The sequence below is a fragment of the Terrabacter aeriphilus genome (assembly GCF_039542985.1).
Taxonomy (GTDB): domain Bacteria; phylum Actinomycetota; class Actinomycetes; order Actinomycetales; family Dermatophilaceae; genus Terrabacter; species Terrabacter aeriphilus.
In genome coordinates, this window is record NZ_BAABIW010000018.1 from 223,303 (window position 1) to 279,308 (window position 56,006).

The 56,006-nt window shown below is 73.8% G+C and carries 55 protein-coding genes (2 of these 55 only partly in view); 34 read left to right on the forward strand and 21 right to left on the reverse strand.

Annotated features, from left to right (window positions below):
* The 6 genes from ABD979_RS14920 to ABD979_RS14945 all read right to left on the reverse strand — a co-directional run.
* Positions 1–32, reverse strand: partial view of an FtsX-like permease family protein gene (locus ABD979_RS14920; RefSeq protein WP_345508276.1) — the beginning only. Its footprint begins 1,300 nt before the window's first position; only the first 32 of its 1,332 coding nucleotides appear in the window; it begins with the start codon at positions 30–32; its stop codon lies off the left edge, out of view.
* The gene (locus ABD979_RS14925; RefSeq protein ID WP_345508277.1) at positions 29–913 is read right to left on the reverse strand and encodes an ABC transporter ATP-binding protein; all 885 of its coding nucleotides are present in this window, start codon (positions 911–913) and stop codon (positions 29–31) included. The genes ABD979_RS14920 and ABD979_RS14925 overlap by 4 nt, the downstream gene beginning before the upstream one ends.
* A gap of 179 nt (positions 914–1,092) precedes the next feature.
* A complete protein-coding gene (locus ABD979_RS14930; protein WP_345508278.1) occupies positions 1,093–3,711 on the reverse strand; it encodes an ATP-dependent Clp protease ATP-binding subunit in 2,619 nt (872 codons plus the stop codon).
* A 418-nt stretch (positions 3,712–4,129) separates the two neighbouring features.
* Positions 4,130–5,059, reverse strand: coding sequence for a hypothetical protein (locus ABD979_RS14935; RefSeq protein ID WP_345508279.1), 930 nt, complete (start codon positions 5,057–5,059; stop codon positions 4,130–4,132).
* A 175-nt stretch (positions 5,060–5,234) separates the two neighbouring features.
* Complete coding sequence (locus tag ABD979_RS14940) at positions 5,235–5,726, reverse strand: nucleoside deaminase (RefSeq protein WP_345508280.1); 492 nt, start codon at positions 5,724–5,726, stop codon at positions 5,235–5,237.
* On the reverse strand, positions 5,723–6,475 hold the full coding sequence (locus ABD979_RS14945; RefSeq protein ID WP_345508281.1) for an SAM-dependent methyltransferase: 753 nt from the start codon (positions 6,473–6,475) through the stop codon (positions 5,723–5,725). The genes ABD979_RS14940 and ABD979_RS14945 overlap by 4 nt, the downstream gene beginning before the upstream one ends.
* 149 nt (positions 6,476–6,624) lie before the next feature.
* On the opposite strand from ABD979_RS14945, the gene ABD979_RS14950 reads away from it, so the two are divergent.
* The 8 genes from ABD979_RS14950 to ABD979_RS14985 all read left to right on the forward strand — a co-directional run bounded on the left by ABD979_RS14950 (position 6,625) and on the right by ABD979_RS14985 (position 15,365).
* On the forward strand, positions 6,625–7,722 hold the full coding sequence (locus ABD979_RS14950) for a hypothetical protein (RefSeq protein WP_345508282.1): 1,098 nt from the start codon (positions 6,625–6,627) through the stop codon (positions 7,720–7,722).
* A gap of 204 nt (positions 7,723–7,926) precedes the next feature.
* On the forward strand, positions 7,927–9,522 hold the full coding sequence (locus ABD979_RS14955) for an ABC transporter substrate-binding protein (protein WP_345508283.1): 1,596 nt from the start codon (positions 7,927–7,929) through the stop codon (positions 9,520–9,522).
* 10 nt (positions 9,523–9,532) lie between these two features.
* Complete coding sequence (locus ABD979_RS14960; protein ID WP_345508284.1) at positions 9,533–10,642, forward strand: ABC transporter permease; 1,110 nt, start codon at positions 9,533–9,535, stop codon at positions 10,640–10,642.
* Positions 10,639–11,529, forward strand: coding sequence for an ABC transporter permease (locus tag ABD979_RS14965; RefSeq protein WP_345508285.1), 891 nt, complete (start codon positions 10,639–10,641; stop codon positions 11,527–11,529). The genes ABD979_RS14960 and ABD979_RS14965 overlap by 4 nt, the downstream gene beginning before the upstream one ends.
* Positions 11,526–12,653 carry an ABC transporter ATP-binding protein gene (locus ABD979_RS14970; RefSeq protein ID WP_345508286.1) on the forward strand — a complete coding sequence of 376 codons (1,128 nt, stop codon included), beginning with the start codon at positions 11,526–11,528 and terminating at the stop codon, positions 12,651–12,653. Before ABD979_RS14965 ends, ABD979_RS14970 begins: the two co-directional genes overlap by 4 nt.
* Positions 12,650–13,660 (forward strand): ABC transporter ATP-binding protein, encoded by a 1,011-nt coding sequence (locus ABD979_RS14975; RefSeq protein WP_345508287.1) that lies wholly within the window; start codon positions 12,650–12,652, stop codon positions 13,658–13,660. The genes ABD979_RS14970 and ABD979_RS14975 overlap by 4 nt, the downstream gene beginning before the upstream one ends.
* Entirely contained in the window at positions 13,657–14,886 is a 1,230-nt protein-coding gene (locus ABD979_RS14980) for a metal-dependent hydrolase family protein (protein ID WP_345508288.1), read from the forward strand. The genes ABD979_RS14975 and ABD979_RS14980 overlap by 4 nt, the downstream gene beginning before the upstream one ends.
* Positions 14,883–15,365, forward strand: coding sequence for a YybH family protein (locus tag ABD979_RS14985; RefSeq protein ID WP_345508289.1), 483 nt, complete (start codon positions 14,883–14,885; stop codon positions 15,363–15,365). The genes ABD979_RS14980 and ABD979_RS14985 overlap by 4 nt, the downstream gene beginning before the upstream one ends.
* 44 nt (positions 15,366–15,409) lie before the next feature.
* On the opposite strand, the gene ABD979_RS14990 is transcribed toward ABD979_RS14985, so the two are convergent.
* The 5 genes from ABD979_RS14990 to ABD979_RS15010 are packed head-to-tail and all read right to left on the reverse strand — an operon-like array spanning position 15,410 to position 20,820.
* On the reverse strand, positions 15,410–17,203 hold the full coding sequence (locus tag ABD979_RS14990) for a DUF885 domain-containing protein (protein ID WP_345508290.1): 1,794 nt from the start codon (positions 17,201–17,203) through the stop codon (positions 15,410–15,412).
* Positions 17,200–18,225 (reverse strand): LLM class flavin-dependent oxidoreductase, encoded by a 1,026-nt coding sequence (locus ABD979_RS14995; RefSeq protein ID WP_345508291.1) that lies wholly within the window; start codon positions 18,223–18,225, stop codon positions 17,200–17,202. Before ABD979_RS14995 ends, ABD979_RS14990 begins: the two co-directional genes overlap by 4 nt.
* Positions 18,222–18,545 carry a TIGR04076 family protein gene (locus ABD979_RS15000; protein WP_345508292.1) on the reverse strand — a complete coding sequence of 108 codons (324 nt, stop codon included), beginning with the start codon at positions 18,543–18,545 and terminating at the stop codon, positions 18,222–18,224. The genes ABD979_RS14995 and ABD979_RS15000 overlap by 4 nt, the downstream gene beginning before the upstream one ends.
* A complete protein-coding gene (locus ABD979_RS15005; protein ID WP_425583982.1) occupies positions 18,542–19,933 on the reverse strand; it encodes an alpha-hydroxy-acid oxidizing protein in 1,392 nt (463 codons plus the stop codon). Before ABD979_RS15005 ends, ABD979_RS15000 begins: the two co-directional genes overlap by 4 nt.
* Positions 19,930–20,820: a maleylpyruvate isomerase N-terminal domain-containing protein gene (locus tag ABD979_RS15010; protein WP_345508294.1), complete on the reverse strand. Its 891-nt coding sequence runs from the start codon at positions 20,818–20,820 to the stop codon at positions 19,930–19,932. The genes ABD979_RS15005 and ABD979_RS15010 overlap by 4 nt, the downstream gene beginning before the upstream one ends.
* Before the next feature lie 163 nt (positions 20,821–20,983).
* Here ABD979_RS15010 and ABD979_RS15015 point away from each other — a divergent pair, with 163 nt between their 5' ends.
* The 4 genes from ABD979_RS15015 (at position 20,984) to ABD979_RS15030 (ending at position 23,922) form a co-directional block, all read left to right on the forward strand.
* The gene (locus tag ABD979_RS15015) at positions 20,984–21,934 is read left to right on the forward strand and encodes a proline dehydrogenase family protein (protein WP_345508295.1); all 951 of its coding nucleotides are present in this window, start codon (positions 20,984–20,986) and stop codon (positions 21,932–21,934) included.
* Positions 21,935–21,948: 14 nt separating this feature from the next.
* Positions 21,949–22,755, forward strand: coding sequence for a pyrroline-5-carboxylate reductase (gene proC, locus ABD979_RS15020; protein ID WP_345508296.1), 807 nt, complete (start codon positions 21,949–21,951; stop codon positions 22,753–22,755).
* Between the two features lie 14 nt (positions 22,756–22,769).
* Positions 22,770–23,288, forward strand: coding sequence for a GNAT family N-acetyltransferase (locus tag ABD979_RS15025; RefSeq protein ID WP_345508297.1), 519 nt, complete (start codon positions 22,770–22,772; stop codon positions 23,286–23,288).
* 106 nt (positions 23,289–23,394) lie between these two features.
* Positions 23,395–23,922: a GNAT family N-acetyltransferase gene (locus ABD979_RS15030; RefSeq protein ID WP_345508298.1), complete on the forward strand. Its 528-nt coding sequence runs from the start codon at positions 23,395–23,397 to the stop codon at positions 23,920–23,922.
* Between the two features lie 56 nt (positions 23,923–23,978).
* On the opposite strand, the gene ABD979_RS15035 is transcribed toward ABD979_RS15030, so the two are convergent.
* Positions 23,979–24,647: a potassium channel family protein gene (locus ABD979_RS15035; protein ID WP_345508299.1), complete on the reverse strand. Its 669-nt coding sequence runs from the start codon at positions 24,645–24,647 to the stop codon at positions 23,979–23,981.
* 51 nt (positions 24,648–24,698) lie between these two features.
* On the opposite strand from ABD979_RS15035, the gene ABD979_RS15040 reads away from it, so the two are divergent.
* The 5 genes from ABD979_RS15040 (at position 24,699) to ABD979_RS15060 (ending at position 29,430) form a co-directional block, all read left to right on the forward strand.
* The gene (locus ABD979_RS15040) at positions 24,699–25,895 is read left to right on the forward strand and encodes an acetoin utilization protein AcuC (RefSeq protein ID WP_345508300.1); all 1,197 of its coding nucleotides are present in this window, start codon (positions 24,699–24,701) and stop codon (positions 25,893–25,895) included.
* 215 nt (positions 25,896–26,110) lie between these two features.
* Complete coding sequence (gene aspS / locus ABD979_RS15045) at positions 26,111–27,466, forward strand: aspartate--tRNA(Asn) ligase (RefSeq protein WP_345508301.1); 1,356 nt, start codon at positions 26,111–26,113, stop codon at positions 27,464–27,466.
* A 170-nt stretch (positions 27,467–27,636) separates the two neighbouring features.
* Positions 27,637–27,837, forward strand: coding sequence for a helix-turn-helix domain-containing protein (locus tag ABD979_RS15050; RefSeq protein WP_345508302.1), 201 nt, complete (start codon positions 27,637–27,639; stop codon positions 27,835–27,837).
* 216 nt (positions 27,838–28,053) lie between these two features.
* Positions 28,054–28,152, forward strand: coding sequence for a 30S ribosomal protein bS22 (locus tag ABD979_RS15055; protein WP_003792170.1), 99 nt, complete (start codon positions 28,054–28,056; stop codon positions 28,150–28,152).
* Positions 28,153–28,383: 231 nt separating this feature from the next.
* Complete coding sequence (locus tag ABD979_RS15060; protein ID WP_345508303.1) at positions 28,384–29,430, forward strand: NAD-dependent epimerase/dehydratase family protein; 1,047 nt, start codon at positions 28,384–28,386, stop codon at positions 29,428–29,430.
* On the opposite strand, the gene ABD979_RS15065 is transcribed toward ABD979_RS15060, so the two are convergent.
* Positions 29,366–30,139, reverse strand: coding sequence for a hypothetical protein (locus ABD979_RS15065; protein WP_345508304.1), 774 nt, complete (start codon positions 30,137–30,139; stop codon positions 29,366–29,368). The genes ABD979_RS15060 and ABD979_RS15065 overlap by 65 nt on opposite strands.
* Before the next feature lie 40 nt (positions 30,140–30,179).
* Here ABD979_RS15065 and ABD979_RS15070 point away from each other — a divergent pair, with 40 nt between their 5' ends.
* A complete protein-coding gene (locus ABD979_RS15070; RefSeq protein ID WP_345508305.1) occupies positions 30,180–31,271 on the forward strand; it encodes a lysophospholipid acyltransferase family protein in 1,092 nt (363 codons plus the stop codon).
* 45 nt (positions 31,272–31,316) lie between these two features.
* Here ABD979_RS15070 and ABD979_RS15075 read toward each other — a convergent pair whose 3' ends face one another.
* Together ABD979_RS15075 and ABD979_RS15080 are read right to left on the reverse strand one after the other, a co-directional pair.
* Complete coding sequence (locus ABD979_RS15075) at positions 31,317–32,621, reverse strand: DUF5667 domain-containing protein (RefSeq protein ID WP_345508306.1); 1,305 nt, start codon at positions 32,619–32,621, stop codon at positions 31,317–31,319.
* 198 nt (positions 32,622–32,819) lie between these two features.
* Positions 32,820–33,803 (reverse strand): RNA polymerase sigma factor, encoded by a 984-nt coding sequence (locus ABD979_RS15080; protein ID WP_345508307.1) that lies wholly within the window; start codon positions 33,801–33,803, stop codon positions 32,820–32,822.
* On the opposite strand from ABD979_RS15080, the gene ABD979_RS15085 reads away from it, so the two are divergent.
* From ABD979_RS15085 to hemL, 8 genes are all read left to right on the forward strand, one after another.
* On the forward strand, positions 33,789–34,049 hold the full coding sequence (locus tag ABD979_RS15085) for a glutaredoxin family protein (protein ID WP_345508308.1): 261 nt from the start codon (positions 33,789–33,791) through the stop codon (positions 34,047–34,049). The two genes, ABD979_RS15080 and ABD979_RS15085, sit on opposite strands and share 15 nt — an antisense overlap.
* A gap of 144 nt (positions 34,050–34,193) precedes the next feature.
* A complete protein-coding gene (locus ABD979_RS15090; protein ID WP_345508309.1) occupies positions 34,194–34,877 on the forward strand; it encodes a redox-sensing transcriptional repressor Rex in 684 nt (227 codons plus the stop codon).
* Entirely contained in the window at positions 34,874–36,256 is a 1,383-nt protein-coding gene (hemA, locus tag ABD979_RS15095; protein WP_345508310.1) for a glutamyl-tRNA reductase, read from the forward strand. Before ABD979_RS15090 ends, hemA begins: the two co-directional genes overlap by 4 nt.
* Complete coding sequence (gene hemC / locus ABD979_RS15100) at positions 36,253–37,215, forward strand: hydroxymethylbilane synthase (protein WP_345508311.1); 963 nt, start codon at positions 36,253–36,255, stop codon at positions 37,213–37,215. The genes hemA and hemC overlap by 4 nt, the downstream gene beginning before the upstream one ends.
* Positions 37,212–38,861, forward strand: coding sequence for a bifunctional uroporphyrinogen-III C-methyltransferase/uroporphyrinogen-III synthase (locus tag ABD979_RS15105; RefSeq protein ID WP_345508312.1), 1,650 nt, complete (start codon positions 37,212–37,214; stop codon positions 38,859–38,861). The genes hemC and ABD979_RS15105 overlap by 4 nt, the downstream gene beginning before the upstream one ends.
* A 10-nt stretch (positions 38,862–38,871) precedes the next feature.
* The gene (gene hemB / locus ABD979_RS15110) at positions 38,872–39,837 is read left to right on the forward strand and encodes a porphobilinogen synthase (protein WP_345508313.1); all 966 of its coding nucleotides are present in this window, start codon (positions 38,872–38,874) and stop codon (positions 39,835–39,837) included.
* A gap of 37 nt (positions 39,838–39,874) precedes the next feature.
* Positions 39,875–40,360 carry a MarR family winged helix-turn-helix transcriptional regulator gene (locus ABD979_RS15115; protein ID WP_345508314.1) on the forward strand — a complete coding sequence of 162 codons (486 nt, stop codon included), beginning with the start codon at positions 39,875–39,877 and terminating at the stop codon, positions 40,358–40,360.
* 22 nt (positions 40,361–40,382) lie between these two features.
* A complete protein-coding gene (gene hemL / locus ABD979_RS15120) occupies positions 40,383–41,747 on the forward strand; it encodes a glutamate-1-semialdehyde 2,1-aminomutase (protein ID WP_345508315.1) in 1,365 nt (454 codons plus the stop codon).
* Between the two features lie 192 nt (positions 41,748–41,939).
* Here the strand turns inward: hemL and ABD979_RS15125 are convergent, their stop codons facing one another.
* A complete protein-coding gene (locus ABD979_RS15125; protein WP_345508316.1) occupies positions 41,940–42,557 on the reverse strand; it encodes a LysE family transporter in 618 nt (205 codons plus the stop codon).
* 129 nt (positions 42,558–42,686) lie between these two features.
* Between ABD979_RS15125 and ABD979_RS15130 the strand changes: the two genes are divergently transcribed.
* Genes ABD979_RS15130 through ABD979_RS15155 form a run of 6 tightly spaced genes read left to right on the forward strand, consistent with a single transcriptional unit; the run spans position 42,687 to position 47,866 of the window.
* Positions 42,687–43,355, forward strand: coding sequence for a histidine phosphatase family protein (locus ABD979_RS15130; RefSeq protein ID WP_345508317.1), 669 nt, complete (start codon positions 42,687–42,689; stop codon positions 43,353–43,355).
* Complete coding sequence (locus ABD979_RS15135; protein ID WP_345508318.1) at positions 43,355–43,969, forward strand: TlpA family protein disulfide reductase; 615 nt, start codon at positions 43,355–43,357, stop codon at positions 43,967–43,969. The genes ABD979_RS15130 and ABD979_RS15135 overlap by 1 nt, the downstream gene beginning before the upstream one ends.
* Positions 43,970–43,974: 5 nt before the next feature.
* Complete coding sequence (locus tag ABD979_RS15140) at positions 43,975–44,718, forward strand: cytochrome c biogenesis CcdA family protein (RefSeq protein WP_345508319.1); 744 nt, start codon at positions 43,975–43,977, stop codon at positions 44,716–44,718.
* Complete coding sequence (gene resB, locus ABD979_RS15145) at positions 44,718–46,532, forward strand: cytochrome c biogenesis protein ResB (RefSeq protein ID WP_345508320.1); 1,815 nt, start codon at positions 44,718–44,720, stop codon at positions 46,530–46,532. Before ABD979_RS15140 ends, resB begins: the two co-directional genes overlap by 1 nt.
* Positions 46,529–47,524 (forward strand): c-type cytochrome biogenesis protein CcsB, encoded by a 996-nt coding sequence (gene ccsB / locus ABD979_RS15150; protein WP_345508321.1) that lies wholly within the window; start codon positions 46,529–46,531, stop codon positions 47,522–47,524. Before resB ends, ccsB begins: the two co-directional genes overlap by 4 nt.
* A 12-nt stretch (positions 47,525–47,536) precedes the next feature.
* Complete coding sequence (locus ABD979_RS15155; RefSeq protein WP_345508322.1) at positions 47,537–47,866, forward strand: DUF4229 domain-containing protein; 330 nt, start codon at positions 47,537–47,539, stop codon at positions 47,864–47,866.
* A gap of 87 nt (positions 47,867–47,953) precedes the next feature.
* Here ABD979_RS15155 and ABD979_RS15160 read toward each other — a convergent pair whose 3' ends face one another.
* From ABD979_RS15160 to ABD979_RS15175, 4 genes are read right to left on the reverse strand one after another with little or no spacing between them, the layout of a single operon-like run.
* Positions 47,954–48,829, reverse strand: a complete 876-nt coding sequence (locus ABD979_RS15160; RefSeq protein ID WP_345508323.1) for a 1,4-dihydroxy-2-naphthoate polyprenyltransferase — start codon at positions 48,827–48,829, stop codon at positions 47,954–47,956.
* Between the two features lie 19 nt (positions 48,830–48,848).
* The gene (locus ABD979_RS15165) at positions 48,849–49,151 is read right to left on the reverse strand and encodes a PLD nuclease N-terminal domain-containing protein (RefSeq protein ID WP_345508324.1); all 303 of its coding nucleotides are present in this window, start codon (positions 49,149–49,151) and stop codon (positions 48,849–48,851) included.
* Between the two features lie 11 nt (positions 49,152–49,162).
* Positions 49,163–50,407, reverse strand: a complete 1,245-nt coding sequence (gene menE / locus ABD979_RS15170) for an o-succinylbenzoate--CoA ligase (RefSeq protein WP_345508326.1) — start codon at positions 50,405–50,407, stop codon at positions 49,163–49,165.
* Positions 50,407–52,146, reverse strand: coding sequence for an MFS transporter (locus ABD979_RS15175; RefSeq protein WP_345508327.1), 1,740 nt, complete (start codon positions 52,144–52,146; stop codon positions 50,407–50,409). Before ABD979_RS15175 ends, menE begins: the two co-directional genes overlap by 1 nt.
* 110 nt (positions 52,147–52,256) lie before the next feature.
* On the opposite strand from ABD979_RS15175, the gene ABD979_RS15180 reads away from it, so the two are divergent.
* On the forward strand, positions 52,257–53,225 hold the full coding sequence (locus ABD979_RS15180; RefSeq protein ID WP_345508352.1) for an alpha/beta hydrolase: 969 nt from the start codon (positions 52,257–52,259) through the stop codon (positions 53,223–53,225).
* 4 nt (positions 53,226–53,229) lie between these two features.
* Here the strand turns inward: ABD979_RS15180 and ABD979_RS15185 are convergent, their stop codons facing one another.
* The gene (locus ABD979_RS15185) at positions 53,230–54,141 is read right to left on the reverse strand and encodes an endonuclease/exonuclease/phosphatase family protein (RefSeq protein ID WP_345508328.1); all 912 of its coding nucleotides are present in this window, start codon (positions 54,139–54,141) and stop codon (positions 53,230–53,232) included.
* Positions 54,142–54,222: 81 nt separating this feature from the next.
* On the opposite strand from ABD979_RS15185, the gene ABD979_RS15190 reads away from it, so the two are divergent.
* Positions 54,223–56,006 carry the 5' portion of a type I restriction endonuclease subunit R gene (locus ABD979_RS15190; RefSeq protein ID WP_345508329.1) on the forward strand. The gene runs 979 nt beyond the window's last position, so 1,784 of the gene's 2,763 nt are visible here — the first part of the coding sequence; the start codon lies at positions 54,223–54,225; its stop codon lies beyond the right edge, outside the window.

The window sequence follows — 56,006 nt, forward strand, 5'->3', positions numbered from 1 at the left end:
AGCCGCCACCAGAGCGCGAGCGCGGCCCTCACCGGGTCACCGTCGCGGTGCGCGGGACGGTCGGCGCAGGCGCACCGGTCGGCTGCGGCACGCCGTGCCCGGCGATGCGGCCGTCGCGCACGTGGACGACGCCGGTGCACCAGCGGGCGACGTTCTCGTCGTGCGTCACGACGACGAGCGAGGCACCGGTGTGCGCGGCGAGCTGGGTCAGGTGCGCCATGACCTCGGCGCTCGTCGTCTGGTCGAGGGCGCCGGTCGGCTCGTCGGCGAAGACGACGCCGGGCCGGGCGACGAGCGCCCGGGCGATGGCGACGCGCTGCGCCTGGCCGCCGGAGAGCTCGCCCGGACGCCGCTTCTCGAGGCCGGACAGCCCGAGGGGGGCGAAGAGCGCGGCGGCGCGGGCGGTGGCCTCCGCCCGGCCGACCCGGCCGAGCATGAGCGGCAGGGCGACGTTCTCCACGGCCGGCAGCTCCGGCAGGAGCATGCCCTGCTGGAAGACGAAGCCGAAGTCCTCCCGGCGCAGCTTGGTGCGCTCGCGGTCGGACATCCGGGCGATGTCGCGGCCGCGCCACTGCACCTGGCCGCCGGTCGGTCGCAGGATGCCGGCGAGGACGTGCAGCAGCGTCGTCTTGCCGGAGCCCGACGGTCCCATCACGGCGAGGCTCGTCCCCGCCGGGACGGTGACGTCGACGCCGCCGAGGGCGGGCGGCCCGGCCGTGCGCGTGCGGCCGTACGTCATGACGAGGTCGCGGGCGACGAGGTCGCGCGAGCGGTCGACCGAGGGGTCCACCGAGGGGTCCACCGAGGCCTGCGGCGACGGGCTCGTGCCGGGCGAGGTGGGGGAGGCGGTGGACGGCGGGGCCGGGCGCGCGGGGGCACCGGCCGGCATACGGGCGGGGTCGTGGTGGCTCATGGCACCCAGCGTCGCCGCGCCGGGGGCGCCCCGGCATCGGGCCGTGGTCGCCTCCTGCGGCGGGCGGCATACGACCCCGGTCGGACACCGGCGAGCGCGACGTACGACTCGCGCCGCGCACGACGAAGGGGCCGGGGACTCGCGTCCCCGACCCCTTCGGTCGACCTGTGGTGCGGCGCTCAGCGCTCCGTGCCGGTCAGCCCCGCGTCGGGGTAGACCTGGTCGTCGGGCACCGTCGGGCCGGCGGTGACGTTGACGCCGAGGGCCTCGTCGAGGGCGGCACCCTCGGGAAGCTCCGGCAGGTCGTCGGCCGGTCGGTGCGCGGCGTCCGGGTGGGCCATGTCGGAGAAGGTGAACTTCTCCTCCTTGCCCTCGCCCTCGGTGTCGATCCGGATGTACTGACCCGAGCCGAACTCGGCGAAGAGGATCTTCTCCGAGAGGGCGTCCTCGATCTCGCGCTGGATGGTGCGGCGCAGCGGGCGCGCACCGAGCACGGGGTCGTAGCCCTTCTTGGCGAGCAGGTCCTTGGCCGCGGGCGTGAGCTCGATGCCCATGTCCTTGTCCTTGAGCCGCTTGTCGAGCTTGGCGATCTCGAGGTCGACGATCTGCGTGATCTCCTCGCGGTTGAGGTGGGGGAACACGATCGTGTCGTCGACGCGGTTGAGGAACTCGGGCCGGAAGTGCTGCTTGAGCTCGTCGGTGACCTTCGCCTTCATCCGCTCGTAGTCCGAGCGGCTGTCGGGCCCGGCCGAGAAGCCCATGTTGGCCTTGGAGATGTCCCGCGTGCCGAGGTTCGTCGTCATGATGATGACGGTGTTCTTGAAGTCGACCATCCGACCCTGCGAGTCGGTGAGGCGGCCGTCCTCGAGCACCTGCAGCAGCGAGTTGAAGATCTCCGGGTGGGCCTTCTCGACCTCGTCGAAGAGCACGACGGAGAACGGCTTGCGGCGCACCTTCTCGGTGAGCTGGCCGCCCTCCTCGTAGCCGACGTAGCCGGGGGGCGAGCCGAAGAGACGGCTCACCGTGTGCTTCTCGGAGTACTCCGACATGTCGAGCTGGATCAGCGCGTCCTCGCTGCCGAAGAGGAACTCGGCGAGCGTCTTGGCGAGCTCGGTCTTACCGACGCCGGTGGGGCCAGCGAAGATGAACGAGCCACCGGGGCGGCGCGGGTCCTTGAGGCCGGCTCGGGTGCGGCGGATCGCCTGGCTCAGCGCCTTGACGGCGTCGTCCATGCCGACGATGCGCTTGTGCAGCTCGTCCTCCATGTGGAGCAGGCGGCTGCTCTCCTCCTCGGTCAGCTTGAAGACCGGGATGCCGGTGCTCGCCGCGAGCACCTCGGCGATGAGCTCCTCGTCGACCTCGGCCACGACGTCCATGTCGCCCGACTTCCACTGGGCCTCACGGGCGGCCTTCTCCTGGCGGAGGCGCTTCTCGTCGTCGCGGACGCGGGCCGCACGCTCGAAGTCCTGCCCGTCGATGGCCGACTCCTTCTCGCGCACGAGCGCGGCGATCTTCTCGTCGAACTCGCGCAGGTCCGGCGGAGCGGTCATCCGGCGGATGCGCAGTCGCGCGCCCGCCTCGTCGATGAGGTCGATGGCCTTGTCCGGGAGGAAGCGGTCGTTGACGTAGCGGTCGGCCATGTTGGCGGCCGCGACGAGCGCGCCGTCGGTGATCGTCACGCGGTGGTGGGCCTCGTAGCGGTCGCGCAGACCCTTGAGGATCTCGATGGCGTGCGGCAGCGTCGGCTCCTGCACCTGGATCGGCTGGAAGCGCCGCTCGAGGGCCGAGTCCTTCTCGATGTGCTTGCGGTACTCGTCGAGGGTCGTCGCACCGATCGTCTGGAGCTCGCCACGGGCGAGCATCGGCTTGAGGATCGACGCGGCGTCGATGGCGCCCTCGGCGGCACCCGCACCGACGAGCGTGTGGATCTCGTCGATGAAGATGATGATGTCGCCGCGGGTGCGGATCTCCTTGAGGACCTTCTTCAGGCGCTCCTCGAAGTCACCGCGGTAGCGGCTGCCGGCCACGAGCGAGCCGAGGTCGAGGGTGTAGAGCTGCTTGTCCTTGAGCGTCTCGGGCACCTCGCCCTTGACGATGTCCTGGGCCAGGCCCTCGACGACGGCGGTCTTGCCGACGCCGGGCTCGCCGATGAGGACCGGGTTGTTCTTGGTGCGGCGCGACAGCACCTGCATGACGCGCTCGATCTCCTTCTCACGCCCGATGACCGGGTCGAGCTTGCCCTCGCGGGCCGCCTGCGTGAGGTTGCGACCGAACTGGTCGAGCACGAGCGAGCCCGCGGGGGTGCCCTCGGCCTGGCCGGGGCCGACACCGGCGCCGGCCTTCTCGCCGCCCTGCCCGCCCTGGTAGCCGGAGAGCAGCTGGATGACCTGCTGGCGCACCTTGTTCAGCTCCGCGCCGAGCTTGACGAGGACCTGGGCGGCGACGCCCTCGCCCTCGCGGATCAGGCCGAGCAGGATGTGCTCGGTGCCGATGTAGCTGTGGCCGAGCTGGAGCGCCTCGCGGAGCGAGTACTCGAGGACCTTCTTCGCGCGGGGCGTGAAGGGGATGTGGCCGGTCGGGGCCTGCTGGCCCTGGCCGATGATCTCCTGGACCTGGGCCCGGACCGCTTCGAGCGAGATGTCGAGCGACTCGAGGGCCTTCGCGGCGACGCCTTCGCCTTCGTGGATCAGACCCAGGAGGATGTGCTCGGTCCCGATGTAGTTGTGGTTGAGCAGGCGAGCTTCCTCCTGCGCGAGGACAACCACCCTTCGGGCCCTGTCGGTGAACCGTTCGAACATGTTCCTTCTCCTGACTGATCGAGAGACGTCTCGATGCTATCCGTGCCCGCTGTGGACGAGCACAACCCGACCAACGCGGGTCGGTTGCGTCCTGTTCCCATCCTGAGCGTGATCGGCTCAGGTTCCGCCTCTGTTCGCCGTGGGCGGACAGATCGGTCACGTCGTACCCGCTGCCGCTCCGAGCCCGTATGCCGAACCGCGGGGTCCTGCGACCGGCGTGACGTCCCGGCTCGGCCAGTCATGGCTGCGCTCTCGGCTGCACGTGCGCCACGGCGCAGTTGCAGCCGTCGTCCGGCTGTTTTCCCGGCTGGAAGTGCGCCACGGCGCGGTTGCGGCCGTCGAGCGGTGGGTTTCCCGGCTGGAGGTGCGCCACGGCGCGGTTGCGGCCGCGCGAACGCGGCTCCGCGGGCTGTCTCGGTCAGCGTGGGTGCAGGACGTCGCCCGGGCGGCCGGGGAAGTGCCGGCGCCACTCGTCCTTGAGCGGCGGCACCGGCATACCGGCGCGGCGCATCGCCCTCATGATCCGGACCAGCGTGGTCCCGGGCTTGCCGTAGACACCGTCGCGCACGATCACGAGGCGACGGATGCCGTCGTCGTCGAGCGCCTCGTCGCGGTCGATGTCGCCCTGCCACTGGAGCGTCGACTCGGCGTGCTGGCGTCCGTCGTACTCCAGGATGAGAGGGAACGGCAGGTAGCTGAGGTCGTAGCGCCGGACGAGGTTGCCGTCGGCGTCGTGCACGCGGTGGTCGACCTCCGGCTCCGGCAGGCCGGCGAGCACGACGAGCAACCGCACCCGCGTCTCCATGGCGGAGTCGACACCGCGGCGCACGAGCGAGGCCGCACGTCGGGCCAGCCGCCGGTAGGGCCCGACCTTGCCATCCGCAGCGCTGACCAAGGCATCCGGCGTCGTCCGCTTCCGCCGGACGAGCGAGTCGCCCAGCACGACGAGGTCGACGAGCGTGAGGTGGTGCGCCATGTCGAGGAAGGTCTGCGTCGGCGAGGTCACGGCGAACCCGGCCCAGCGGACGACCGTCTGATCCTTCTTGGCGCGGTGTGCGGTGATGCCTTGGCGTCGGGTGCGGTTGACCCTGCTGGTGACGTGCACGTCGGGGTGGTCCGGCACGATCGCACCCCAGAGCTGGGCGGCCGAGTGGTGCGACACGAAGCTGCCCGGGGTGACGACCGCGAGGGCTGCCCTGAGCCGGTCGGCGAGCATCCGCGGTTGTCCCTTGGGCAGGTGCACTCCCCGAAAGACCGGTGAGTGCGTGCGACGGAGCCGGGAGTCGGTCAGCCCGCAGCGCTTCGCCTCTGCGCGGCGGAGCGGGCTGACCACAGGGTCCTCGTCCATCTCCGCAGCATGTCCGTCCCGAGGTTGGCGCCGTGCCCGGCATCCACAGGCACCACTCAAAGCGCGCCGTGGCGCGGTTGCAGCCGTCCAGGGCGGGTTTCCCGGCTGGAAGTGCGCCGTGGCGCGGTTGCAGCCGGGGGGAGGGCGGCCGGCGCTCCGCCACGTCCCGCCCGCGTCAGGAGCTCGGATGCCGGGTGGCGAAGGTCTCGTGGAGGGCGCGCACCTCGTCCTCGAGCTCGGGTGCGGGACCGTCGACCACGGCGCCGGGCACGACGTCGAGGATCGACAGGGGCGCGACCGGTGACGCGGGTGCGCCCCACGCGGAGCGCCACGCGGTCAGCCGGTCCGAGCCGACGGCATACACGATGCGGCCGAGACCGACCCAGGCGTGCGCGGACGAGCACATCGGGCAGTGCTCGCCGGAGGTGTAGACGGTCGCGGACGCCCGCTCGGCCGCCGTGAGGTTGGCGCCGGCCCAGCGCGCGATGGCGAACTCGGGGTGCTGCGTGGCCTCGAGCTCGACGACGTGGTTGTGGTCCTCGAAGAGCACCTCGCCCTCGTCCGAGACGAGCACCGACCCGAAGGGCTCGTCGCCGCGCTCGAGCGCGAGGCGGGCGAGGCCGACGGCGCGGCGCAGGTGGACGAGGTCGGTCGGCGTCAGGCTCATGCGACCCTCCCGGTGACCAGGGCGAAGGTGACGAAGGCGCCGCCGTCCGCCTCGAGCATGGACTGCACGGGGGAGGTCGGCTGGCCCTTCAGCTCCATGACGGCGCGTTCCCAGAGCAGCCAGTTGGCGCACGCGTCGTCCTGGGTGCGAGCGGTGACGTCGGCGAAGGCGCGGCTGAAGGCCCACTGGCTGCGCAGCCACTCGGCGGTGTGCCAGGCGGCCGACTCGGCGCCGACGACGCGGTCGACGTGGTCGGGGATCTCGCCGAGCTCGCGAACCTCGGTCGTCAGGGCGGGGGTCGCGACGCCGAGCTGGCCGCCGGGGCGGAGGAACTTCGCGAGGTAGGGCGGGTAGTGGTCGCCGGTGCCGAAGTACTCCCACGCGTCGATGCTGACGATCGCGTCGAACGAGCCGCTGCCGAAGGGCAGGGCGTGGGCGTCGACGCGCATCGGCAGCACCCGGTCGTCGACGCCCTCCTTGCGGAAGACCGCACCGGCCGCGCTGGGGTCGACCCAGAGGTCGGCCGCGACGACGCTGACGCCGTACTCCCGCGCGAGGAACACCGATGTCGCACCGAGGCCGGAGCCGAGGTCGAGCACGCGCATGCCCGGGCGCAGGTCGAGGTCGGCGGCGAGGTCCTCGAGGAGCCACAACGGGTGCGGGCCCATGTCGAGGTCGACGAGCCACCGCGCGTCGTACTTCGACGACCGGGGGAAGGCGTCGCGGGTCAGGTGGTCGAGGGCGGGCATGCCCCGATCCTCCGCGACCGGCCCCGTCCGCGTCGACCCGGTTCCATCCCACGAGCGCACGACCGGGCGGGCGGGAGCGCGCCGACGGGTCCATGATGGGTCGATCCACCACCCGGCCGGATCGGGTGGTCCGAGCCAGGGGAGCGCCGATGCACCACACCGACACCACGCCGCGGAGACGGCGCACGAGGTTACTGGTCGTCCTGGCCGCCGTGGCGGCGCTCGTGACCGCGGTCCTGCCGGCGACGTCGGCCACCGGTGCCACCTCTGCCGCCACCGCCTCGGCCGCCACCGCGCCGCCGCCCGTCTCGGGCATCACCGTCACCGAGCGCACCGCGCACCGCGTCACCATCAGCTACCTCGTCCCCGCGGCGTACTACAGCCCCGGCGGCGGTGGCGTCGTGCGCGTGACCCGCGGTCACACGCCGGCGGCGTCCCCGACGAGCGGGTATGCCGTCCCCGTCACCGGGCGCACCGCCCGCACGACGCTGGTCCCCTCCCTGACCCCGAACGTCGCCTACACGTTCGCCGTCTGGGTCAGGGTCGGCAGCGCGTACTCGGCCGGGCGCACCATCACCGTCGTCACGCGGCCCGACGTCGTGACCGAGCTGCGGTCGGCCGCGTCGGTCACACCTCCCTCGTACGACCTCGGCCACGCGCAGGTGCGGCTCACGTGGCGCAACCCCACCGGACCGCTCAAGGCCGTCCGCATCGTGCGCAACACCGCCGCCACGACGACGGGTGGGACGGTCACGACCCTCCCGGGGACGGCCACGAGCTTCACCGACCCGTCCCTGCCCGCGTCGGTGTGCGGTGGCCGGACGACGGGGTGCAGCACGGCGCCCGTGCACTACTGGGTCATCCCCGAGTCGACGACCGGGGGCTTCGCCGACCGCTACGTCCGGAGCGACGTCGTCGTGGGCAGCCGCACGATCACGGGCACCGTGTCGCAGGGCAGCTCGGGCATCGTCGCCCTCTGCTGCCAGAACCTCTTCGACGCGGAGAACGCCCTCGTAGCCCACGCCGCCGCCGACCCCGCCGTCGCAGCAGGGGCGTTCACGATCCACGTGCCGCCGGGCGTGTATGCGGTCTGCACCTTCGCGGACCGCCCGCCGCGGAACCAGGTCGGCACGTGCTGGAATGCGGCCGGTGCCGGCTCCGAGGACGTGTGGTGGGAGGTGGGCGGCGACCCGTCGCCCACGATCGACGTGCGGACCGCGCCGTCCTACAACGGAGTCCGCCTGTAGGGGGCGTCGGCAGGCGCGGGCGGGCGACGTCGTCCGCCCGGTCGTCGTCCACGTCGTGAGACGCCCGGGTGCCGACCGCACGACTCCACAGATCCGCACGCGCAGTCCGGGTACGGCGGCGGGGCGCTGTGGTAGACCGATCTCGGGCTCCACGGCGGGGCTCCTGGATCGTCTGACGACGACTGCCCGAGAAGGACGTGCCTCGTGAACAAGAAGCTGCTCGTCGCGCCCCTGGCCCTCGGCCTGGCGCTCGCCGTCGGGGCGTGCAACCCGGCCCCGAAGAACTCCCCGACGGGCACGGGCGGCGCTGCGGCGTCGACGAAACCGCTCGTCGTCGACACCGTCTTCGTGCTGAAGAGCGCCGACCCCGCCCGCAACTACGAGCCCACCGGCAACATCGTCGCGCGTGCCCTCTACGACACCCTCGTCACCTTCAAGGGCGCCGACCTCAAGACGCCGGTGCCGTCCATCGCCTCGAAGTGGGAGCAGTCGGCCGACGGCCTCAGCTGGACCTTCACCCTCGACCCGTCGGCGAAGTTCTCCGACGGGTCGGCGGTCACCGCCGACGACGTCGTCTTCTCCCTCACCCGCGTCGAGAACGTCAAGGGCAACCCTTCGTTCCTCGCCGACGGCCTCACGGTCACGGCCACGAACCCGCAGACCGTCGTCGTCAAGACGGCGACCTACGACCCGGCCCTGCTCGGCAAGCTCGCGAGCCCGTCGCTCGGCATCGTCAACTCCAAGGCAGCCAAGGCCGCCGGCGCGTCCGACGCCCAGGACGCCGCCACCGCCGACACCGCCGAGGACGCCTTCGCCAAGGCCTCGATGGGCTCGGGCCCCTACGTCCTCGAGTCCTTCGGGCTCTCGACCGAGGTCGTGCTCAAGGCCAACCCCAACTACTGGGGCGCGACCAAGCCGCACTACCAGCGCGTCGTCATCCGCAACGTCGACGCCGCGCAGCAGAAGAACAACGTCGAGAAGGGCGAGAGCGCCCTCGCCCTCGACCTCTCGCCCGACCAGGTGGCCTCCGTCGGCTCCGGCGTCGTCTCCACGTCGGTGCCGTCGCAGTACACGTTCTACCTCTTCACCAACGCGAACCCGGCGGTGAACACGTGGACGGCGAACCCCGACTTCCAGGAGGCCGTCCGCCGCGGCATCGACTACTCCGGTCTGCTCGAGCTGGCCGGCAAGGGCTCGCGCCGGGCCGCCGGGATGGTGCCGGTGCAGTTCGCCGGGTCGCTGCCCGACGACAAGGCGCCGACCTTCGACGCCGCGGCCGCCAAGGCGGCTCTCGCGAAGTCGGGCTACGACGGCACCCCGGTCGAGATCTCGTTCCCGTCCGACCTGACGCAGAACGGCGTCTCCTTCACGGACATGTCGACGCGGATCGCCTCCGACCTCAACAAGATCGGCATCAAGACCGAGCTCAAGGGAGCGCCCGTCGCGACCGTGCTCGAGCTGGCGCGCGGTGGCAAGCAGCAGGTGGGCGTGTGGCTCTGGGGTCCGGACTTCCCGGACGCCAGCAACTACCTCGCCTTCGGCCCCGGCGGCATCGTCGGCGGCAAGCGCGTCAACTGGAAGGCCGGCTCCGACCCCGCCCTCGAGGCCGTCATGAAGCAGGCGGCCACCGAGAAGGACGAGACGAAGCGGGCCTCCCTCATGGAGCAGTTCCAGGAGGGCCTCAACGCCGGACCGGTCATGGGCCTCATCCAGCCGGCCCAGGTCTTCCTCGCCGCCGACTCGCTGAAGAACCTCAGCTACAACCTCGTGTGGTCGGTCAACGTCGCCGAGCTCGGCTGAGCCGCATCGCATGACGGCACCCGCCACGACACCACCCACCGCGACACCACCCGCCTCGCCCGCGGGCCCGGCAGGCCGACGCGAGTCGGCCCGCCGGGCCTCCGGGCTCGGGGGCTTCCTCGCGCGCCGGGCGCTGGCCGGCGCGCTGCTCGTCGTCGGCATCACGGTCGTCGCCTTCCTGCTGACCCACGTCGTGCCCGGCGACCCCGCCGCGGCGGCGCTCGGGCAGCGGGCCATCGAGGACCCGGCGACGGTGGCGGCCTTCCGGGCCAAGTACGGCCTCGACCAGCCGCTCTGGCAGCAGTACCTCACCTACCTCGGCAACCTCCTGCAGGGCGACCTCGGAACCTCGCAGCAGACGCGTCGCCCGGTGACGACCGACCTGCTCGAGTACCTCCCGCCGACCATCGAGCTCGCCCTCGTCGCGATCGTCATCTCGCTCGTCGTCGGCGTGCTGCTCGGCACCGTGGCCGCGTTGAAGCGCGACCGCTGGCCCGACCAGCTCATCCGCGTCGTCAGCCTCACCGGGGTCTCGGTGCCGACCTTCTGGCTCGCGCTGACGGCGTCGCTCGTCTTCTCCGTCAAGCTCGGCTGGTTCAGCTCGACCGGCCAGCTCGACCCCGGCTACCCCGCGTCGCCCCGGGTGACCGGGCTGCTCCTGGTCGACTCGCTCCTCGACAACGACCCCTTCACCTTCCAGATGGCGCTGCACCACATCCTGCTGCCGGCGCTGGTGCTGTCGGCCTACACGGTCGGGCTCATCACGCGCTTCACCCGCGCGAGCGTCCTCGAGGTGCTCGGCAACGACTACGTCCGCGCGGCCAACGCCAAGGGGCTGCCGCGCCGGACCGTCATCGTGCGCCACGTCCTGCGTCCCGCGATGGTGCCGATCATCACGGTGTCGGGCCTCGCGTTCGGGTCGCTGCTCTCGGGCACGGTGCTCGTCGAGTCGATCTTCTCGTGGCCCGGCCTCGGCCAGTACGCCTACAAGTCGTCGCTCGCCCTCGACCTGCCCGCCGTCATGGGCGTCTCGGTGACCGTGGCCGTCGTCTACGTCGTCATCAACCTCGTCATCGACGTGCTCTACGGCGTCATCGACCCGCGGATCCGGCTCTCGTGAGCGCGGCCGGGACGAGCACGCCGCGCGGGCGGCGGTGGCGCCGCGCACCGGACGCGGCCCGGTCCCCGTGGAGCCGGCCGCTCGCCGTCGTGGGCACCACGGTCATCGTCCTCTGGGTGCTCGTCGGCGTCCTCGCCCCGTTCATCGCCCCGCACGACCCGAACGCCCAGGACTTCGCACGGCTGCTGCCCCCGGGCGGCGAGACCGTCCTCGGCACCGACGGGCTGGGCCGCGACATCCTCAGCCGGATCATCTACGGCACCCGCATCACGCTGCCGCTCGCGGTGCTCCTCGTCGTGCTCGCCACTGCCGTCGGCACGGTGCTCGGGTCGATCGCCGGCTACTTCGCCGGGTTCGCCGACACCGTCGTCATGCGCCTGGCCGACCTCGTCTTCGCGTTCCCGGGGATCATCCTCGCCATGGCGGCCGCCGCGGCACTCGGGCCCGGCCTGCGCAACGCCGTCCTCGCCCTCGTCGTCGTCATGTGGCCGTCGTACGCCCGGGTCGTGCGCTCCATGCTCCTCGGGCTGCGTGAGGCCGAGTTCGTCTCTGCCACGAGGCTGCTCGGCGCCTCGGCACGCCGGACCCTCGTCACCGACCTCCGCCCGAACATCGCCGGGCCGGTCCTCGTGCTCGCCGCCCTCGAGGTCGGCAACGCCGTCCTGCTGCTCTCCGGCCTGTCGTTCCTCGGCCTCGGCGCGCAGCCCCCGGACCCCGAGTGGGGTGCCATGGTCTCCGAGGGTGCGCGCAACTTCGACGCGTGGTGGATCGGCGTCTTCCCCGGCCTCGCCATCCTCAGCGTCGTGCTCGCCTTCAACTTCCTGGGCGACACCCTGCGCGACGCGCTCGACCCCCGCACCGCCCGAGCCCTGAGGGAGACCCCGTGACCGGCGCCACGAGTGCTGCCCCGAGCGACACCCCGGTGCTCCGCGCGGAGTCGCTGCGGGTCGAGCTGCCCGGCGGGCTCACGCCGGTCGACGGCGTCGACCTCGTCGTAGGGCCCGGTGAGGTCGTCGGCCTTGCCGGTGAGTCGGGCAGCGGCAAGACGCTGACGGCCCTCTCGCTCTTCGGCCTGCTGCCGCACGGCGGTCGCACGAGCGGGCGCCTCGAGGTCGGTGGCCGCGACGTGCTCACCATGTCGGAGCGGGCGCTGCGGGCGCTGCGCGGCGACGAGGTCGCGATGGTCTTCCAGGACCCGATGACCTCGCTGCACCCCATGCTGACGGTCGGCCGCCAGGTCACCGAGCACCTGCGCCACCACCACCGCACCGGTCGTGCGGCCGCGCGCGAGCGGGCCGTCGAGCTGCTGCGCCAGGTGCGCATCCCCGACCCCGAGCGCACCCTCGGCGCCTACCCCCACCAGCTCTCCGGCGGCATGCGCCAGCGGGCGGCCATCGCGATCGCCCTGGCGTGCTCGCCCTCCCTGCTCGTCGCCGACGAGCCGACGACGGCGCTCGACGTGACCGTGCAGGCCGGCATCCTGCGCCTGCTCGACCGGCTCCGCCGCGAGGAGGGGCTCAGCATCCTGCTCATCACCCACGACCTCGGCGTCATGGGCGCGCTCACCGACCGCCTCGCGGTCATGTATGCCGGCCGCATCGTCGAGACGGGGCCGACCGGTGACCTGCTGTCGGCGCCGCGCCACCCCTACACGCGCGGGCTGCTCGACTCGCTGCCGAGCACCGACGTCGGTGAGGTGCACCCCGACGGCGCCGGCCGCGAGCCGCTCCGGGCCATCCCCGGCGCGGCGCCCCGGCTGACGCAGGTGCCGACCGGATGCCCGTTCCACCCCCGCTGCGCGCACGCTCGTCCGTCGTGCGCGACCGACCGTCCCGCGCTCGTGCCGATCGCCGCACCCACGGCCACGTCGCGCACGTCGCCCACGTCGCCCACGTCGCCCACGTCGCCCACGTCGCCCGCGGCATCCGGCGTCGGCGCGCGGCTGCTCGCGTGCCCCGTCGACCCGTTCGCCCCGCCGTCGTCGGCCCGTCCCGAGGAGAGCCCGGCATGAGCCTCGTCACCGTCGAGGACGCCGAGGTCGTCTACCACCGCCGCGGGCAGGCGGTGCGGGCCGTCGCGGGCGCCAGCCTGACGGTCGAGCGCGGCGAGGTCGTCGGTCTCGTCGGCGAGTCCGGCTGCGGCAAGTCGACGCTCGCCAAGGCGATCCTCGGGCTCGTGCCGTTGGCAGCCGGATCGGTGCACTTCGAGGGCGAGCCGGTGGTGCCCCTCGGCCGGGGACCGCGGTCGCGGTCGCTGCGCGGCATGCAGATGGTCTTCCAGGACCCGTACTCCTCGCTCAACCCGCGCCGCCGCGTCGGCGACCAGATCGCCGACGGCATCGAGCTCGGCACCGACGACCCGCCCCGCGCGGCCGAGCGCCGCACCCTCGTCGGCGAGCTGCTCGAGCGGGTGGGCCTGCCGCCCGAGTTCGCCCGGCGCTACCCCCACGAGTTCTCCGGCGGCCAGCGCCAGCGGATCGCCATCGCGCGGGCGCTCGCGGCCCGGCCCCGGCTCATCGTCGCCGACGAGGCGATCTCGGCCCTCGACGTCTCGGCCCAGGCCTCGATCGCGAACCTGCTCGCCTCGCTCGTCGCCGACCTCGACATGGGGCTGCTCTTCATCTCGCACGACCTCGGCATCGTGCGCCAGCTGAGCGACCGGATCGCCGTGATGTACCTCGGCGAGGTCGTCGAGACGGGACCGGCCGAGGATGTCTGGGCCCGCTCGGCCCACCCCTACGGCCGGGCCCTCATCGGCGCCATCCCGTCGGTGTCGAACCGTGGCCTGCCCGACGACCTGCCGGGCGACGTGCCCGACCCTGCGGCGCCGCCGACCGGCTGCCGCTTCCACCCGCGCTGCCCGCGCGCCTTCGAGCCCTGCGCCGGCGAGGTGCCGGCGCTGCTCGAGGTCGTCCCCGGGCACCGGGCGGCGTGCCACCTCCACACGCGCGGTGTGCCGGTCACGGCCGCCGTCGCGTCCCCCGACTCCACGCACCCCGCCGACGGGACGCCCTCGTGACGACGACCCTCGAGCACCTCTGGCTGACCGGAGCCCGCGTCGTCGACCCCGACGGCGCGACCTCGGGGCCGTGCGCCCTCCACGTGTCGGACGGCCGGGTGACCGACGTCCGCGCGCAGGCGCCCGACGGGGAGCCCTCCCTCGACCTCGGCGGCCGCTTCGTCGCGCCCGGCCTCGTCACGGTGCACACCCACCTCTCGATCGTCTTCCCGTTCGTCGACACCGACGAGCAGGAGCGGCCCGACCTCACGGCGTTCCGCTCCGCCGCGCGGGCCCGCGACGCGCTCGAGGCGGGGGCCACGACCGTGCGCTGCGTGCACGAGCAGCACGCCGTCGACGTCACGCTGCGCGAGGCGGACCGCCGCGGCTGGTTCGTCGCGCCGCGCATCCTCGCCGGCGGGCGGGCGCTGTCGACGCCCGGCGGCCACGGGCAGGGCTCGGGGTCGGTCTACTGCGACGGGCCGGACGCCTTCGAGGCCGCGGCCCGGGCCGAGCTCGAGGCGGGCGCCGACCACGTGAAGATCTTCATCACCGGCGGCCTGGCCCACGCCGGCGAGCGCCCGCAGGACCCGGAGATGAGTGACGCCGAGATCGCGGCCGTCGTGCGGGCGGCCGCCGACCACGGCACCTACGTCGTGGCCCATGCCGGGCACTTCAGCGCCATCCGGCGGGCCGTCGACGTCGGGGTGCGCAGCTTCGAGCACGCCTACGTCGTCGACGACGCGACGGCCCGGGTGCTCGCCCAGCCCGGCGTCTACGTCTCGCCGACGCTCGCCGTGACGCGGTCGCAGGACTGGATGGCCGAGCACGGCTTCGAGCAGCACTCGCGCGACAACGCCCGCCGCGCGGCCGTCGACCACCTCGAGAGCGCCCGCCGCCTGGTCGCGGCCGGCGTCACCCTGACGAACGGCACCGACATCCCGCCCGGCGACCGCACCGAGGGCACCTCCGCCGTCGTCCGCGAGGCCGAGCTGCTCGTCGAGGCCGGCCTCACGGCCCGCCAGGCGCTCGCGGCCTCGACGACGAACCCCGCCCGGATGTGCGGCGTCGACGACGAGACCGCGCGGATCACCGTCGGCCGCAGCGCCGACCTGCTCGTCCTCGACGCGGACCCCACCGTCGACGTGTCGGCCCTGCGCGCGGTGCGCGCCGTCGTCTCGCGCGGCCGGGTCGTCCGTGACGACGTGCACCTGCTCACCGCCCCGACCTCCGGAGGACCCCGATGACGACCGACGCCTCTCCCGACGGGACCACCGCCCACGCCGACGACGGACTCGAGGGCGAGGCGGCCCGCGTGTGGGGCGTGCTCACCGACCTCTACGACGCGTTCCTCGCCGGTGACCGGGCGCGGCTCGAGGCGCACCTCGACGAGGGCTGCACGATGTGGGACTCGACGATCCCGCTGCTGCGCACCAAGGCCGACCTCCGGGCCGGTCGCGGTGGGGGCGACAACGACCCCGCCTACCCCTCGCCCGTCGGGCTCGAGGCGAGCGACCCCGTCGTCGGCCTGCTCGCCGACGACGCCGCGTGGGAGACGCACGTGCTGACGGCCCGCTTCACCGACCCGGCCCTCGACGAGGTGCTGCGCTGCACGTCGGTGCTGCGCCGCGACGGCGGCGGCACGTGGCGCGTCGTGCACCACCACGAGGAGCTGCTCACCGGTCCCGGTCGCCCCGCCCCGTCGCGACGGCTCGCGGGCGCCTGAGCGCAGCGGGCGGCATACGACCCCCGGGGCCGTATGCCGTCCGGTCACGCGGGCGCGCCACCCCGCCGGGTGCCGGGCACCGCTGCGAGCGCGGTGCCCAGCGTGCGCAGCGGGCCGAGGCCCATCGGGCCCAGGCGCAGCAGCGCGGTGAGGAAGGCCCGCTCGTCCCACGCCGGTCCGGCCGCGGTGCGGGCCGCGACGCGGACGGACTCGAACTCGCGTGCCCCGACGCGGAAGGCGAGGGCCTGCGCCGGCCAGCCGAGGTAGCGGTCGACCTCGAAGCGCGCCATCGACGGCCCGAGCCCCGTCACGGTGCGGAGGAAGTCGACGGCGAGGTCGACCGACCACCGCGCGTGCTCGCCCAGGGCGGCGCCGCCGGCGAGACCCCCGCGCCGGCCGCGCCCGGGCGGGATCGGCAGGTCGAGGTGCAGCCCGAGGTCGATGACGATGCGGGCGGCCCGCCAGGCCTGGCCGACGAGCATCCCGAGCCGCTCGGCGGGGTCGTCGAGCAGCCCGATCTCGGCAGCCCACGCCTCGGCCCAGTGCGCCCAGCCCTCGGCGTGGCCGTGCACCTCGCAGAGGTGGCGCTGCCACGGGTGCAGCCCGGGCGCCGTCATCGCGGCGAGGATCTGGGTGTGGTGGCCGGGCACGCCCTCGTGGTGCACCGTCGTCGCCTCGCGCCAGGTCCGGGCCCCGACGGCCGGGTCGACGGTCCACCAGACCCGTCCGGGGCGGGTGAGGTCGGCACCGGGCGGGTCGTAGTACATGACGCCCGAGGCCGCCGTCGACATGCGGCACTCGGGCAGGCGGTGCCGCCCCGCCGGCAGGTCGAGGTGGCGGCCGTCGACGTGGTCGGCGACCCGCGCGACGCGCTCGGCGAGCCACGGCTCGATGTCGGCGGGGGCGAGGTGGCGCTCGGGCTGCTCGTCGAGCATCCGGGCGGCGGCGTCGAAGCCGTCGGGGTGCAGCTCGCGGGCCAGGGCGTCGGCCTCGCCGGCGATCCGGTCGAGCTCGCTCCAGCCCCAGGCATACGTCTCGAGCAGGTCGACGTCGGTGCCGAGGAAGGCCCGCGCCGTGCGGGTGTAGAGCTCGCGGCCGACGGGGTCGGTGGTCGGGGCCACCGGCAGCAGGACGCGCTCGACGTCGTCGGCGAAGCGGCTCGTCGCCCGTGCGGCGTCGGCGGCGGCCGCCTCCGCCCGGGCCCGCAGGTGGTCGGGCGCGCCGGCGACGACCCCTGCGTGGAAGCCGTCGTCGACCCAGCGGCGGCAGCGCGCCGCGATCCCGGTCACCTGTCGCGCGGCGACGACGTGGCCGCGCCGGGCCGAGCGGGTCAGCGTCGCGAGGTAGTCGGCATACGCACCCCCGACGCCGCCGAGGGCGTCGAGCACGGTCTCCCAGTCGGCGTCGGTGTCGCGGGGCAGGTGGTCGAAGGTCGCGCGCACGGCGTCGACGGGGGTGGCGAGCGGCGCGAGCAGGCGCTGGGTGAAGCCCACCTCGGCGAGGTCGATCTCCGCGTCGAGCCGCTCGGCGAGGACGAGCCGGAGCGCGGCGTCGGCTCCGGCGGGGTCGTCCGGGTTCTCCGGGTCGTCCGGGTGGGCTCCGGGCGCGGGCACGGGCGGGAGCCCACGGAGCGCCGACCGGGCCGCGTGGGCGGCGGCCAGGCGGTCGTCGTAGGCGTCCGGTGACAGGCGTGGCAGCGGTCCCTCGAGCGGGACTCCGGCGACGGTGGCGGCCTCGTGGTCGGTGCGCGCGAGCGCCGCGACGTAGTCGTCCGCGACGGCGTGTGCCGCGTCCCTCCGGCGGTGGTCGGCTGCGGGCTGCTCCCGGTCGGGCGTCACGCGCCGACCCCCGCCCGCAGTGCGGCGCGGACGCGCGGGAGCGTCCGGGTGCCGAGCAGGCGGAGCCCCGCGATGGCGTCGACGCCGTGCGGTGTGCCGAGCTCGACCCGGTCGGCGCCGGCGGCGAAGAGTGCCTCGACCTGCGCCGCGACGTCCTCGGGGGTTCCGGCGAACGCGAAACGGTCGAGCAGGTCGTCGGGCACGGCGCGACCGGCGGCGTCGTGGTCGCCCACGGCGACGGCGGACCCGATGCGCTCGCGGACCTCGGGATCGACCGTGACGGTCGGGTCGAGGCCGGCGACGACGTCGAGGTAGAGGGCGACCTCGCGGCGGGCGAGTGCCCGGGCCGTGGCGCGGTCGGTGTCGCACACCGTGACGGCGCCGAGGACGACCCGGGTCGGGGCATCGCCGAGCCAGCCGCGCACGAGCGCCGCCATGTCGGGGTTGGCGCTGCCGCCGACCTTGACCTCGTCGGCGGCCGTGCCCGCCCAGCGTGTCGTCCGCTCGCCCCACGTGCCGACGAGCAGCTCGACGCGCTCGGGGGGCAGCGGGAACTGCAGCCGGACGCCCGCGGGCAGGCCGAGCACCGCCCCCTCGTAGCCGCTGTCGTCACCGGCGAGCAGCCGCCGCACGATCTCGGCGCTGTCGGCGAGCCGGGCCAGCGGGCGGCTCGCGTCGACCCCGAGCCCGTCGAGCCAGGCGCCGCGCGCGAGGCCGACGTAGGCCCGTCCCCCCGAGGCGAGGGCGAGGGCGGCGACCTGCCCGGCGATCTCGACCGGGTGGGTGAGGAGCGGGTTCTGGCAGGCCGCGCCGATGCGCACGCGGGAGGTGGCCGCGGCGATCGTCGCGAGCGCGAGGGCCGGCGGCTGGAAGCCGAGGTCGGCGAAGACGCTGACGCCGTCGAAGCCGAGGTCCTCGGCCGCCCGGGCGAGGGCGGCGTAGGCGGCCGGCGTCTTGTCGGTCTGGAGGGCGACCGTGAGCTGGCGCCCGGCGGAGCCGTCCCGGGAGCCGGGGGCGGTCACGTGAGGTCGTCCGTGCGGTGCGCGCGGACGTCGCCGCTCTCGATCCGCATGACGAGCCGCTCCTCGGGGTCCGGGCAGGCCACCTCGCAGTCGCGGGCGAGCCAGTCGTCCGGGTCGAGGGCGCGCTGCCGGGCGGGCAGGAGCGGCAGCACCGCGGCGAGGGCGTAGAGGCAGAAGTGGCCGCCGTCGGGCAGGCGCAGCTCGCTCGAGCGGGTGACGGTGAAGGAGTCGCCCGGTCGCAGGCCGCAGACGGAGCGGCCCTCGATGCGGTCGACGACGACCCGGAGGTCGGCGAGCGTGGTGACGGGGTCGTCGGTCACGGGTGGTCTCCCGGGTGGGTGGGGCGGGTGTGGACGGGTGGGGTGTTCACGGTGCCGACGTGGACGAGGCGGTCGGGGGTGAGGTCCGCGAGCGAGGTGCAGCCCGTCAGCGCCATCTGGAGGTCGAGCTCGGCGCGGAGGTTGCGCAGCACCTCGGACACGCCGGCCGCCCCGGCGACCGCGAGGCCGTACACGTGCGGACGACCGATGCCGACGGCGCTCGCACCCAAGGCCAGGGCAATGAAAGCGTCTGCGCCGCAACGGATCCCGCTGTCGAAGATGATCGGTGCCGCCGACCCTGAGCCGCGGACGGCCGCGACGACGCCCGGCAGGGCGTCCAGCGCGGCGACCGACCGGTCGACCTGTCGGCCGCCGTGGTTGGAGACGTAGACGCCGTCGACGCCCGCGTCGACCGCGCGGCGCGCGTCGTCGGGGTTCAGGATCCCCTTGAGCACGATGGGCAGGCTCGTCATCTGACGCAGCCTCGGCAGGTCGTCCCAGGTGAGCGACGGGCGGCTGAAGACCTCGAGGAAGGTCTCGACGGCCGCTCGCGGCTCGGGGCCCGTGAGGTTGTCGCGCGTGCGGCCGGGGTGGTTGCGGCTCAGCGCGAGCAGGGTCGAGAGGGCCGCCGGCGTCGGCCGGGGCCGCGCCGTCCGCGAGCCGGCGTCAGCACCCTCACGGCTGGACGTGCGCCGTGGCGCGGTGTCGGCGGCGCGGGCCGCGACCCTGGCCGCGACGCGGGCCCGGAAGACGGGGTCGGACGTGTACTGCGCGATGCCCTCGCCGCGCGCGAAGGGGAGGTGGCCGAGGTCGAGGTCGCGCGGTCGCCAGCCGAGGTATGCCGTGTCGAGGGTGACGACGAGGGCCTCGCTGCCGCACGCCTCGGCCCGGGCGACGAGGCTGGCCGCGAGGGCGTCGTCGCTGCTCCAGTAGAGCTGGAACCAGTGGCCCGAGCCGGCGAGCTCGTCGGCGATGCGCTCCATCGGCACACACGCCTGCGTGCTGATCACCTGCGTGACGCGCTGCTCGCGGGCGCCCCGCGCGACGGCGAGGTCGGCGTCGGCGTGGGCGGCGGAGAGGACGCCGACCGGCGCGACGAGGAAGGGGCTCTCGTGCCGCCTCCCGAAGAGCTCGACGCCCGTGTCGCGCTCCGTCGTGTCCACGAGCAGGCGGGGCACGACCTGCCAGCGGTCGAAGGCGGCCACGTTGGCGCGCGCAGTGGCCTCGGACCCTGCCGACCCGGCCACGTAGGCGAAACCCTTGCGCGACATGGTCTTGCGGGCCCTGGCCTCGAGCCGGTCGTGGTCCGTCGGCACCGTCGGCCGCGTGCCCAGGGCACCGGCGCCGTAGATCGCGGACTGCACCGCGCGACCGAAGCCCTGGCTCACCACGCCACCGTCACCGTGTCGGCCCACCAGCGCTCGACGGCGTCCCGTGGCTCGCCGGCCCGGCTCCACAGCCGGAGCAGCACCTCGACCGGCCCGCCGGTGATGACGGCGTCGGCCTCCGGCGCCGCGTCGCCCGGTGAGCGGGCCAGACGGGTCGTGACGGGCGGCCGGTCGGGGGCGAGGTCGAGCAGCCACGCCCGGGCCGCGGGCTCGGGGGCCACGAGCAGGCGCAGGCCCGGGTCGTGCGTGACGCCCTGGCGGGGGCGGGGCACGAAGCCGGTCAGCAGCTCGTCGATGCCGTCGAGCGCGACGGCCGGGCGGATCCACGTCTCCTCGGCGCGAGGTGGGCGGCCGAGGCGCGCGGCGAGGGCGTCGACCGCGTGGATCGTCGTCTCGTGGCACTGCCGGCGGGCCCAGAAGAGGCGCGGGGCTGGCGCGTCGAGCAGGAACGGCCGCCCCGTCAGGTCGTCCGGCGCGTCGACGATCGCCTGGAGCAGGTCGGTGGCGCCCTCGTCGAACCAGCCGAGCGGGTCGGCGGAGCCCCGCCCGGACTGCTCGAGCGCGGAGGTGTCGGTCACGGGCATGCGCCGCAGGTGGCTCGCGGCCCAGCGGTGCACCATGCCCTGGTGCGCCACGAGGTCGCGCACCGTCCAGCCGGGGCAGGTCGGCACCGGTGTGTCGAGGCCGGCCGCCACCGCGTTGGCGCGCAGCACCGTGGCCGCGGCGCCCAGGCCCTCGCCGAGCACGTCGAGCGCCGGCAGGGTCGGCGGGGTCGGCGGCGTCGGCGTCGGGTCCGCAGGCGTGCGCGACCCGTCCCGGAACGGCTCGTCCGCCGTCGCACGGGCGGGTGGCCCGGCGGCGGACTCCGCCTCGGTGGATCCACGCATGGGGGGAGTCTGCCCCATGACCGGCCGTCTCCGGGGAGTGCGCGGCCGCCGGGAGCCGTGGCGCTCCACCGTCGTGCGGGCGCGGCGGTAGATTTGCCGGGCGGCGCGGCACGACCGTCCGCCACCCGACCCAGCGACATCTCCCACACCACCGGAGGCCCCCGTGGACGCCAGCGACCTGCTGCGCAACTCCCTGCTGCAGCTGAGCAAGCAGGAGAAGATCCGAGACGTCATCGAGAAGGCGCCCGTCTCCCGCTCGGTGGTCCGGCGCTTCGTGCCCGGGGCCGAGCGGGCCGACGTCGTCGGCGCCGCCTCCGAGATCGCCGCGTCCGGCCGGCTCTCGACGATCGACTACCTCGGCGAGGACACGACCGACATCGCCCAGGCACGCCACACCCGCGACGCCTACGTCGGCCTGCTCACCGCGCTGCGCGACCAGGGGCTCACCGAGCACGGCGCGGTCGAGGTGTCGCTCAAGCTGAGCGCCCTCGGACAGGCGCTGCCCGGCGACGGCAACGCCATCGCGCTCGACCACGCGCGCGAGATCTGCGAGCTCGCGAAGCAGGCCGGCACGACGGTGACCCTCGACATGGAGGACCACACGACGACCGACCTGACGCTCGACGCCCTGCGCGAGCTGCGGGCCGACTTCCCGACGGTCGGGGCGGTGCTGCAGGCCTACCTCTACCGCACCGAGGCGGACTGCCGCGACCTCGCGCACGCCGGGTCGCGCGTGCGCCTGTGCAAGGGCGCCTACAAGGAGCCCGAGTCGGTCGCCTTCCAGGCGGGCGCGGACGTCGACAAGTCCTACGTGCGCTGCCTCAAGATCCTCATGCAGGGGGAGGGCTACCCCATGGTGGCCTCGCACGACCCGCGACTCGTCGAGATCGCCGGCGCCCTGGCCGGCCAGGCCGGTCGCGACCCGCGCTCGTTCGAGTACCAGATGCTCTACGGCATCCGGCCCGAGGAGCAGAAGCGGATCGCCGACCGCGGCGACCAGATGCGCGTCTACATCCCCTACGGCCAGGAGTGGTACGGCTACCTCATGCGCCGCATGGCCGAGAAGCCGGCGAACGTCATGTTCTTCCTCCGCGGCGTCGCGACGAAGAGCTGAGCGGGGGAGCGGCGGTGACGACGACGGCGATCTTCGGTGCCGGGGTGATGGGCGAGACGCTCGTCTCGGGCCTCGTCCGGTCGGGGCGCACCCCGGGCGCCCTCGTCGTCACGGGTCGCACGCCCGACAAGGTCAACGCGCTCGCGCAGCGCCACGGCGTGCGGGCGCTGCCCAACGCCGAGGCGGCCGAGGCGGCCGACACCCTCGTGCTCTGCGTCAAGCCGCAGGACATGGCGGCCCTGCTCGACGAGATCCACGACCACGTCGCGCCGGGCAACACCGTCGTCTCGCTCGCGGCCGGCATCACGACCGAGTTCCTCGAGTCCCGCCTGCCCGCGGGGACGTCGGTCGTGCGCGTCATGCCGAACACCCCGGCGCTCGTCGACCAGGGGATGGCCGGCATCTCGCCGGGGAGCCACTGCACGGAGGCCCATCTCGCCGAGGCCGAGGCCCTGCTGCGCTCGTGCGGCAAGGTCGTGCGACTCCCCGAGAAGCACCTCGACGCCGTGACCGCCATCTCGGGCAGTGGGCCGGCTTACATCTTCTACGTCGTCGAGGCCATGATCGAGGCCGGCGTCGTGCTCGGGCTGCCGCGCGCGACGGCCACCGAGCTCGTCGTCCAGACCCTCTACGGGGCCGCCACCATGCTCACCGAGACCCACGAGCACCCGACCGTGCTGCGCGAGCAGGTGAGCTCGCCCGGTGGCACGACCGTCGCGGCGCTGCGCCAGCTCGACGACCACAAGGTGCGGGCGGCGTTCGTCACCGCCATCGAGGCCGCCGCCGCGCGCTCGAAGCAGCTGGCGTCCGGACAGGTCTGAGGGCACGGTAGGGCATGGCCGAGCCACTCCCGCGCGGGCAGCACGCCGCCCTGCACCTGCACCCGCTCTCGCCCGACGACTGGGAGTCCCACCGCGACGTGCGGCTCGAGATGCTGCGTGACGCGCCGGACGCGTTCTGGTTCACGTATGCCGACGAGGCCGTCTACGACGAGGCGGACTGGCGCGAGCGCATCGAGGGTGCCTGGCTCGTCCAGGCCCGCGACGCCGACGGCGTGCTGGGCAGCGCCGGGCTCGGCTCGCACTGGGAGCCCGAACGAGCCACGACCGCAACGCTCTTCGGCATGTACGTCGCGCCTCGTGCGCGGGGGACGGGGGTCGGCGAGGCGCTCGTGCGCGCCGTCCTCGAGGAGGCGCGTCGCCGGGGCAAGGCCGAGGTGGTGCTCGAGGTGGCGAGCTCGAACGCAGCGGCTGCGGCCCTCTACGAGCGGTGCGGCTTCGTGCGCACGGGGGCGGTCCACGCCCACCCCCGCCGCCCCGACCTCCACGAGGTCGAGATGGTCCACCGGTCCTGACGGCTCTTCCCGACCGGCGACCGCCGCGGGCGCCGCGGGGGCGCGCCCCGAACGTTCACCGGTGCGCTGGTGCGGCGCGAGGGCCTGTCATGCGAAGGTGGACCCCATGACCGACATCACCGTGCGTCCCCTCGGCGAGGACGACTGGGAGGACTACCGTTCCGTCCGGCTCGCCGCACTGCGTGAATCCCCCGAGGCCTTCGCCGCCACCGTCGAGGAGGAGGAGGCGTTCGACGAGTCGCTCTGGCGCGAACGCATGCAGCGGTCGGCCCGGCTCGTGGCCGAGCGTGAGGGCGAGGCCGTCGGGGTCGTCAGTGTCGGCGTCGCCCGGGCGAGCGAGGGCGTGGCCGGCGAGCTCTTCGGCCTCTGGGTGCGCCCCGAGGCCCGCGGATCGGGCGTCGCGACACGCCTCGTCACGGACAGTGCCTCCCTCGCGGCCGAGCGCGGGCACTCGCACCTCGTCTACTGGGTCGGCACCGAGAACGGCCGCGCGGTCGCCTTCGCGAGCGGGATGGGCTTCCGTCCGACCGACTACCGCCGCCCGATGGGCGTCGTCAGCGAGGAGGACGGCGAGGAGGAGGTCGCGATGGTGCTTGCCCTCGGCAACGACTCCGGGCCGCAGCTGCGCCTCTGACCCCCGCCGCGCCGCCGGCCGGTCTCCCGGCCGGGCGGCCTCACGGCCGGGCGGCCTCACGGCCGGGCGGCGAACCGCTCGATGAGCTCGGTGGGGCCGCTGACGATGAGCATGTGGTGCGCCGACACCTTCGTCTGCGGCACGGCGTAGGTGAAGTCCTCGCCCGGGGCCTTGACGCCGACCACGGTGACGCCGTACTTCCGGCGGATCTGGCTCTGCTCGAGGGTGAAGCCGATCGCCTCGCTCGGCGGCTTGAGCTTGACGATGGCGAAGCCGTCGTCGAACTCGATGTAGTCGAGCATCTTGCCGTTGACGAGGTGGGCGACCCGCCGGCCCGAGTCGGCCTCGGGCGAGATGACGTGGTGCACGCCGATCCGGTCGAGGATCCGCTTGTGCTCGGGCGAGAGCGCCTTGGCCCAGATGGAGGGCACGCCCGCGTCGACGAGGTTGGCGGCCGCGAGCACCGACGACTCGATGGACGAGCCGATGCCGACGATGGCGATCTTCGGCTCGGCGTCGCGGATCATGTCGATGGCGGTCGCCTGCGCCATGTCGGCGTGCACGACCTTGGCCACCTTGTTGACGTAGCTCTCGGCGCGGGCGTTGTCGCGCTCGACGGCGACCACCCGGTGCCCCAGTCGCGTCAGCTCGAGCGCGACGGCCGAGCCGAAGCGTCCCAGCCCGATGACGATCACGTCGTCGTCGAAGAGCCGGTTGCGGGCCATGGTTTCTACCTCCGTCGGTCACGGGCGCGGTTCCGCGATAGCGTCATCATCATGCCAACTCAGGCCCGGGTCGTCTGGGACACCTCGTTCACGAGGTACGACTTCGGCCCCACGCACCCGATGGCACCCGTGCGTCTCGACCTCACGGCGAGGCTCTGCGAGGCCCTCGGGGTCTTCGACGCCGACGGGGTCGAGGTCGTCGGTGCCGAGGTGGCCTCGGACGCCCTCCTCGCGACCGTGCACCACGCCGACTACGTCGCGGCCGTGCGCGCGGCGTCCGACGATCCGCGGACGGCCGACGCGGCATACGGCCTCGGCACCGAGGACGACCCCGCCTTCGCGGGCATGCACGACGCGAGCGCGCGCGTCGTCTCCGGCACCGTCGACAGCGCCCGCGCGGTGTGGACCGGCGCGTCGGCGCACGCCGTCAACTTCACCGGCGGCCTCCACCACGCGATGCCGGGTGCGGCGAGCGGCTTCTGCGTCTACAACGACATCGCGGTCGGCATCCAGTGGCTGCTCGACCACGGGGCCGAGCGCGTCGCGTACGTCGACGTCGACGTCCACCACGGCGACGGCGTCGAGCGGATCTTCTGGGACGACCCGCGCGTGCTCACGGTGTCGGTGCACGAGACCGGACGGGCGCTCTTCCCCGGCACGGGATGGCCCACCGACATCGGGGGACCCGACGCCGAGGGGACGGCCGTCAACGTCGCGCTGCCGCCCGGGATCGGGGATGCCGGCTGGCTGCGCGCCCTGCACGCCGTGGCCATGCCCGTCGTGCGGGCCTTCAAGCCGGACGTGCTCGTCACCCAGCACGGCTGCGACACGCACGCGGAGGACCCGCTCGCACACTTCGCCGTCACCGTCGACGCCCAGCGCGCCGCCGCCGACGCGCTCCACCGCCTCGCGCACGAGGTGTGCGACGGACGCTGGGTGGCGCTCGGTGGCGGTGGCTACGAGGTCGTGTCGGTGGTGCCCCGGACGTGGACCCACGTGACCGCCATCGCCGCGCACGAGCCGATCCGGACGGACGTCGAGGTGCCCGAGGCATGGCGCGCGCACGTGGAGCGGCTCTTCGGCCGCCCCGGTCCACGCCGGATGGGTGACCTGACCGCCGAGGACGGCCCGCTGTGGTGGCGGTCCTGGGAGATGGGCTACGACCCGGCGAGCGAGGTCGACCGCGCCGTCATGGCGACCCGCACCGCCGTCTTCCCGCTCCACGGCCTCGACGTCCACTTCGACTGACCCGGGTCCACCGGCAGGCCGTCCCGGGCCAACCCGTTGGACGCCGGCGCTCGACGTCTCCTAGCATGACCGTCACGGCGACGAGGGGCCTGACGATCCTGAGCCGAGCACGACCAGAGGCCGTCCGCGATCTGCGACGGCGAAGGTGTGGTGGCACAGCGACATTCCCCATCGCCCACACCTCCGGGGCGTCAATCCCTCTGGAGGTGAACGGAATGCAACCAACCCAACTCACGGCCACCGCTCCGCGCGTGCTGGCCCGCGACCTCGGGTCCGTCACGCCGGGTGAGCGCGTCGCGCTCGCCGGCTGGATCCACCGGCGACGCGTGCTCGCCCACGTGACGTTCCTCGTGCTGCGCGACCGCTCCGGTCTGGCGCAGGTCGTCGTCAAGGACCCGGCCGTCGTCGAGCAGCTCGCCGGGCTGCCCGAGGAGACGGTCGTCTCGGTGACCGGGACCGCGACCGCCAACGCGTCGGCACCCGGCGGTGCGGAGCTCGTCGAGCCGGAGGTGACCGCCCTCACGGAGCCCGCGGTCGCCCCGCCGACCGAGCTGTGGCGACCGACCTTCGGCGCCGGCCTGCCGACCCACCTCGACCACGCGGCCGTGACGCTGCGCCACCCGCGCCACCGCGCGGCATGGCAGATCGCCAGCGCCTCGATGCGCGGATTCCGTTCTGCCCTGGGGGCGCTCGAGTTCACGGAGATCGCGACCCCCAAGCTCGTCGGCACCGCCACCGAGTCGGGGTCGACGGTCTTCACCGTCGACTACTTCGGCCGCACGGCCTACCTCGCCCAGAGCCCGCAGCTCTACAAGCAGATGCTCGTCGGGGTCTTCGAGCGCGTCTTCGAGGTCGGTCCGGTCTTCCGCGCCGAGCCCCACGACACGGTGCGCCACCTCGCGCAGTACACGTCGCTCGACGCCGAGCTGGGCTTCGTCCGCGACCACCGCGACGTGCTGGCCGTGCTCCGTGAGGCGATCGCCGGGATGGTGGACGCCATCGGCGCGGAGGCGTCGGAGGCCGTGGCCCTGCTCGGCGTCGACCTGCCTCGCGTGCCGGACGAGTTCCCCGTCATCCACTTCCGCGACGCGCTCGCGATGGTGGGGGCCGACCCGGACGAGCCCGACCTCAGCCCCGCGCACGAGCGGCAGCTCAGTGAGTGGGCCAGGGCGGCACACGGCTCGGACTTCCTCGCGGTGGAGGGCTACCCGATGGCCAAGCGGCCGTTCTACACCCACCCCCAGGGCCCGCCCCCGCCGGAGTGCGCCCCGGACGACCCGCGGCGCGAGGTCGGCCGCTACTCGAACAGCTTCGACCTGCTCTTCCGCGGGCTCGAGCTGACGACGGGTGGGCAGCGGCTGCACCGACCGTCCGACTACGCCGCGGCGCTCGAGCGGACGGGCACCGACCCGGCGGTGCTCGGTGGCTACCTCGACGCGTTCGCGCACGGCATGCCGCCGCACGGGGGCTTCGCCATCGGGCTCGAGCGGTGGGTCGCCCGGCTGACGGGAGCCGAGAACGTCCGCGAGGTGGCGCTCTTCCCCCGCGACCTCAACCGCCTGGCGCCCTGATCGGTGCGCCGACACACGGCGTGTCGGCTTGCATCCGGCCCGGCAGTTGTCCTCATCACTTCCCCTCCAGTCACATCTGCCCCTAATGTTGCTTCTTGCACCTGCGCGCAGTTTCGCCGGAGGGGAAGCCGTCGACGCGCGGGTGCGACCACTGAAGATCGGGGTTACACATGTCGAATGAGCGCCAGCTCGCCGAGGTGCGGTTCCTGACCGTCGCCGAGGTCGCCTCGATCATGCGGGTGTCGAAGATGACGGTCTACCGGCTCGTCCACGGCGGGGACCTCCCTGCCGTGCGGGTCGGCCGCTCCTTCCGGGTTCCGGAGGACGCGGTGCACACCTACCTGCAGACGTCGTACATCGACACCGCGTGAGCACTCGCGGTGCGCGCACGAGGGGGCGGCCACGACCATCGGGTCGTGGCCGCCCCCTCGCCGTGCGGCGTGGGGGCTCGACTTTTGGGGTCTCGGCAGGCAGGCGCTAGGCTGGTGACCCTGTTCGGCTCGTGTACTTCGACCTACCCTCGCGGTGATGTGTCGACGCAGGTCGACATCAGCTCACTCACGATCAGACACACGGCGAGGACAAACATGGGTTCTGTCATCAAGAAGCGGCGCAAGCGGATGGCCAAGAAGAAGCACCGCAAGCTGCTGCGCAAGACGCGTCACCAGCGCCGCAACAAAAAGTGACCTGACCAGATCAGGTGCGGCGGCACCGCCCCGCTCGCTCTCGACCCTCACCGACCGGTGGGGGTCGTTCGCGTTCCCGGGGAGGTGCTCGACACATCGCCCGGGACACCCGACGACGGATGCCGGCCGGCGTCGGTAGGCTGCACGTGCGGGGGAGCGCGGCCTGCTCCGCCCGACGCGCAGGCGCGGGCACGAGCGTGCCCGCGGCGACCGACGACGAGGAGGAGCCGGATGGCCAGGATCGTCCTCGTCACGGGGGTCTCGCGCCACCTCGGCGGCCTCTACGCCCGCCGCCTCTCCACCGACCCCACCATCGAGCGCATCCTCGGCGTCGACGTCGTACCGCCGAAGCACTCGATCGGCCGGGCGGAGTTCGTCCGCGCCGACATCCGCAACCCGATGATCGGCCGGATCATGGCGCAGTCGGACGTCGACACCGTCGTGCACATGAACGTCATCGCGACGCCCAAGGACACCGGGGGCCGGGTGACGCAGAAGGAGATCAACGTCATCGGCACGATGCAGCTGCTCGCCGCGTGCCAGAAGTCGGAGTCGGTGCAGCGCCTGGTCGTCAAGTCCTCGGCCTCCGTCTACGGCTCCTCGCCGCGCGACCCGGCGATGTTCAGCGAGGACATGAACCCCAAGACGCTGCCGCGCACGGGGTTCGGCAAGGACTCCGTGGAGGTCGAGGGCTACGTGCGCGGCTTCTCGCGCCGCCGACCCGACGTCGAGATCACGATGCTGCGCCTCGCGAACGTCGTCGGGCCCGACATCCACACGGCGATCACCGACTACTTCGCGCTGCCCGTCGTGCCCGTGCCGCTGGGCTACGACGCCCGGGTTCAGTTCCTCCACGAGGACGACGCGACGGCGGCGATGATCCTCGCGACGACCGGCCCGGCCGTCGGCATCGTCAACGTGGCCGGCGACGGCTTCCTCACCGTCACCCAGTGCGCGGCGATCGCCCGCCGGCCGGTGATGCCGGTGCCGCTCGCGGCAGCAGGCCTGCTCGGCAACGTCGTCAAGCGCAGCGGGCTGGCCGACTTCCCGTCCGACCAGCTGACCTTCCTCGCCTTCGGGCGCGGGCTCGACACGACCCGGATGCGGGCCGTGCTCGAGTTCGAGCCCCACTACTCGACCCGGGGAGCCTTCGAGGACTACGCCCGGCACCTGCGCCCGGCCGTGCCCGGCGTCGACGGCGTCGGCGAGGTCGTCAGCGACGCGGCCGGCGGCACGGCGGCCGCCCTCTCCCGTGTCTTCGACAGGATCCAGCCGTGAGCACCGACCCGAGCAGGACCTCGTCCGACGCGCCCGAGCCCACGGCGCGGAAGACCCCAGCGAGGAAGACCCCAGCGAGGAAGACCCCAGCGAGGAAGACCGCGGCGGGGAAGACCGCGGCGGGGAAGACCGCAGCGAAGAGGACCCCAGCGAAGAGGACCGCGGCGAACGCGAACGCGACCGCGGCGGAGGCGTCGCCGACCCGGGCCGGGACGAAGGCCGCCCCGAAGGGTGCGACGAAGGCGGCGTCCCCGGCGACGACGTCCGAGCGGGCCGCCCGGAAGGCAGGCTCGAAGACCGCCGGGACGGCGGCCCCGACGACCGCCGCGCGGACCAGCCCGCCGCGGCCCGCGGCCCGGGGGGCCTTCGCGGCCGGGGCTGACCGGGCCTCCGGCGAGCGCCGCCGCCGCAGCGGCACGCCGCTCATCGCGACCGGACCGCTCGAGCTGAGCGTGGCCCGCCGCCAGGTGGCGGGTGCCACCACGGACCCCCGGCCGACCCCCGAGCCGGCGGAGACCCCGGCGCCCGTGCCCACTCCGGAGCCCCAGCCGACCCCGGACCCCCGGCCGGCCACCGAACCGACGTCGACCTCCGCGCCGGCGGAGACCCCGGAGACCCCGGCGCCCGAGGCGACCACGGAGGCGACGCCCGCGGCCACGCCCGAGCCGTCGGCGCGGGCCCGCCCGAGCCGGGCCGCGATCCGCTCCACCCGGCGCGCCGGGTCGGGCGAGCCGGCTCGACTCCGGGCGGTGCCACCCGTCGAGGTGGACGCCGACGACGCGCCCGCGGCGCCCGCCGCCACACGGCATCCGGCCTCGGACGACGCACCGGGCTGGGAACGGGCCCTGCCGGGCGGGCTGCAGGCGCGCGCCGAGCAGCTCGTCGGCGCGGTGCGCGGCGGCGTGGAGTCCTCGACGCAGACCCGACCCGGGCCGGCCGAGCTCGTCGAGCTCGCCGTCAACGTGCTGCGGGCCGCGGCCACCACCGCGGGCGTGCCGGCCGACGACGTGGAGCGCCAGGTGGCGGAGTCGCTCGCCTACCTGCGGCGCCGGCTCTCGGGCGACTACGAGGTCGACGAGTTCGGCTTCGACGAGGACTACACCGTCAACGTCCACCTGCCGCTGCTGCGACCGCTCTACCGCAAGTGGTTCCGCGTGGAGGTGCGCGGCATCGAGAACGTCCCCGACGTCGGGGGCGCGCTCGTCGTCGGCAACCACTCCGGCACGATCGCCATGGACTCCCTCATGACGCAGGTGGCCGTCTACGACGAGCACCCGCGGCACCGCCACCTCCGGATGCTCGGTGCCGACCTCGTCTTCTCGACGCCCTTCGTCGGCACCATGGCGCGCCGCTCGGGCACGACGCTCGCGGCCAACACCGATGCCGAGCGACTGCTCCGCAAGGGTGCCCTCGTCGGGGTGTGGCCGGAGGGCTTCAAGGGTGTCGGCAAGCCGTTCACCGAGCGCTACAAGCTGCAGCGCTTCGGACGCGGCGGCTTCGTCTCCGCCGCCCTGCGCGCCGGCGTGCCCATCGTCCCCGTCTCGATCGTCGGCGCCGAGGAGATCTACCCGATCCTCGGTGACATGCCCGCAGTCGCGCGCCTGCTCGGCCTGCCGTACGCCCCGATCACCCCGACGTTCCCGCTGCTCGGGCCGCTGGGGCTCGTGCCGCTCCCGAGCAAGTGGCTCATCGAGTTCGGTCCGCCGATCGACACGAGCGCCTTCGGGCCCGAGGCCGCCGACGACCCGATGCTCGTCTTCGACCTCACCGACCAGGTGCGCGAGACGATCCAGCAGACGCTCTACAGCCTGCTCATGCACCGCACGTCGGTCTTCCTCTGAGCCGACGCTGCGACCGCCGGGACCGCTCCCGTATGCCGTCGCGCCTCAGGGCAGCGGCAGCGGGGGCACCGGGAGGGTCAGCGACGGCACGCTGACCGTCACGCCGGGCAGCGTGACCCCGCCGCCGCCGGCGTGGATCGTCGAGGGTGTGACGCCCACCGTCGGCAGGCTCACGGTGGCACCCGGCAGGGTGACGCCGCCACCGCCGGCGCCCACGGTCGAGCTCGTGACCCCGACGCCGGGCAGGCCCACGGTGGCACCCGGCAGGGTGACGCCGCCCGTGACCCCGCCCGCGACCTCGCCGGGGGTGCCGGAGCCCGCGGGCCCCGTGCCGGTCGGGGCGCCGGTGGCGGTGCCGGTCGGACCTCCGGGCGGGCGGGTGCCGCCCGGTCGGGTGGGCGCGGCTGTCGCACCGGCGGTCGGAGCGGCGCGCGGCGAGGTGGGCCGCGTCGCCGGGGCGGTCGCCCCGGTCGCGCCCCCGGCGGCGACGGCTGAGGTGGCCGCTCCGGTCGTCAGCGCCGCGAGGTCGCGGCGGGCCGCCGCCGAGAGGTCCCCGCAGGCCGTGCAGGCCGCGAGCTCGCGAAGGGTCGCGACCCGGCCGGCGCCGAGGGTGTCGCGCAGCCGTTGCCACGCCTCGCGCGAGGCGGCCGGCACGCGCGAGCGCATGGCGTCGACCTGCGGCACCGCCCGGGCGTAGAAGTCCGACAGCTCGGTCAGCGCGTCGGTGCGCTGCTCGGTGCGGTAGGCCTCGAGCAGCAGGGTCTGCGCGCGGAGCGTGGCGTCGGTTGCCGAGTCGTAGGCGTCATCGAGGTCGTGCGGCGCCGGCACCCCGCGGTCCAGCAGGCCCCGGGCCTCGTCGATGTGCTCCTGCGCCTGCGCGAGGTAGGTGAGGCCGCGGTCGACCCGCGACCCGGCGATCTCGACGGCCGCCCGGTTGAGCAGCTGCTTGACGCCGTAGAGCGAGTCGCCGGGCACGGCCGAGCGGGAGGCGACCCCGAGGGCGCCGCCGACGACGATGATCGCCGCGGCCGCGGCGGCGATCAGCTTGAGCGGCCGGGTCGCGACGTGCAGGACCGACACCGTGGCCGGCGAGCCGTCCTCCGGGCCCGTCACGGAGCCGGCGTCGGAGCCCGCCTCGGGGCCGGTCGCCACGGCGGGCGACGCACCCTCCTCGAGCAGCCGCGCGCGCAGGTCGGCGACGAACGCCGGGCGCGGGGCGAGCCCGGCCTGCTCGACGGCCGTCACCGCGTGCAGCACCGTCACGAGCTCGAGGATGCCGGGGTCGCCGACCGCCTCACCGTCGAGGGCGCGCTGGAGCAGCTCGGCGTCGGCGCTGCGGCCGAGGTCCATGGCTCCTCCTGCGTCCGGGTCGGGCCGGTCGGGTGTTCGGGTGTGTCAGGTGCTGCGGGTCAGGTGGGCGGCGGGATCCGACGGCCCGCGCGGCCCGCACGGTCGCCCCCCCCGGCACGCTGAGAACGAGGCGGCGACCGGGGAGGTTACGCGCGGTGGGGGCACCCGGCATACGGCCGCGGGCGACGGGGCGCGGGCTCACAGCGCCACCCCCTCCAGCTCGTGGCGCAGGGCGCGCACGGCGCGGAGCTGCAGCTGCTTGACCGCGCCCTCGGACCTGCCGAGCACGGCGGCGGTCTCGGCCAGGCTGAGGCCCTGCAGGAAGCGCAGCGTCACGCACTCGGCCTGGTCGGGGCCGAGGGTCCGGATGGCCGCCACGAGCCGCTCGTCGCGCAGCCGCGTCAGCACCTCGTCGTCGGGGGCGTCGACGCGCTCGTCGGCGTCGCGCATGTCGGCCGTCGTCACCTCGAAGCGGAAGCGCGCCGACTTCACGTGGTCGGCGATGAGGTTGCGCGCGATGGTGACGAACCACGCCGCGATGTCCTTGCCCTGCCAGCTGAAGGAGTCGATGCGGCGCAGGGCGCGCAGGAAGGTCTCGGACGTGAGGTCCTCGGCGAGCGCTCGGTGTGCGACGCGCACGAGGACGTAGCGGAAGACGGTGTCGACGTAGGCGTCGTAGAGCTGGGCGAACGCCTCCGTGTCGCCGCCCTGGGCCAGCTCGACGAGCGCCGCGAGGCGCGCCTGCTCGGCGGCGTCGCGCTCGCCCGGCCGGCCGCGGCCCGCACCCCGCCCGGTGCCGCCGGTGAGCGTGCCCTCGTCGGCGACCGCGGCCCAGAGCGCGTCGAACGCCGCGCGCCAGCTGGGCGCCGCGCGCCGGCCGGGCGCCGCGCGTGAGGGCGCGGGGGTGGCCAGTGCGGGGGTGGCCAGTGCGGGGGTGGCCGGTGCAGGGGTAGGCGGCGCCCACGCCGCGGCCGGGGACGCTCCCGGGGCAGGGCGTTGTCGGGGGGGCCGACGTCCTCGCGCGCATCGGTCGACAGTCTGGCGGAAGCCGGCGCCCGATGGGAGCCGGGCGACGTGGCGCTCACCACGTGGACCACGGGCTGCGGGAGCCGGCGGGGCGGGTCGAGAGGGCTCGCGCGGCGGCTGCGCCGTCCTACAGTGGTGGGCATGACGATCGAGCACGACGGCGCCGCGACCCCCCGGGTCGTGCTGCTCGGACGGCCGGGCTGCCACCTGTGCGACGACGCGCGCGTCGTCGTCGAGCGGGTGACGCGCGAGCTCGGCGTCGCGTGGGAGGAGCGCTCGGTCGACGACGACCCCGAGCTGCTGCGGCGCTACGCGGAGCAGATCCCCGTCACCTTCGTCGACGGGCGACGGCACGACTTCTGGCGAGTCGACGAGGCGCGGCTCCGAGCCGCGCTGGGGTGACCTGCCTCCGTGGCCCGCCCCATGCCGTGGTAGACGCCCTCCCGTCAACTTTGTGCATGCCTTCACAAACGTCTAGCCTGATCGAGTCCCCACGTGCTCCGCGTTCGTTTCGAACGCCTCGCTGAGAGGAGCCGGTGAGCAAGCGTGTCCGCCGACCCTGCACTGCGTCGAGAGATCCCCGACGCAACCGTCGCGCGGCTTCCCGAGTACCTCCGGACGCTCTCGCGCCTCGCTGAGGACGGCGTCCTGTCGGTCTCGTCCGAAGAGCTTGCCGCCGAGGTCGGCGTCCGCTCGGCCCAGCTGCGCAAGGACCTCAGCCACCTCGGCTCCTACGGGGTCCGCGGCGTCGGCTACGACGTCGAGACGCTCGCCCTCGAGATCTCGCGCGCCCTCGGGCTCACCGAGGACTGGCCCGTGGCCATCGTCGGGATGGGCAACCTCGGTCACGCCCTCGCGTCGTACTCCGGCTTCGTCACCAAGGGGTTCCGCATCGTCGGGCTCTACGACGACGACCCCCAGCTCGCCGACGAGCTCGTCGTCGGCGTGCCGATCCGCCCGCTCGCCGAGCTGCCCGCGCACCACGCCGTCGAGGCCATCGCCATCGGCGTCATCGCGACGCCCGCGCCGGCCGCGCAGGCCGTCTGTGACGCGCTCGTGGGCGCCGGCATCAGCTCCATCCTCAACTTCGCGCCGGCCGTGCTCTCGGTCCCCGAGGGCGTCGACGTGCGTCGGGTCGACCTCTCGACCGAGCTGCAGATCCTCGCCTTCCACGCGCAGCGCAAGTCGCTCGCCGCGGGCCACCTCCGGGAGGCGGTGGCCAGCTCATGAGCCTGCTCGTCATCGGCCTGTCGCACCACACCGCCCCGCTGTCGGTGCTCGAGGCGCTCGCGGAGCACCCCGACGCGAGCCGCGCCATCGCCGCCTCCGTGCTCTCCTCGGCGACCGCGAGCGAGGCCGTCGTGCTCTCCACGTGCAACCGGCTCGAGGTGTATGCCGCCGTTCCCGCCTTCCACCCCGCGGTGGCGGCCATCGGCGAGTCCCTCGCGCTCGCCGCCGGCATCGAGCCGGCCGAGGGCACGCGCCCCCTGGCCGACCTGCCGCCCGGTGACCCGAGCGCGGCCCTGGCCGCCCGGGCCGAGGCGCTCGCCGACCACCTCTACGTCCGCTACGACGACGCGGCCGTCGCGCACACCTTCACCGTGGCGTGCGGGCTCGACTCGATGGCCGTCGGCGAGGCGCAGATCCTCGGCCAGATGCGCGACGCGCTCGCGGCCTCGCAGCAGCGCGGCCAGGTGGGGGAGTCGCTCAACGCGCTCTTCCAGGGCGCCCTGCGCGTCGGCAAGCGCGCGCACACCGAGACCGACATCGACCAGCACAGCGTGTCGCTCGTGCAGATCGCCCTCGAGGAGGCGAGCGCCGTGCTCGGGCCCCTCGCCGGGGTGGGCGCCGCCGTCGTCGGTGCCGGGGGAATGAGCGGGCTCGCCGCGGCGACGGTGCACCGCGCCGGCGTCGACTCCCTGACCATCGTCAACCGCACGCCCGAGCGGGCCGAGCGCCTCGCGGCCGCGACCTCCGGGCAGGCCCGGCCGTGGCACGCGCTGCCCGACGTGCTCGCCGCGAGCGACCTCGTCATCACCTGCACCGGGGCCGTCGGCCACGTCATCACGGCCGGGATGCTCGCCGAGAGCGCAGCGCGCCGCGGCGGCCGCCCGCAGGTCGTCGTCGACCTCGCGCTGCCGCGCGACGTCGAGCCGGCCGACAGCTGGGGCCGCCCCGTCCCCGGCGTCACGCTCGTCGACCTCCAGGCCCTCGGCCTGCTACTCGAGGGCCGCGCCGACACGACCCAGGTGGTGCGGGTGCGCGAGCTCGTCACCGGTGAGGTCGCCGACTACCTGACCCGACGCATGGAGAAGTCCGTGGCGCCGACGGTCGCCGCGCTGCGGGCGCGGGCCGCGGCCCTCGTCGCCTCGGAGATGGACCGCCTCGACCAGCGCCTGCCCGGGCTCGACGAGACGACGCGCGCCGAGGTCGGCCTCGCGGTGCACCGGATCGTCGAGAAGCTGCTCCACACCCCCACGATGCGGGTCAAGGAGTTCGCGATGGAGGGCAGCGGCGAGGACTACGCCGCCGCCCTGCGCGAGCTGTTCGACCTCGAGCCGAAGGACGTCGCCAACGTGTCCATCCCGCCGAAGCGGGCCCAGTCATGACCGCGCTGCGCCTCGGCACCCGCCGCTCGGCCCTCGCCACGACGCAGTCGGGCTGGGTCGCGGACCGGCTGCGCGCCGCGGGGCACGAGGTCGAGCTCGTGGAGATCACGACCGAGGGCGACGTGTCGGGCGAGCTGCTGACGGCCATCGGGGGCACCGGGGTCTTCGCCGCGGCGATCCGGCGGGCCCTGCTCGACGGTCGCATCGACGTCGCCGTGCACTCGCTCAAGGACCTGCCGACCGCGCCCGAGCCGGGCCTCACGGTGGCCGCCGTCCCGGTGCGCGAGGACAGCCGCGACGTGCTCGTCGCCCGTGACGGCCTCACCCTCGGCGAGCTGCCGGCGGGCGCCGTCGTCGGCACCGGGTCGCCGCGCCGCACCGCCCAGCTGGCGGCTCTCGGGCTCGGCCTCGAGATCCGGCCGATCCGCGGGAACGTCGACACGAGAATCGGATTCGTCACCTCGGGGGCGCTCGACGCCGTCGTGCTGGCGCGTGCCGGGCTGGCCCGCCTCGGTCGCCTCGACCAGGCCACCGAGGTGCTCGACCCCATCCAGGTCCTCCCCGCCCCCGGCCAGGGAGCCCTCGCGGTCGAGTGCCGCTCCGACCGCTCCGACGTCGTCGCCGCCGTGACGGTGCTCGACGACGCCGACACCCGCACGTGCGTCACGGCCGAGCGCTCGCTCCTCGCCACGCTCGAGGCCGGCTGCACGGCCCCGGTCGGTGCGCTCGCCGAGGTCGTCGAGGGCGACGACGGCCTCGAGCTGTCGCTCCGCGCCTTCGCCGGCAGCGAGGACGGCACCTTCGAGCTGCGCCGCTCGCTCGTCGGCCCCTACGACCGGCCCGAGGCGCTCGGCGCCGACCTCGCCCGCATCCTCCTCGAGGACGGCGCCGCCGACCTCACCCCCTCCAGCTCGACCGCATCCGACCACGCCACCCACGAACCGGAGCAAGCTTCGTGACTCCTTCCCGCCCGCCGTCCGAGCCGACGGTTTCGACTCCCACGCACTCGACGACGCCGGCCCGCGTGGCCTTCGTCGGCTCCGGCCCGGGTGACCCCGGGCTCATGACGCTGCGCGGACGCGACCTGCTCGCCGCCGCCGACGTCGTGGTGCTCGACCGCATCACCCGCGACGACGTCGTGCTGGAGCACGCCCGCGCCGACGTCGAGATCGTCGACGCCGGGCACGGGGAGCAGGGCCAGGAGCTGACGCACGCCGGCCGGGCCAAGCTCGTCGTGCGCGCCGCGAAGTCGGTCGCCCCCGGGGGCCTCGTCGTGCGGCTCATGGACGGCGACCCCGCGACCTTCAACGGGCTCGTCGAGGAGGTGCGCGCGTGCCGCAAGGCCGGCATCACCTTCGACATCGTGCCCGGGGTCTCCGCCGTCACGGCCGGTCCGACGTATGCCGGGGTGCCCCTGACGTCGAAGACGACCGGGGCCGTGCACGTGCTCGGCGCCGACCGCTCGGGCATCGACTACTCGGCCTACGCCTCCGACGACGACACGCTCGTGCTGCTCGGCAGCACCGACTCGATCCGATCGGCGCTGGCCGCCCTGCGGTCCGCCGGTCGACCGGTCGACGCCCTCGTCGCGCTCTCCGCCCACGGCACCACGGTGCGCCAGTCGTCGGTGGCGACGACGCTGGGCGACGCCGACGCGGTCTTCGGCGGCAAGGAGCCCCTCGAGGTGTCGCTCGCCGTCGTGTCTCCGAACGTCGGGCTGCGCGAGGAGTTCTCGTGGTTCGAGACGAAGCCGCTCTTCGGCTGGAAGGTCCTCGTGCCGCGCACGCAGGCGCAGGCCGGGCCGATGGTCGAGCGGCTCGCCGCCTACGGCGCCACCGCGGACGTCGTGCCGACGATCTCGGTCGAGCCGCCGCGCACGCCGCAGCAGATGGAGAAGGCCGTCAAGGGTCTCGTCACGGGCCGCTACGAGTGGATCGGCTTCACGTCGGTCAACGCCGTGCGCGCCGTGCGCGAGCGGTTCGAGGAGCTCGGGCTCGACGCCCGCGCCTTCGCCGGCCTCAAGGTCGCCGCGGTCGGCGGCGTCACCGCAGCGGCCCTGCGCGAGTGGGGGATCAACCCCGACCTCGTGCCCGAGGCCGAGCAGTCGGCGGCCGGCCTGCTCGAGGCCTGGCCCGAGTTCGACGAGGTGCTCGACCCGATCAACCGCGTGCTGCTGCCGCGGGCCGACATCGCGACCGAGACGCTCGTCGCCGGGCTGCGAGACATGGGCTGGGAGGTCGACGACGTCACGGCCTACCGCACGGTGCGGGCCGCTCCGCCGGCCGCCCCGATCCGGGATGCCATCAAGGGCGGCGACTACGACGCCGTGCTCTTCACGTCGAGCTCGACGGTGCGCAACCTCGTCGGCATCGCCGGCAAGCCGCACACCGCGACGGTCGTCGCCTGCATCGGGCCGGCCACCGCCAAGACGGCCCAGGAGCACGGCCTCCGGGTCGACGTGCTGGCCCAGGAGGCCTCGGCCCTCGGTCTCGTCGACGCCCTCGCCGGTCACGGCGTCGGGCTCGCCGTCGCGGCGGCGGAGGCCGGTCAGCGGGTCCAGCGCCCGAGCGACAAGCGTCCGGCCTCGCGCCGGCGCGCGCGCTGAGGTCGGCGCGATGATCGAGCGTCCTCGCCGCCTGCGCCAGAACGCGGCCCTGCGCGCCCTCGTGGCCGAGACCCGGCTGCACCCGCGCGACCTCGTGCTGCCCGTCTTCGTCGCGGAGGGGATCACGGAGCCTCGGCCCATCACGAGCATGCCCGGCGTCGAGCAGCACACGCTCGAGAGCGTCGTCGAGGTCGCCCGGCGCTGCGTCGCCGCCGGCCTCGGCGGGATCATGCTCTTCGGCGTGCCGGAGCACAAGGACGCGACGGGCAGCGGCGGCATCGCCGACGACGGCATCCTCAACCTCGCCCTGCGGGCCGTGCGCGACGCGGTCGGCGACGACCTCGTCGTCATGGCCGACACGTGCCTCGACGAGTTCACCGACCACGGCCACTGCGGCGTCCTCGACGAGCAGGGCCGGGTCGACAACGACGCGACGAACCTGCTCTACGCCCAGATGGCGGTGGCCCAGGCCCGCGCCGGCGCCCACGTCGTCGCGCCCTCGGGGATGATGGACGGCCAGGTCGCCGTCATCCGCGAGGCCCTCGACGCCGAGGGCCTCGAGCACGTCGTCGTGCTCGCCTACGCGGCGAAGTACGCCTCCGCCTTCTTCGGCCCCTTCCGCGAGGCGGTGCAGTCGAGCCTGCAGGGCGACCGGCGCACCTACCAGCAGGACCCCGCCAACATCGTCGAGTCGATCCGCGAGATCGACCTCGACATCGCCGAGGGCGCCGACATGGTCATGGTCAAGCCGGCCATGAGCTACCTCGACGTCGTCGCCGCCGCGGCGGAGCGCGCGTCGGTGCCGGTGGCGGCATACCAGGTCTCGGGGGAGTACTCGATGATCCAGGCCGCCGCGGCACAGGGCTGGATCGACCTGCGGGCGACCGCGCTGGAGTCGCTGACCTCGATCCGGCGGGCGGGCGCGCAGGTCGTGCTGACGTACTTCGCCCTCGACGTCGCCGACTGGCTGGCCTGACGCCACTACGATCTCAGTGAGGTCGCAGGGAGGTGACATGGCAGGCACAGGGGACGACGACGTGCGGTGGCTGACCGATGCCGAGCAGGCGTCGTGGCGGGCGATCCTGCGGGGCACCCGGCTGCTCGAGCGCGCGCTCGACGACGCGCTCGGTGACGCCGGCATCCAGCTGAGCGAGTACGAGATCCTCTCGATGCTCTCGGAGGGGCCGAACCACCGGCTGCGGATGTCCGAGCTCGCGGCCATGGTCGTGCAGTCGCGCAGCCGGCTCACCCACACGGCCAAGCGGCTCGAGGACCGCGGCTGGGTCACGCGCGAGCAGTGCGCCGACGACAAGCGCGGGGTCGAGCTCGTGCTGACGGGCGGCGGGCACGCGGCCGTGAGCGACATCGCCCGCATCCACGTGCAGAGCGTGCGCGACAACCTCGTCGACATCATGAGCCCGGAGCAGTTCCGAGCCATCGGCGACGCCATGGCCATCGTCCGCGACCACCTCGACCCGACCGGCGTCAGCGGCCACTGAGCGGCGGGGGACAATGGCCCCCATGAGCTCGCAGCCCGCCCCGGTCCAGACCACCAGCGAGGCCCCGGCCTCCGCCGCCCTCCTCGAGCGGGCGAGCGTCGTCATCCCGGGGGGCGTCAACTCGCCCGTCCGGGCCTTCCGCGCCGTCGGCGGCACGCCCCGGTTCATGGCGAGCGGGTCGGGCCCGTGGCTCACCGACGCCGACGGCAAGCGCTACGTCGACCTCATCTGCTCCTGGGGGCCGATGATCCTCGGGCACGCCCACCCCGACGTGCTCGCCGCCGTCACCGAGGCCGCCGCGCGCGGGTTCTCGTTCGGCACGCCGTCCGAGAACGAGGTGCGCCTCGCGGAGGAGATCGTCGCCCGCGTCGAGCCGGTCGAGCAGGTCCGGCTCGTCAACTCCGGCACCGAGGCGACGATGTCGGCGATCCGCCTCGCGCGCGGCTTCACCGGCCGCGACGTCGTCGTCAAGTTCGCCGGCTGCTACCACGGCCACGTCGACGCGCTGCTCGCGTCGGCCGGCTCGGGGATCGCGACGTTCGCGCTGCCCGACTCCGCCGGGGTGCCCCGCTCGAGCGCGGGCGAGACGATCGTGCTGCCCTACAACGACCTGCCGGCGCTCGAGGCGGCCTTCGCCGAGCGGGGCCACGAGATCGCGGCCGTCATCACCGAGGCCGCGGCCGGCAACATGGGCGTCGTGCCGCCGACGCCGGAGTTCACCGACGGCCTGCGCCGGGTCACCGCCGAGCACGGGGCGCTGCTCGTCTCCGACGAGGTGATGACCGGGTTCCGGTGCAGCGCCGCCGGCTACTACGGGCTCGAGACCGCCGCCGACGCGGGCGACCGGCGCCGTACGACCGGTGCCCCCGACCTCTTCACCTTCGGCAAGGTGATGGGCGGCGGCTTCCCGACGGCGGCCTTCGGCGGGCGCGCGGACGTCATGGCCCTGCTCGCCCCGCAGGGGCCGGTCTACCAGGCGGGCACGCTCTCGGGGAACCCGGTCGCCTCGGCCGCCGGTCTGGCGACGCTGCAGGGCTGCACGCCGGAGGTCTACGCGCGGCTCGACGTCGTGTCGCACGCCATCGCGGACGCCGTGGCGAGCGAGCTCTCTGCGGCGTCGGTGCCGCACCGCATCCAGTGGGCCGGCTCGATGTTCTCGGTCTTCTTCCGCGAGGGCGCGGTCTCGGGCTACGACGACGCGAAGGACCAGGACACCGCCGCGTTCCGCCGGTTCTTCCACGCGATGCTCGGCCAGGGCGTGCACCTGCCGCCGAGCGCCTTCGAGTCGTGGTTCGTCTCGGCCGCGCACGACGACGCCGCCGTCGACCACGTCATCGCGGCGCTGCCCGCGGCCGCCCGGGCCGCCGCAGCCCCCGACGCCGACTGACCCCCAACCGTCGAAAGGCCACCTTTCGCGGGTGCCTGACCGTCGAGAGGCCACAGTTCGCGATCCCGTATGCGTCATGTCGGCCTGTCGTGCGCGCGCGGAGTGGCCTCTCGACGTCGGGGGACCCGCGCGGAGTGGCCTCTCGACGTCGGGGGACCCGCGCGGAGTGGCCTCTCGACGGTTGGAGGGGGCCTAGTGGACGGTGGCGAGGAGGACGCCGACGGTGACGAAGAGGGCGCCGAAGACCCGGCCCAGCAGGCGGGCGCCGGACTCGCGACGGGTCAGCCGGCGCAGGCCCCGCGCCGCCACCGCGAAGACGCCCCACATGACGACGACGTCGACGAGCACGATCGTCGTCGTGAAGACGGCGTACTGCGGCAGCAGCGGGCGCTCGGGCCGGATGAACTGCGGCGCGAAGGCGAGGAAGAAGACGACCGCCTTGGGGTTCGTGAGGTTGACGAGCAGTCCGCGCCGCACCATCGACCACGCGGGCTCGGGCGCCTGGCGGTCGACGTCGGCGGAGGCGGCGCCCGACCGGAATTGCCGCACCCCGAGGTAGACGAGGTAGGCGGCACCGGCATACCGGATGACCGTGAAGAGCACGGGACTGCGCGCGACGACGACCCCGAGACCGGCGGCGACGACGGCGATGTGGGCCAGCAAGGCCGCCTGCTGCCCGAGGATGCCCCAGATCGAGCGCGCCCAGCCCGAGCCGATCGCGTTGGCCATGGTGTTGACCGCGCCCGCGCCGGGCGTCAGCGAGATGAGCGTCGCGGTGGCGACGAGCGCGAGCCAGAGGGACCAGGGCACGGCTCGGAGTGTAGGTCGGCGTCGACGGCGGGGACGCCCCGGGCCACGGCACCGACAGAGGCGCACAGCAGGCATACAGGGTCGGACGCGGATTCGGTCCTGAGCACGAGGTTTGAGAGACTGTCGACCATGGGTGAGAGCACGAGCGGGGCGGGGCCGGGCGCACGCGACCACACCGTCGTGCACCTCATGCGCCACGGCGAGGTGCACAACCCGACGGGCGTGCTCTACGGCCGGCTCGACGGCTTCCACCTCTCCGAGCTGGGTCGCGAGATGGCCGATCTCGTGGCCCACCACCTCGCGGCGAACGACATCACGCACGTCGTCGCCTCGCCGCTCGAGCGGGCCCAGGAGACGGCCGCGCCCATCGCCGCAGGGCACGACGTGCAGATCGTCACCGACGAGCGCGTCATCGAGTCCGCCAACCGCTTCGAGGGGAGCGCGGTCGGGGCCCGCGACCTGCTGCACCCGCGCAACTGGCACCTCTTCCGCGACGTGCGGACGCCGTCGTGGGGGGAGCCGTACGAGGAGATCGCGACGCGCATGCTCGCGGCCATCGCCGACGCGCGCACGGCCGCACGCGGCCACGAGGCGGTCGTGGTCAGCCACCAGCTGCCGGTCTGGACGGTGCGCAACAAGCTCGTCGGCCACCGCCTCTGGCACGACCCGCGCCGCCGCGAGTGCACGCTCGCCTCCCTGACGTCGCTCACCTTCGAGGGCGACGACCTCGCGTCCGTCGCCTACTCCGAGCCGGCCGTGTCGCTGCTCGCGCGGGCGAGCAGGAGCGTGGGCGCCTGATGACGCACGTCGACCGACGCACCGCGCTGCGGTGGGGAGCGATGCTGGGCGCCGGAGCGCTCGTCACCGTCACCGCCGCCTGCTCGTCCGACCCCAACTCCGTTGCGGACCAGGCTCGTTCGGGCGACCGCAAGGGCTACGTCGCGGGTGACGGCTCCATCGAGGCGTTGCCCGTCGCGAGCCGTGGCGAGCCGATCACGCTCGAGGGCACCACGCTCGAGGGTGAGCCGTGGAGCACCTCGGGCCGCACCGGCACCGTGCTCGTGCTCAACGTCTGGGGCTCGTGGTGCCCGCCGTGCATCGAGGAGACGCCCGCGCTGCAGAAGGCGTGGGAGACCGTGCAGGCCAAGGGCAAGAAGGTCGAGTTCATCGGGCTCGACAAGCTCGAGGGGCCCGAGACCGGGCTCGCCTTCCTCAAGGCCAACAAGGTGACCTTCCCCTCGCTCGCCTACGACGGTGGCGTGCCGCTGCTCTCCCTCCAGGGCAAGGCGTCGGCCACGCCCACGACGCTCGTGCTCGACGCCCAGCACCGCATCGCGGCGCGCGTGTCGGGACCGGTCACGACCTCGACGCTGCTCGGGCTCATCGACGACGTCCTCACCGGCAAGGCCTGAGCGCCGTGGGTGCCGAGCTCGCCAGCGGGTCGCTCCTCGTCGCGGCCGTCGTCGCCCTCGCCGCCGGCTTCGTGTCGTTCGCCTCGCCGTGCGTGCTGCCCCTCGTGCCGGGCTTCCTCGGCTACGTCACCGGCCTCTCCGACGTCTCGCTCGAGAAGCGCTCGCGCGGGCGCCTCGTCGTCGGGGCGCTGCTCTTCGTGCTCGGCTTCACCGTCGTCTTCCTCGTCGCGGCCGCCGCGGTCTCGGCCGTCGGCCTCGCCTTCCAGGAGCACCAGCGCCTGCTCCAGCGCATCGGCGGGGCCGTCGTGCTCGTCATGGGCCTGCTCTTCCTGGGTCTCGGGCGGTCGTATGCCGTCCCGGTCGCCTGGCGCCCGCGCGCGGGTCTCGCCGGGGCGCCGTTGCTCGGCGCCGTCTTCGCCATCGGGTGGTCGCCGTGCATGGGCCCGACGCTCGGCGCGATCCAGGCCATGGCGGCGCCGATCTCGGCCGAGTCGGGCTCGATCGGCCGCGGGCTCGCGCTCGCTGCGGTCTACTCCCTCGGCCTGGGTCTGCCCTTCGTGCTCATGGCGGCACTCTGGGAGCGGGCCGGCCAGGCCAGCGACTGGCTGCGCCGGCACCGCCGCGCGATCCAGTCGGTCGGCGGCCTGCTGCTCGTCGCGGTCGGCCTGCTCATGGTGACCGGGGTGTGGGAGGACGTCGTCGTGTGGATCCAGGTGCGCCTCGTCAACGGCTTCCGGGTGGCGATCTGATGTCGACCGAGACGACGCCGACCACCCCGACGGCCACCTCGCCGACCACCGAGGGCCGCCCCGACGCCTTCGGCGCCGACGACGTCGACACCGCCGACAACGGCGCCGGCAACACCGCTGCCGGCTCGGGCGGGTCCGGCCGGGGGGCGGGACGCCGCGGCCGCGGCGGTCGCCCGGAGCCCGCGCTCCCGCAGCTCGGCCCGGTCGGGCTGCTCCGCTGGGGCTGGCGCCAGCTGACGAGCATGCGCACGGCGCTCTTCCTGCTCCTGCTGCTCTCCATCGCCGCGGTGCCGGGCTCGATCTTCCCGCAGCGCAACATCGACGCCGGCAGGGTCGCCGACTACATCGCGCAGAACCCGACGACCTCACCGTGGCTCGACCGCCTCGGCTTCTTCGACGTCTACGCCTCGCCGTGGTTCTCGGCCGTCTACCTGCTCCTCTTCGTCTCGCTCGTCGGCTGCATCGTGCCGCGCACCAAGGTGCACCTCGGCGCGCTGCGCTCCCGCCCGCCGCGCGCACCCGCGCGGCTCGAGCGGCTCGCCGAGCACGCCGAGGTGACGACCACGCTGTCACCCGAGGAAGCCCTCGACGCCGCTCGGGCAGCCCTGCGGCGCAAGCGCTTCCGGCTGCACTCGCACGACGGCACGAGCATCTCCGCCGAGTCGGGCTACCTCCGCGAGACCGGCAACCTGCTCTTCCACCTCGCGCTGACAGGCGTCATCGTCGGCATGGCCGTCGGGCACCTCTTCGGCTGGCGCGGCGACATCATCCTCGCCGAGGGTGACCGCTTCGCCTCGTCGGCGGGCACGTACAACACCATCTCGCCGGGCCCGTGGGTCGACACCGAGAGCCTCCCGCCCTTCGTGCTCTCGCTCGACAAGCTGCACGTCGAGTTCAACGAGACGCCGGGCCGCTCCTTCGGCACCCCGCGCCTCTTCGACGCCCAGACGACGCTGCAGAGCTCGCCCGGCGCCCCGAAGAGCAGCGAGAACGTCTCGGTCAACCACCCGATCTCGGTCGACGGCGCGGACATCTTCCTCCTCGGCAACGGCTACACGCCGGTCATCACGGTGCGTGACGCGAAGGGGGCCGTGCTCTACCGCGAGGCGACGCCGTTCCTGCCGCAGGACGGCAACTACCGCTCGGTCGGCGTCGTCAAGGTGCCCTCGGCCGCGCCGAAACAGCTCGGCTTCACCGGCTTCTTCCTGCCGACGGCGGAGCCGACCTTCGTCAACGGGCCGGCCTCGATCTTCCCGGACGTCAGGAACCCCGAGCTCGCGCTCTCGGTGTGGGAGGGCAACCTCTTCCCGGGCGGCGCGCCGCAGTCGGTCTACACGCTCAACACCGACCAGATGAAGCAGGTGACCAAGGACGACGGGTCGCCCGCGCTCTTCCGCCTCAAGCCGGGGGAGACCAGGGCGCTGCCCGGCGACCGCGGTAGCATCACCTTCGACGGCGTCAAGCGCTTCGCGGGCCTCTCGGTGCGCACCGACCCCGGGGCGCCGATCAGCCTCGTCAGCGCGATCCTCGCCACCCTCGGGCTCATCCTCGGGCTGACGATCAAGCGCCGCCGCGTCTTCGTCCGCGTGCGCCCCGCCGGCACGCCGACCGGCCCCGGTGGCACCCCGGACGGCACCCCGGGCGGCGAGCCCGGCAGCACCCTCGACAGCGGTGCCGGCCCCGCCGGACGACCGGCTACCGTGGTCACCATCGGTGGCCTCTCCAAGGACTCCGACCCCGGACTCGCCGCGATCGTCTCCGCGATCACCGCCGGCGTGAACGACCGCCCCGCGCAAAGGACCGACCGCTCGTGAACCTCGCCGCCAACGCCAACGCCGCGCTCTACGCGTCGATGATCGTCTACACGCTCGCCATGCTGGCCTTCACCTGGCACCTGGCCGCGCGAGCCCCCAAGGTCGCCGACTCCAAGGTCGCCGCGGGCGTCACCGCCGACGAGCGCGAGCAGGTGCTCGTCGGCTCCGGCGCCCCCACCGCCGAGCGCCGCCCCACGACCCCCTACGCCGCCGGCCCCGGGTTCGAGGAGAGCCTGAAGAGCCGTCAGCGCGGCAGCATCGCGCTGATGCTGACCTACCTCGCGTCGGCCCTGCTCGTCGCGTCGGTGCTCATGCGGGGACTGGCCGTGGGCCGTCCGCCGTGGGGCAACATGTTCGAGTTCGCGACGGCCGCGGCCGCCGCGGTCGGGGCCGCCTACAGTCTCCTCGCGAAGCGCAACAAATGGCAGTGGCTCGGTGTCTTCATCGTCACCCCGATCCTGCTCGTGCTCGGCCTCGCGCTCTCGGTGCTCTACACCGAGGCCGGTGAGCTCATGCCGGCCCTCAAGTCCTACTGGCTCGGCATCCACGTCTCCGTGGCCTTCATCGCCGTCGCCTTCTTCACGATCGCCGCCGCCGTCGGGCTGCTCTACCTCGTGCGCCTGCGCCGCGAGGAGAAGCCGCCGGCGAGGCCGAGCTTCATCGAGTCGCTGCCGAGCTCGTCGTCGCTGGAGCGGACCGCCTACAGCCTGAACATGGTCGGCTTCATCCTCTGGACCTTCACCCTCATCGCCGGGGCCATCTGGGCCAAGCAGGCGTGGGGCGCCTACTGGCAGTGGGACCCCAAGGAGGTCTGGACCTTCGTCATCTGGACCGTCTACGCCGCCTACATGCACAGCCGCGCGACGGCCGGCGTCGACCACCGCAAGTCGATGTACATCGCCCTCGCCGGCTACGTCTCGGTGATCATCAACTTCACGCTCGTGAACCTCGTGTCGACGTTCGTCGGCATGCACAACTACTCGGGCATGTGAGGGCGGTCTGAGATGGTCCGCTACTCGCTGCTGCGCATCCTCATCTTCTTCGGCTTCGTCTTCCTCTTCTGGCTGATCGGGATCCGCGACAACCCGGTGCTCCTGCTGGGGGCCTCGGCGATCGCGTCCGCCGCGGCGTCCTACATCCTGCTGCGCGGCATGCGCGACGAGATCACCGCTCGCCTCGTCGAGCGGCACGAGGCCAAGGTCGAGTCGAAGGGCCAGGTGGACCCGGCGAGCGACGAGGCGGCCGAGGACGCCGAGGACGAGCGCCCCCTGCCCGGCGAGCCGGCCGGCCCCGCCGGCCAGGCCGTCGAGGGCCCCCGCGGCTCCGACCGCTGACGACCCCTGACCCGCGTCGGACTCCCGAATCGCCGACCCGGTCGCCGCCCGCGTCAGGGTCGAGCGGCCGCTCCCGGAGGCGGAGCGTCAGGCGCGGCCGAGGGCCAGGCCGACCGCGAGCAGCACCGACCAGACGAGCTGGAACCGTCCCGTGCCGGCGAGTGCGGGGATCAGTCCGCGGCCCGTGGCCCGCCCGACGACGGCCTGCACGGGGCGCACGACGAGCGGCGCGGCGAGCAGGGCGAGCAGCGCCCACGGCGAGGTGAACGCCGCCAGACCGGTCATGACGAAGGCGACGGCGAGCAGCGCGACGTAGAAGACGCGCGTGCCGCCCTCGCCCATCCGGACCGCGAGCGTGAGCTTGCCGTGCTCACGGTCGGTGGGGATGTCGCGCAGGTTGTTCGCGACGAGGATCGCCGAGGCGAGGGCCCCGACCCCGATCGCAGCCCACCACCCGGCCGGCGTCAGTGCGGTCATGGTCGCCATGGTGCCGAGCGTCGCCACGAGCCCGAAGAAGACGAAGACGAAGACCTCGCCGAGCCCGAGGTAGCCGTAGGGCCGCGACCCGCCCGTGTAGAACCACGCCGCGACGATCGAGGCCGCGCCGATCGGGATCATCACCCAGAGGCCCGAGAGCGCCACGAGCGCGAGCCCGACGAGGGCGGCGAAGAAGAAGCACGCGAAGGCCGCGATCTTGACCGAGCGCGGGTCGGCGAGGCGCTGGCCGACGAGGCGCACCGGGCCCACGCGCACCTCGTCGGTGCCGCGGACCCCGTCCGAGTAGTCGTTCGCGTAGTTGACGCCCACCTGCAGGGCCAGGGCGACGACGAGGGCGAGGACGGCATACGCCCAGACGACGTCGCCGGTCTGGTAGGCGGCGCCCGTGCCGAGGACGATGGGCGAGACGGCGGCGGGGAGCGTGCGGGGGCGAGCGCCCTCGATCCACTGGGACAGGGTGGCCATGGAGGTCTGCGGGGTCCTTCTACAGCTTGCGGAGGAAGTCGGGGTCGTCGTCGGGGCCGACGGGCCCGGACGGACGTCCACCCGCGCGGGGCGGCGCCTGGCCGCCGCGCGCATCGGTGCGCCCGGCGACGAGCCAGAAGACGGGCCCGAGCACGGGCACGAGCACCGCGAGGAGCCACACCGACTTCGGCATGATCCGCACGAGCCGCCGGTCGGTCTGCACGCAGTCGACGAAGGCGTAGATCGTGGCGAAGACCACGAGGGCGACGAGCACGACGCGCAGCACGGTGGCCTCCTGACGAGCGACGGGTGGAACCCCCATCTTGCCACCGCTCAGTCGGGGTCCCGCACGCTGCGTCGGATCGCCGCCCGATCGGGCTTGCCGGGGCCGCGCTGGGGAATGGCGGGGAGCACGACGACGCGCCGCGGCAGCGCGGCGTCGGGCAGGATGCCGCGGAGGCGCTCGCGCACCTGCTGAGTCGTCAGCGAGGTGGTCGGGTCGGTGAGCGTGACCGCGGCGGACACCGCCTCGCCCCACTCGGGGTCGGGCACGCCGAGCACGACGACGTCGAGCACGACGTCGAGGTGGCGGGTCATCGCGTCCTCGACGACGCCCGGGTTGATCTTGAGGCCACCGGTGTTGATGACGTCGTCGGCGCGTCCGTCGAGCACGAGCAGGCCGTCGTCGTCGAAGTGACCGAGGTCGTCGGTGCGGAACCAGCGCACGCCGTCGGGGTCGACGGAGAACGCGTCGCGGGTCAGCTCCGGCTCACCGAGGTAGCCGTGCGCGACCGTGTCGCCGCCGAGCACGACGTGGCGGTCGTTGTCGACGTGCACCCGGCTGACGGGCAGCGGGCTGCCGTCGTAGACGCAGCCGCCCGCCGTCTCGCTCATGCCGTAGGTGAGGCTGAGGGCGACGCCGAGCCGCCGCGCCCGCTCGACGAGGACCGCCGGCGTGGCCGCGCCGCCGACGAGGACGCCGTCGAAGCCGAGCAGGGCCTCGAGGCCCGCAGGGTCGTCGACGAGCCGTGCGAGCTGGGTGGGCACGAGGGCCGTGTAACGCCTGGCCGCCGCGCCGGACGGGCGTGTGGCACGGGCCCCCTCCGCGAAGGCCTCGGCCGTGAAGCCGCCGCGCAGGTCGAGCACCGTCGGTGTCACCCCCGCCGCCAGCGAGCGCAGCAGCACCTGCAGGCCGGCGACGTGGTGGGCGGGCATCGCGAGCAGCCAGGCGCCGCTGCCGCCGAGCAGCTGGTGCGTGGCCCAGGCGGACCGCTCCAGGGCCGGGGCCGTGAGCAGCGCCCGCTTCGGCCGGCCGGTCGAGCCGGAGGTGCCGATCGCGACGGCGAGGTCGACGGGGAGGTCCTCGGGGTGGTCGTCGGGGTGGTCGTCCTCGTCGTCGACCGTGGCCCCGGCGGAGGACGTGGGCGCGGGGGGGACGGCGGGCACGGGGGAGCCCTCGGCATACGGGAGCACGGGGGAGCGGCCGGTGAGCGCGGCCTCGAGGTCGGGCAGCACGCGGAGGACGTCGGGGCCGGCCGGGACCGCGAGCGGCCGCAGCGGGCGCGCCGGGGGCGTCATCAGGCGGTCCTCGCGCGGGGCGGGCGTCGCTCGCCGCGGCGCCGCTGGCGGGCGGCCACGGCGACGGTCCACACGAGCGCGGCCGCGCAGACGAGGAAGCCGACGTGCGGGTTGAGCGGCAGCACGATGCCCATGGCCCCGCCGACGACCCAGAGCACCTGGAGCATCGTCTCGGACCACGCGAAGACCGACGTGCGCACGTTCTCGGGCACCTCGCGCTGCACGAGCGCGTCGAAGCACAGCTTCGACAGCTGCGCCGACCCGCCGAGCACGAGGCCGAGGGCGACGAGGGTCCACACGCCGTACCAGACGCCGGCGGCCACGCAGCAGACCGTCGCGGCGAGCACCGAGACCATGGCGACGCGTTCCGGGCGCTGGTCGCGCACGACGTTGCCCGCGACGCTGCCGAGCGCGTTGCCGATGCCCATGGCGACGGCCACGAGCCCGAGCACGATCTCGCCCCGGATGCCGTCGATGGGGTGGTCACGCGCGAGGAAGGCCATGAAGGTGATGACGAAGCCGGTCAGCACGCGCGTGCCGCCCGTCGACCACATCGAGTGCATCACGGGCCACGGGATCGCCTGCTTGCGCCGGCGGAAGCGGCCGAGGGGGCCCGAGGCGTCGACCGTGAGCGCCTCGCCCGCCGAGGACGTATGCCGTCCGGCGGGGCCCGCGCTCCAGCCGCGCTGGGTGCCCCGCAGCGAGGTCGGCCGGCCGGCGTGGCCGGCGTCGGCGCGGAGGGCGGCCACGCGGATCGGTGCGGTGTCCTCGATCGCGACCTCGCCGACCGTCGAGTCGACGCGCTGGGGCAGGCGGATGGCCTGGACCGTACCGATGACGAAGACGACGAAGGCGACACGCAGGGCCCACGACGGGCCGGCGAGCATGGCGAGCGCCCCGAGGGCGCCGCCGATCACGGCGCCGACGACGCCCGCCATCGAGACCCGCGAGTTGGCCCGCACGAGCGTCGTGCCCGGCGGCAGCAGCCGCGGCACCGCGGCGGCCCGGGTGATCGTGTAGGCGCGCGACGCGACGAGGCAGCCGAGGGCGGCGGGGAAGAGCCAGCCGCTGTCGTGGTTGATGGCCTCGCCGAGCACCCAGCAGAGGAAGGCGCGCGCGGCGAGGGTCGTGCCGATGGCCCAGCGCCGGCCGTGCGAGAACCGGTCGAGCAGGGGCCCGATGAGCGGCGCGACGAGCACGAACGGGATCATCGTCAGCAGCAGGAAGGTCGCGACCTGGCTGCGGGCCTGCGCAGTCTGCGGGTTGAGGAAGAGCGTGCCGGCGAGGGCGAGCGTCATCATCGTGTCGCCCGTGGTGTGGCTCGCGTGCAGCTCGGTCAGGCGGGCCAGGCCGGACTCGCCGGCCCCGCCGGAGTGGGTGTAGGCGTGGGCCCGGCGGGCCGCGAACCGCCCGCTGCGGGCCGTCGCACGCGCGGTGCCGGTCGCGGCGCGGCCGATGCCACGACCCACGGCGCGCGTCGCGTGCAGCGCCGTGGTGCGCGGAGGCTGGCGGTAGTCGGCGGGGCGGCCCCCCTCCGGCACGGGCGAGGGCGGCGCCTCGGAGGGCTCGGTGCCCGTGGGTGCGGGGCCGGCGGGTGCGGGGCCGACGGGTGCAGGTCCGGCGGGTGCGGGGCCGGCGGGTGCAGGTCCGGCGGGTGTGGGCGCGGCACCAGGGGCGGCGCCACCGGGTCCGTCCGCGGTGGCACCCGGAGCCCACCGCTCGGGATCGCTTCGCTGCACGCCTTCATCCTGCCCTGTCCCGGTGACGGGCGCGTGTGCGGTCGGTGGATGGGGCGGTCACGAACGGCCGGGCACCCACCGCGCCCGATACGCTCGGGAGCGTGACGACCATGCCGGACGACGGAGCGCCCGGGGCGGGGTCCGGCACCGCTCGCCCGCCCGTGCGCTTCCTCCGCGTGCTCGGTCTCGTCTGGATGCTCGTCCCGCTCGGCTTCTTCCTGCTCGACCGCGGGGCGCTCCTCGCGGGGCACCCGGCCCACGTCATCACGCTCGCCGTGCTCGGGCTCGTCGGGGTCGTCTTCCTCGTGCGCGACCGCTCCGAGGGCTACGTGCGACCGCCGCGCCGGCGCGCCGTGCCGCGCCCGGTCTTCCGGGTGCTGCTCGTCATGCTGTCGGTGGCCCTCCTCGCCGTGCTGGTCTGGTTGCGGCCGCTGGCGGCCACGCCGCAGGCGGTCGCGGCCATGTCGGGCAGCACGGCCGTGCGGGTCACCGACGCGCCGGCCCACATCCTCATCGAGCCGGCCACCGGCACCCCGACGCGAGGGCTCGTCTTCCAGCCGGGCGCTCGCGTCGACCCCCGCGCCTACGTGCCGCTGCTGTCGGAGGTGAGCCGGGCCGGCGTGCTCGTCGTCGTCGTCAAGCAGCCGTTCGGCATCGGCTTCCTGGCCGGGTCGGCCCCGCACGCCTTCCTCGACAACCACCCCGAGGTCACGGCCTGGGCGGTCGGCGGCCACAGCCTCGGCGGCGTCGCCGCGGCCACCTTCGCGGCCGACAACCCCGGCGCGGTCAGGGGGCTCGTGCTCTGGGCGTCCTATCCGCTCTCGTCGCTGGCCGACCGCACCGACCTCGCCGTGGCGTCGGTCAGCGGCGGCCGCGACGGCCTGACGACCCCCGCCGACGTCGCGGCGAGCCGGGCCCTGCTGCCGGGCGACACGGCATACACCGTCGTGCAGGGGGCGTCGCACGCGACCTTCGGCGACTACGGCGACCAGCCCGGCGACGGCACGCCGACCGGTGACCGGTCGGCGGCGCAGCGTCAGGTCGTCGCCGCGACCGTGGCGCTCGTCGAGGGCATGTGACGGCTCAGAAGTACCAGGGGAAGTCCGCCTGCGCGGCGTTCAGATGACGGCAGTCGTTGGTAAACGTTGGCTGACCTGCGGAGATGCGTTGGGGAGTGTTGACCAGAGTTGGTCCCGGCTGGACATCTTGCGGACTTTCTGCGGACTGATGATGGCATCCAGTGGCTCGTGGACCGACCTCTGCGAGATACGCCGGATGGTCAGAAAGCGCACGGTCGCGCGCGGTGGGAAGTATGCACCTCGCCGACACAGGGCCGACGTGGTGCGGCACAGCGACGTGGTCGATGGGGTGGGCGTTTCTCGCGGTGCTTGGGGCGTCCTCGGTTAGGACACGCAGGTCGAGGCTCTGGAAGGCCGCACCAAGGGTCCGCCGCCCGGAACTGCTGCCGACGTGCTCTGTGCCGGAGAGCGTCTGATTGAAATCGCCGCCCCACACGACGAGGTCGTCTTCCCTCGCTTCGAGGATCGCTGCCTGATGCCGAGACAGCACGGATGCGTACCGACCCTGAAGGTCGTCGCCGTCCCCCGACGGCCAGTACTTGCCGGCCGCGCGCCAAGGCAGCACCGACGAGGCCACAAGCACCCGTCCCAGCCCCGGCAGACGTACCCGGGCCAGCACCAACGTCGGGTGTCCGCTCACCACAGGGTGGAGGGGCCAGAGCGATGCGATCCCTGACCAGTACCGCCTCGCCATGCCCTCGATCGCGTCGCTCACGACATGGCTGCCAAGGCCCTCGAGGGCGACCTCATGGACCTCGGTGAGCATCCAGACGTCCGCGTGCTGCCGGAGCCAATTTGCCTGCAGGGGGCGGTGCATGTCCGGCTGGGCGGTGTCGAGGTTCCAGGTGCCCAGCCTCACCACGCCCGTGGATTGGGTTGGATCTTGGCATGCGTCTGGCAGGCGTTGCCGCGTCATGGGTGGACGATCCCATTCTTGTTGGCCATGACCGGACAATATGACCGTTCCAGTCGCGGTCCGCTGGCTATGGTGACGCCCATGGGGGAACTCGACGGCCAGGCGAGGCTCGCGGCGGAGCAGCGCGCACGGGTGGTCATCGACCGTCAGCTGGTAGACGCCGGGTGGTCCGTACAGGACAACAAGGACCTCAACCTGTTTGCTGCCGAGGGCGTCGCCTGCCGCGAGGTGGTGATGAAGTCCGGCCACGGCAGGGCCGACTACGTCCTATACGTGGACAAGAAGGCCGTGGGCATCATTGAGGCCAAGCCGGAAGGTACAGCCCTATCCGGCGTCGAGTGGCAGTCAGGCATGTACGCGGAAGGCCTCCCGGTCGACGTGCGCCTCCGCGCGCTCACCGTCGCCGGCCGTCTCCCGTTCGTCTTCGAGGCCAGCGGCACCGAGACCCACTTCACCAATGGCTACGATCCTGAGGCGAGGGCCCGCCGGCTCTTCAGCTTCCCCAAGCCGAGCACGCTCGCCAAGATCCTGCGTGACGCAGACGCCAACCCGGACCAACCGACGTGGCGCGCCAAGGTCCGGCACCTCCCCGAACTAGACACGGGCGCGCTGCGCCCTGCCCAGATCACCGCCATCACCGGCATCGAGCACAGCCTCGCCAGCCAACAGTTCGACCGGTCTCTGGTACAGATGGCCACTGGCGCCGGCAAGACCTTCACCGCCGTGACCACGGCCTACCGGCTCCTGCGCTATGGCGGCTTCCAACGGATCCTGTTCCTCGTCGACCGGAACAACCTCGCCGAGCAGACCCTCGCGGAGTTCCAGAACTACCGCACTCCCGGCGACGGCCGCCGCTTCACGGAGATCTACGGCGTCGACAAGCTGTCCTCCGCCGGCATGCTCGGCTCCTCCAGCGTCGTCGTCTCGACCATCCAGCGCGTCTTCAAGGCCCTCAAGAACGAAGAGGTCACCAGCGGCGATGACCCGGGTCTTGACGACTACGTCCCCGACGCACCGGTCAACGTCGCCTACAACCCGGCCATGCCGCCGGAGACGTTCGATCTGGTCATCGTCGACGAGGCCCACCGCTCCATCTACGGGGTCTGGCGTGGCGTCCTGGAGTACTTCGACGCCCACGTCGTCGGCCTCACCGCTACTCCCGGCAAGCAGACCTTCGCGTTCTTCCGCCAGAACCTCGTCTCCGAATACACCTACCCCCAGTCGGTCGCCGACCGGGTCAACGTCGACTTCGACCTGTACCGGATCCGCACGGAGATCTCCGAGAAGGGCGGCAAGATCGACGCTGGCCTCTTCGTGCCCAAGGTCGACCGCCGCACCCGCAAGGAGCGCCTCGAGCAACTCGAGGAGGACTACGAGTACACCCACAAGCAGCTCGACCGGGCCGTCACCGCCAAGTCCCAGATCCGGCTCGTCCTCGAGACGTTCCGCGACCGGCTGTTCACTGAGATCTTCCCCGGCCGATCCACCGTCCCGAAGACGCTGATCTTCGCCAAAGACGACGCCCACGCCGAGGAGATCGTCACCACCGTCCGAGAAGTCTTCGGCAAGGGCAACCACTTCGCCGCCAAAATCACCTACGCCGCCCGCGACCCCAAGGGCCAACTCCAGGCGTTCCGCACGTCACCGTCACTGCGGATCGCGGTCACCGTCGACATGATCGCGACCGGGACCGACGTCAAACCCCTCGAGTGCGTCTTCTTCATGCGCGACGTCCGCTCCGCCCAGTACTTCGAGCAGATGAAGGGCCGCGGCGCCCGCACCATCGCCCCCGCCGACTTCCAGTCCGTCACGCCTGACGCGACGGCCAAGACGCGATTCGTCATCGTCGACGCCGTCGGGGTCAC

What these genes read in the sequence shown, in the direction of transcription:
- ABD979_RS14925 (WP_345508277.1), bottom strand. Translation starts at nt 913, where the DNA reads ATGAGCCACCACGACCCCGCCCGTATGCCGGCCGGTGCCCCCGCGCGC.
- ABD979_RS14930 (WP_345508278.1), bottom strand. Translation starts at nt 3,711, where the DNA reads ATGTTCGAACGGTTCACCGACAGGGCCCGAAGGGTGGTTGTCCTCGCG.
- ABD979_RS14935 (WP_345508279.1), bottom strand. Translation starts at nt 5,059, where the DNA reads ATGGACGAGGACCCTGTGGTCAGCCCGCTCCGCCGCGCAGAGGCGAAG.
- ABD979_RS14940 (WP_345508280.1), bottom strand. Translation starts at nt 5,726, where the DNA reads ATGAGCCTGACGCCGACCGACCTCGTCCACCTGCGCCGCGCCGTCGGC.
- ABD979_RS14945 (WP_345508281.1), bottom strand. Translation starts at nt 6,475, where the DNA reads ATGCCCGCCCTCGACCACCTGACCCGCGACGCCTTCCCCCGGTCGTCG.
- ABD979_RS14950 (WP_345508282.1), top strand. Translation starts at nt 6,625, where the DNA reads ATGCACCACACCGACACCACGCCGCGGAGACGGCGCACGAGGTTACTG.
- ABD979_RS14960 (WP_345508284.1), top strand. Translation starts at nt 9,533, where the DNA reads ATGACGGCACCCGCCACGACACCACCCACCGCGACACCACCCGCCTCG.
- ABD979_RS14975 (WP_345508287.1), top strand. Translation starts at nt 12,650, where the DNA reads ATGAGCCTCGTCACCGTCGAGGACGCCGAGGTCGTCTACCACCGCCGC.
- ABD979_RS14985 (WP_345508289.1), top strand. Translation starts at nt 14,883, where the DNA reads ATGACGACCGACGCCTCTCCCGACGGGACCACCGCCCACGCCGACGAC.
- ABD979_RS15010 (WP_345508294.1), bottom strand. Translation starts at nt 20,820, where the DNA reads ATGCGTGGATCCACCGAGGCGGAGTCCGCCGCCGGGCCACCCGCCCGT.
- ABD979_RS15025 (WP_345508297.1), top strand. Translation starts at nt 22,770, where the DNA reads ATGGCCGAGCCACTCCCGCGCGGGCAGCACGCCGCCCTGCACCTGCAC.
- ABD979_RS15030 (WP_345508298.1), top strand. Translation starts at nt 23,395, where the DNA reads ATGACCGACATCACCGTGCGTCCCCTCGGCGAGGACGACTGGGAGGAC.
- ABD979_RS15035 (WP_345508299.1), bottom strand. Translation starts at nt 24,647, where the DNA reads ATGGCCCGCAACCGGCTCTTCGACGACGACGTGATCGTCATCGGGCTG.
- ABD979_RS15040 (WP_345508300.1), top strand. Translation starts at nt 24,699, where the DNA reads ATGCCAACTCAGGCCCGGGTCGTCTGGGACACCTCGTTCACGAGGTAC.
- aspS (WP_345508301.1), top strand. Translation starts at nt 26,111, where the DNA reads ATGCAACCAACCCAACTCACGGCCACCGCTCCGCGCGTGCTGGCCCGC.
- ABD979_RS15050 (WP_345508302.1), top strand. Translation starts at nt 27,637, where the DNA reads ATGTCGAATGAGCGCCAGCTCGCCGAGGTGCGGTTCCTGACCGTCGCC.
- ABD979_RS15055 (WP_003792170.1), top strand. Translation starts at nt 28,054, where the DNA reads ATGGGTTCTGTCATCAAGAAGCGGCGCAAGCGGATGGCCAAGAAGAAG.
- ABD979_RS15060 (WP_345508303.1), top strand. Translation starts at nt 28,384, where the DNA reads ATGGCCAGGATCGTCCTCGTCACGGGGGTCTCGCGCCACCTCGGCGGC.
- ABD979_RS15075 (WP_345508306.1), bottom strand. Translation starts at nt 32,621, where the DNA reads ATGGACCTCGGCCGCAGCGCCGACGCCGAGCTGCTCCAGCGCGCCCTC.
- ABD979_RS15085 (WP_345508308.1), top strand. Translation starts at nt 33,789, where the DNA reads ATGACGATCGAGCACGACGGCGCCGCGACCCCCCGGGTCGTGCTGCTC.
- hemA (WP_345508310.1), top strand. Translation starts at nt 34,874, where the DNA reads ATGAGCCTGCTCGTCATCGGCCTGTCGCACCACACCGCCCCGCTGTCG.
- hemC (WP_345508311.1), top strand. Translation starts at nt 36,253, where the DNA reads ATGACCGCGCTGCGCCTCGGCACCCGCCGCTCGGCCCTCGCCACGACG.
- hemB (WP_345508313.1), top strand. Translation starts at nt 38,872, where the DNA reads ATGATCGAGCGTCCTCGCCGCCTGCGCCAGAACGCGGCCCTGCGCGCC.
- ABD979_RS15115 (WP_345508314.1), top strand. Translation starts at nt 39,875, where the DNA reads ATGGCAGGCACAGGGGACGACGACGTGCGGTGGCTGACCGATGCCGAG.
- hemL (WP_345508315.1), top strand. Translation starts at nt 40,383, where the DNA reads ATGAGCTCGCAGCCCGCCCCGGTCCAGACCACCAGCGAGGCCCCGGCC.
- ABD979_RS15130 (WP_345508317.1), top strand. Translation starts at nt 42,687, where the DNA reads ATGGGTGAGAGCACGAGCGGGGCGGGGCCGGGCGCACGCGACCACACC.
- ABD979_RS15135 (WP_345508318.1), top strand. Translation starts at nt 43,355, where the DNA reads ATGACGCACGTCGACCGACGCACCGCGCTGCGGTGGGGAGCGATGCTG.
- resB (WP_345508320.1), top strand. Translation starts at nt 44,718, where the DNA reads ATGTCGACCGAGACGACGCCGACCACCCCGACGGCCACCTCGCCGACC.
- ABD979_RS15155 (WP_345508322.1), top strand. Translation starts at nt 47,537, where the DNA reads ATGGTCCGCTACTCGCTGCTGCGCATCCTCATCTTCTTCGGCTTCGTC.
- ABD979_RS15160 (WP_345508323.1), bottom strand. Translation starts at nt 48,829, where the DNA reads ATGGCCACCCTGTCCCAGTGGATCGAGGGCGCTCGCCCCCGCACGCTC.
- ABD979_RS15165 (WP_345508324.1), bottom strand. Translation starts at nt 49,151, where the DNA reads ATGGGGGTTCCACCCGTCGCTCGTCAGGAGGCCACCGTGCTGCGCGTC.
- menE (WP_345508326.1), bottom strand. Translation starts at nt 50,407, where the DNA reads ATGACGCCCCCGGCGCGCCCGCTGCGGCCGCTCGCGGTCCCGGCCGGC.
- ABD979_RS15180 (WP_345508352.1), top strand. Translation starts at nt 52,257, where the DNA reads ATGCCGGACGACGGAGCGCCCGGGGCGGGGTCCGGCACCGCTCGCCCG.
- ABD979_RS15185 (WP_345508328.1), bottom strand. Translation starts at nt 54,141, where the DNA reads ATGACGCGGCAACGCCTGCCAGACGCATGCCAAGATCCAACCCAATCC.